The organism is Pseudomonas syringae (assembly GCF_002157375.1).
Taxonomy (GTDB): domain Bacteria; phylum Pseudomonadota; class Gammaproteobacteria; order Pseudomonadales; family Pseudomonadaceae; genus Aquipseudomonas; species Aquipseudomonas syringae_T.
Genome location: NZ_MTSA01000011.1, coordinates 169,757 through 215,242, shown reverse-complemented (window position 1 = coordinate 215,242; position 45,486 = coordinate 169,757). Strand labels below are relative to the sequence as shown.

41 protein-coding genes and 3 pseudogenes (1 of these 44 running past the window's edge) are annotated in these 45,486 nt (G+C 56.6%); 16 read left to right on the top strand and 28 right to left on the bottom strand.

Features of this window, described 5'->3' with window-relative positions; translation table 11 throughout:
• From BW686_RS16010 to BW686_RS27160, 5 genes and pseudogenes are all read right to left on the bottom strand, one after another.
• A pseudogene (locus tag BW686_RS16010) lies at nt 1-3,115 on the bottom strand (calcium-binding protein); the annotation flags it as partial.
• Between the two features lie 24 nt (nt 3,116-3,139).
• Nucleotides 3,140-3,313 carry a hypothetical protein gene (locus BW686_RS26865; protein WP_179149286.1) on the bottom strand — a complete coding sequence of 58 codons (174 nt, stop codon included), beginning with the start codon at nt 3,311-3,313 and terminating at the stop codon, nt 3,140-3,142.
• A 171-nt stretch (nt 3,314-3,484) separates the two neighbouring features.
• Nucleotides 3,485-3,841: a hypothetical protein gene (locus BW686_RS26985; protein ID WP_084918544.1), complete on the bottom strand. Its 357-nt coding sequence runs from the start codon at nt 3,839-3,841 to the stop codon at nt 3,485-3,487.
• 160 nt (nt 3,842-4,001) lie between these two features.
• Nucleotides 4,002-4,674: pseudogene (locus BW686_RS16000) on the bottom strand (DNA adenine methylase).
• Nucleotides 4,675-4,875: 201 nt separating this feature from the next.
• A pseudogene (locus tag BW686_RS27160) lies at nt 4,876-5,149 on the bottom strand (glycoside hydrolase family 19 protein); the annotation flags it as partial.
• A 47-nt stretch (nt 5,150-5,196) separates the two neighbouring features.
• Between BW686_RS27160 and BW686_RS15990 the strand changes: the two are divergent.
• The 3 genes from BW686_RS15990 (at nt 5,197) to BW686_RS15980 (ending at nt 6,693) form a co-directional block, all read left to right on the top strand.
• Complete coding sequence (locus BW686_RS15990; RefSeq protein WP_084918543.1) at nt 5,197-5,448, top strand: hypothetical protein; 252 nt, start codon at nt 5,197-5,199, stop codon at nt 5,446-5,448.
• A complete protein-coding gene (locus BW686_RS15985; protein WP_084918541.1) occupies nt 5,448-6,179 on the top strand; it encodes a hypothetical protein in 732 nt (243 codons plus the stop codon). The genes BW686_RS15990 and BW686_RS15985 overlap by 1 nt, the downstream gene beginning before the upstream one ends.
• Nucleotides 6,180-6,318: 139 nt before the next feature.
• Complete coding sequence (locus BW686_RS15980) at nt 6,319-6,693, top strand: hypothetical protein (protein ID WP_084918539.1); 375 nt, start codon at nt 6,319-6,321, stop codon at nt 6,691-6,693.
• Between the two features lie 265 nt (nt 6,694-6,958).
• Here the strand turns inward: BW686_RS15980 and BW686_RS15975 are convergent, their stop codons facing one another.
• From BW686_RS15975 to BW686_RS15940, 8 genes are all read right to left on the bottom strand, one after another.
• Nucleotides 6,959-7,882, bottom strand: coding sequence for a LysR family transcriptional regulator (locus tag BW686_RS15975; RefSeq protein ID WP_084918537.1), 924 nt, complete (start codon nt 7,880-7,882; stop codon nt 6,959-6,961).
• A gap of 263 nt (nt 7,883-8,145) precedes the next feature.
• Complete coding sequence (locus tag BW686_RS15970; RefSeq protein ID WP_084918535.1) at nt 8,146-8,592, bottom strand: cupin domain-containing protein; 447 nt, start codon at nt 8,590-8,592, stop codon at nt 8,146-8,148.
• A gap of 7 nt (nt 8,593-8,599) precedes the next feature.
• Nucleotides 8,600-9,310 (bottom strand): TenA family transcriptional regulator, encoded by a 711-nt coding sequence (locus BW686_RS15965; protein WP_084918533.1) that lies wholly within the window; start codon nt 9,308-9,310, stop codon nt 8,600-8,602.
• Nucleotides 9,310-10,590 (bottom strand): diaminobutyrate--2-oxoglutarate transaminase, encoded by a 1,281-nt coding sequence (ectB, locus tag BW686_RS15960; protein ID WP_084918531.1) that lies wholly within the window; start codon nt 10,588-10,590, stop codon nt 9,310-9,312. The genes BW686_RS15965 and ectB overlap by 1 nt, the downstream gene beginning before the upstream one ends.
• A gap of 30 nt (nt 10,591-10,620) precedes the next feature.
• Entirely contained in the window at nt 10,621-11,280 is a 660-nt protein-coding gene (locus BW686_RS15955; RefSeq protein WP_084918529.1) for a GNAT family N-acyltransferase, read from the bottom strand.
• Complete coding sequence (locus BW686_RS15950) at nt 11,255-12,427, bottom strand: MFS transporter (protein ID WP_256898655.1); 1,173 nt, start codon at nt 12,425-12,427, stop codon at nt 11,255-11,257. Before BW686_RS15950 ends, BW686_RS15955 begins: the two co-directional genes overlap by 26 nt.
• Before the next feature lie 92 nt (nt 12,428-12,519).
• Nucleotides 12,520-13,449, bottom strand: coding sequence for a ThiF family adenylyltransferase (locus BW686_RS15945; protein ID WP_084918525.1), 930 nt, complete (start codon nt 13,447-13,449; stop codon nt 12,520-12,522).
• A gap of 14 nt (nt 13,450-13,463) precedes the next feature.
• Nucleotides 13,464-14,573, bottom strand: a complete 1,110-nt coding sequence (locus BW686_RS15940) for an alpha/beta fold hydrolase (RefSeq protein ID WP_084918523.1) — start codon at nt 14,571-14,573, stop codon at nt 13,464-13,466.
• A 143-nt stretch (nt 14,574-14,716) separates the two neighbouring features.
• Between BW686_RS15940 and BW686_RS15935 the strand changes: the two genes are divergently transcribed.
• Nucleotides 14,717-15,532 carry an isocitrate lyase/PEP mutase family protein gene (locus tag BW686_RS15935; RefSeq protein WP_084918520.1) on the top strand — a complete coding sequence of 272 codons (816 nt, stop codon included), beginning with the start codon at nt 14,717-14,719 and terminating at the stop codon, nt 15,530-15,532.
• A 79-nt stretch (nt 15,533-15,611) separates the two neighbouring features.
• Complete coding sequence (locus tag BW686_RS15930) at nt 15,612-15,905, top strand: hypothetical protein (RefSeq protein WP_179149285.1); 294 nt, start codon at nt 15,612-15,614, stop codon at nt 15,903-15,905.
• A 106-nt stretch (nt 15,906-16,011) separates the two neighbouring features.
• Here BW686_RS15930 and BW686_RS15925 read toward each other — a convergent pair whose 3' ends face one another.
• The 4 genes from BW686_RS15925 to BW686_RS15910 all read right to left on the bottom strand — a co-directional run bounded on the left by BW686_RS15925 (nt 16,012) and on the right by BW686_RS15910 (nt 19,435).
• Entirely contained in the window at nt 16,012-17,139 is a 1,128-nt protein-coding gene (locus tag BW686_RS15925; protein ID WP_084918515.1) for a sensor histidine kinase, read from the bottom strand.
• A gap of 138 nt (nt 17,140-17,277) precedes the next feature.
• Nucleotides 17,278-17,517, bottom strand: a complete 240-nt coding sequence (locus BW686_RS15920; RefSeq protein ID WP_084918513.1) for a hypothetical protein — start codon at nt 17,515-17,517, stop codon at nt 17,278-17,280.
• A gap of 78 nt (nt 17,518-17,595) precedes the next feature.
• Entirely contained in the window at nt 17,596-18,042 is a 447-nt protein-coding gene (locus tag BW686_RS15915; protein WP_084918510.1) for a S24 family peptidase, read from the bottom strand.
• A gap of 139 nt (nt 18,043-18,181) precedes the next feature.
• The gene (locus BW686_RS15910; RefSeq protein ID WP_084918507.1) at nt 18,182-19,435 is read right to left on the bottom strand and encodes a M20/M25/M40 family metallo-hydrolase; all 1,254 of its coding nucleotides are present in this window, start codon (nt 19,433-19,435) and stop codon (nt 18,182-18,184) included.
• 452 nt (nt 19,436-19,887) lie between these two features.
• Here BW686_RS15910 and BW686_RS15905 point away from each other — a divergent pair, with 452 nt between their 5' ends.
• Entirely contained in the window at nt 19,888-20,958 is a 1,071-nt protein-coding gene (locus BW686_RS15905; RefSeq protein WP_084918504.1) for an alpha/beta fold hydrolase, read from the top strand.
• Between the two features lie 314 nt (nt 20,959-21,272).
• Nucleotides 21,273-22,211, top strand: a complete 939-nt coding sequence (gene tal / locus BW686_RS15900) for a transaldolase (RefSeq protein ID WP_084918501.1) — start codon at nt 21,273-21,275, stop codon at nt 22,209-22,211.
• A 78-nt stretch (nt 22,212-22,289) separates the two neighbouring features.
• Here tal and rssC read toward each other — a convergent pair whose 3' ends face one another.
• Nucleotides 22,290-22,775 (bottom strand): anti-sigma factor antagonist RssC, encoded by a 486-nt coding sequence (rssC, locus tag BW686_RS15895; RefSeq protein WP_002552898.1) that lies wholly within the window; start codon nt 22,773-22,775, stop codon nt 22,290-22,292.
• Entirely contained in the window at nt 22,772-23,956 is a 1,185-nt protein-coding gene (gene rssB, locus BW686_RS15890; RefSeq protein WP_084918498.1) for a two-component system response regulator RssB, read from the bottom strand. Before rssB ends, rssC begins: the two co-directional genes overlap by 4 nt.
• A gap of 268 nt (nt 23,957-24,224) precedes the next feature.
• Between rssB and BW686_RS15885 the strand changes: the two genes are divergently transcribed.
• Nucleotides 24,225-24,524 carry a PilZ domain-containing protein gene (locus BW686_RS15885; RefSeq protein ID WP_084918496.1) on the top strand — a complete coding sequence of 100 codons (300 nt, stop codon included), beginning with the start codon at nt 24,225-24,227 and terminating at the stop codon, nt 24,522-24,524.
• A gap of 87 nt (nt 24,525-24,611) precedes the next feature.
• On the opposite strand, the gene BW686_RS15880 is transcribed toward BW686_RS15885, so the two are convergent.
• The gene (locus BW686_RS15880) at nt 24,612-25,313 is read right to left on the bottom strand and encodes an MlaA family lipoprotein (protein ID WP_084918494.1); all 702 of its coding nucleotides are present in this window, start codon (nt 25,311-25,313) and stop codon (nt 24,612-24,614) included.
• Between the two features lie 198 nt (nt 25,314-25,511).
• Here BW686_RS15880 and BW686_RS15875 point away from each other — a divergent pair, with 198 nt between their 5' ends.
• Together BW686_RS15875 and BW686_RS15870 are read left to right on the top strand one after the other, a co-directional pair.
• Nucleotides 25,512-26,120 (top strand): phosphatase, encoded by a 609-nt coding sequence (locus tag BW686_RS15875; protein WP_084918492.1) that lies wholly within the window; start codon nt 25,512-25,514, stop codon nt 26,118-26,120.
• Between the two features lie 102 nt (nt 26,121-26,222).
• A complete protein-coding gene (locus tag BW686_RS15870) occupies nt 26,223-26,492 on the top strand; it encodes a DUF4404 family protein (protein ID WP_084918488.1) in 270 nt (89 codons plus the stop codon).
• Nucleotides 26,493-26,937: 445 nt separating this feature from the next.
• On the opposite strand, the gene queF is transcribed toward BW686_RS15870, so the two are convergent.
• The 4 genes from queF to BW686_RS15845 all read right to left on the bottom strand — a co-directional run bounded on the left by queF (nt 26,938) and on the right by BW686_RS15845 (nt 31,196).
• On the bottom strand, nt 26,938-27,768 hold the full coding sequence (gene queF / locus BW686_RS15860) for an NADPH-dependent 7-cyano-7-deazaguanine reductase QueF (RefSeq protein ID WP_084918486.1): 831 nt from the start codon (nt 27,766-27,768) through the stop codon (nt 26,938-26,940).
• A gap of 149 nt (nt 27,769-27,917) precedes the next feature.
• Nucleotides 27,918-29,162: a lipoprotein-releasing ABC transporter permease subunit gene (locus BW686_RS15855; RefSeq protein WP_084918484.1), complete on the bottom strand. Its 1,245-nt coding sequence runs from the start codon at nt 29,160-29,162 to the stop codon at nt 27,918-27,920.
• Between the two features lie 92 nt (nt 29,163-29,254).
• On the bottom strand, nt 29,255-29,938 hold the full coding sequence (gene lolD, locus BW686_RS15850) for a lipoprotein-releasing ABC transporter ATP-binding protein LolD (protein WP_179149284.1): 684 nt from the start codon (nt 29,936-29,938) through the stop codon (nt 29,255-29,257).
• 7 nt (nt 29,939-29,945) lie between these two features.
• Nucleotides 29,946-31,196, bottom strand: a complete 1,251-nt coding sequence (locus tag BW686_RS15845; RefSeq protein ID WP_084918479.1) for a lipoprotein-releasing ABC transporter permease subunit — start codon at nt 31,194-31,196, stop codon at nt 29,946-29,948.
• 102 nt (nt 31,197-31,298) lie between these two features.
• Here BW686_RS15845 and BW686_RS15840 point away from each other — a divergent pair, with 102 nt between their 5' ends.
• Both BW686_RS15840 and BW686_RS15835 read left to right on the top strand, forming a co-directional pair.
• Nucleotides 31,299-31,886 (top strand): PilZ domain-containing protein, encoded by a 588-nt coding sequence (locus BW686_RS15840; protein WP_084918476.1) that lies wholly within the window; start codon nt 31,299-31,301, stop codon nt 31,884-31,886.
• A gap of 56 nt (nt 31,887-31,942) precedes the next feature.
• Nucleotides 31,943-32,665: a glycerophosphodiester phosphodiesterase gene (locus tag BW686_RS15835; RefSeq protein ID WP_084918473.1), complete on the top strand. Its 723-nt coding sequence runs from the start codon at nt 31,943-31,945 to the stop codon at nt 32,663-32,665.
• Between the two features lie 42 nt (nt 32,666-32,707).
• Here BW686_RS15835 and sthA read toward each other — a convergent pair whose 3' ends face one another.
• A complete protein-coding gene (gene sthA, locus BW686_RS15830) occupies nt 32,708-34,102 on the bottom strand; it encodes a Si-specific NAD(P)(+) transhydrogenase (protein WP_084918470.1) in 1,395 nt (464 codons plus the stop codon).
• Nucleotides 34,103-34,266: 164 nt separating this feature from the next.
• Entirely contained in the window at nt 34,267-35,301 is a 1,035-nt protein-coding gene (locus tag BW686_RS15825; RefSeq protein WP_256898653.1) for an FAD:protein FMN transferase, read from the bottom strand.
• A 384-nt stretch (nt 35,302-35,685) separates the two neighbouring features.
• Between BW686_RS15825 and BW686_RS15815 the strand changes: the two genes are divergently transcribed.
• A complete protein-coding gene (locus tag BW686_RS15815; RefSeq protein WP_084918464.1) occupies nt 35,686-36,978 on the top strand; it encodes an MFS transporter in 1,293 nt (430 codons plus the stop codon).
• Nucleotides 36,979-37,041: 63 nt separating this feature from the next.
• Here the strand turns inward: BW686_RS15815 and BW686_RS15810 are convergent, their stop codons facing one another.
• Nucleotides 37,042-38,304 carry an MFS transporter gene (locus BW686_RS15810; protein ID WP_084918462.1) on the bottom strand — a complete coding sequence of 421 codons (1,263 nt, stop codon included), beginning with the start codon at nt 38,302-38,304 and terminating at the stop codon, nt 37,042-37,044.
• Nucleotides 38,305-38,452: 148 nt separating this feature from the next.
• Complete coding sequence (locus BW686_RS15805; protein WP_084918459.1) at nt 38,453-39,916, bottom strand: glyceraldehyde-3-phosphate dehydrogenase; 1,464 nt, start codon at nt 39,914-39,916, stop codon at nt 38,453-38,455.
• Nucleotides 39,917-40,105: 189 nt separating this feature from the next.
• Here BW686_RS15805 and mfd point away from each other — a divergent pair, with 189 nt between their 5' ends.
• The 3 genes from mfd to BW686_RS15790 form a co-directional block, all read left to right on the top strand.
• Complete coding sequence (gene mfd, locus BW686_RS15800; protein WP_084918456.1) at nt 40,106-43,558, top strand: transcription-repair coupling factor; 3,453 nt, start codon at nt 40,106-40,108, stop codon at nt 43,556-43,558.
• 11 nt (nt 43,559-43,569) lie between these two features.
• Complete coding sequence (locus BW686_RS15795) at nt 43,570-44,094, top strand: CsiV family protein (protein ID WP_084918453.1); 525 nt, start codon at nt 43,570-43,572, stop codon at nt 44,092-44,094.
• Nucleotides 44,095-44,168: 74 nt separating this feature from the next.
• Nucleotides 44,169-45,486 carry the 5' portion of a DEAD/DEAH box helicase gene (locus BW686_RS15790; protein WP_084918450.1) on the top strand. 1,439 nt of this gene lie beyond the right edge of the window, so only the first 1,318 of its 2,757 coding nucleotides appear in the window; the start codon lies at nt 44,169-44,171; the stop codon falls past the right edge of the window.

The following is a 45,486-nucleotide window of genomic DNA, read 5'->3' as shown; positions in this document are numbered from 1 at the left end:
CGTGGATCACATCCTGGCCACCCTTGCCATCAAAGGTCTGGGCGCGAGCCGATCCGTTCAGCGTGTCATTCCCAAGGGTTCCGGTCGAATTCTTGATTTCCAGCAGCTGATCCTTCATCGTGACAAGATCCTCAAACGCCAAGGAGCTGCCGTCAGAGAACTCAGCTTTCTTAACACCATAGTTAGGGTAAAGAAGACTGTAGTCCAGCACGACCTGATCCCCTTCTATGCCGTCGGTGATTATCAGACTATTGCCGGATGGGGTGGTTGTAACCGTCAATGACGCCGCCGTGATACCAGCGCCGAACTTCAGAATAGGTACCTCCCCGGCGGCATATGCGTTATCTATCTCCAGGTAGCCATAACCAGCATTGTAGATAAAGGTGTCATTGCCACCGCCACCGTGGATCACATCCTGGCCGCCCTTGCCATCAAAGGTCTGGGCGCGAGCCGATCCGTTCAGCGTGTCATTCCCAAGGGTCCCGGTCGAATTCTTAATCTCCAGCAACTGATCCTTCATCGTGACAAGATCCTCAAACGCCAAGGAGCTGCCGTCAGAGAACTGGACCTTTTTTACTCCATAGTTAGAGTTAAGAAGGCTATAGTCCAACACGATCTGATCCCCTTCGATGCCGTCGGTGATTATCAGACTATTGCCGGATGGAGTGGTTGTAACCGTCAATAACGCCGCCGTTATACCGACGCTGAACTTCAGAATAGGTACCTCCCCGGCGGCATATGCGTTATCTATCTCCAGGTAGCCATAACCAGCATTGTAGATAAAGGTGTCATTGCCACCGCCACCGTGGATCACATCCTGGCCGCCCTTGCCATCAAAGGTCTGGGCGCGAGCCGATCCGTTCAGCGTGTCATTCCCAAGGGTCCCGGTCGAATTCTTGAGCTCCAGTAACTGATCCTTCATCGCGACCAGATCCTCAAATGCCAAAGAGCTGCCGTCAGAGAACTGGACCTTTTTTACACCATAGTTAGAGTTAAGAAGGCTATAGTCCAATACGATCTGGTCCCCTTCGATGCCGTTGGTGATTATTAGACTATTGCCGGATGGAGTGGTTGTAACCGTCAATGACGCACCCGTGATACCGGGGCCGAACTTAAGTATCGGAACATCACCAACCAAATAAGAGTTGTCAATCTCTAAATAACCATAACCACCATTATAAATAAATACATCATTTCCACCATCGCCTTTAACTGTATCACCACCACCACCATCAAAAACTACATCTTTATTGCCACTTGAAATAAGCTCGCTCTCTGCGCTACCAAAAACCCATTGATCAGCTGTTGCAACGAGAAAGTCAAAGCCATTACCATCACGACTTCCTGCAGACCTGAAACCATCCACAAGTAACTCCCCTGATCTGCCAGACGCTCCAAGCGCATGATAGAGTACAGTTAAAAAGTCATACGCTTCATCTGAATTTTTCTCATATATTTTTTGTACCTCCGATACTGCTGAGTCTACATTAAACGCGGCACCATCAACGCCAAAACCCACCGAAACATCAGAAATTATTTTCAAGTAATCTTTTTTCTGAAGTATTAGCGCATCCGCAACATAACTCTTTAACGAAGAGTACATTTCCTCTAGCACAACAGCTGAGTTCAAAGCAGGATTATTTGTTGAAGCGTTATCTCCATACTTTTGAAAGAATTTTTCACCTAGAAAAAACTCTATAGAGCTTAATTTTCTAGCATCAAAAAAACCTCCACGACTGCCAGGATCTATGTTTGCACTTCCTGCCCATGAAAAAACAATATCATCAACGACCGACATACTGCCAGAGGTAGTAGAATCACTGTAAAACTTATCGACTAATAGCGCAAGACCACCACTAGAATCCAGCGCCATAGCTTGATGCAAGTCATGCGCAAAACCAAGGCCTTTAACGTTCGGGAGCCCTGCTATGTACTCATTAATAATAACGGGGTCTTTCTCTACCGAATCCACAAAATTAGTAGCAAACCAAACATCATCTATAGCCAAAACCGAACCGTCAACCTTAGTATAACTACCCAGCTGCCTATGATCATTACCACCAGCATCTAAACTAGAAGAAACTTTATAATCAACATTTATACTCGCAACACCTACATCATACAACTTGTGGATTTCAGAAGTCTCAGAAACACCGTTTGAATTTGAGTCTATCCAGACACCAACCTTACTAAACAAACTGTCACTTGAACTGAAAACCCCATCGCCATTTGAGTCTAATTCTTTTAAGGCCTCAAATCCATTTGAAGCTCTGGCCCCGCCGACCAAAACCATTTGGTCACCGAAAAGCTCTTTACCATTATCGATTACTCCATTTTCATTCCTATCCCAAACCAATAGACCGTCAGCTCCGGCAATCCATCCTGTCGCTTCGGCACGATTATCTGCGTTATGGTCGAAATGAGTACCTGAAGATACTGAAGTAGTGCTCACTCCATCTCCGTTCAGATCCAAGATTAAAGGCGAAGATGTATCTGATGCACTATCAAACTTTTCTTGCAGCCCTTGGTAAAAGCTTTGAAACTTACTTCCAAGATCCTCAGCAATTTTACTTAAAAACTCTCCAGCATCTGATACTTGCTTTACTACTTGATCATACGCATCGCCCAAGGCCTTAGAAATATCATCCTGAAAGTAGTCCAAGGCTTTACCAATTGCCGCTAGGGACAACCCCAGACCTAGCGCCAACGGGCCAAACGTAACCCCGCCTATACCTGCAAGAACAACTCCAGTACCTAGAGTTGCCATAACAGCAAAACTTGATGCAATTCCTATTATGCCAGATGCCAACCCTAAAATTTGACTTGGCTGAATATTTCCTGACTCAGCAGCCTCGCCAAGCACCGCCACAGCGGTGGACGCTTGCCCAAGAGTTGCGGGCACACCCAAAATTGGATGCTTTGTAAGAAGTGAGACTACAGCTTTAGTCCCTGTCGCGGCTAAAGCTAACGTTTGCACATCAGTCATAGACGCGATGTTTTCGGAAGTACTTTTATATGTTGCCTCAAGGGCATCATATACCGCCTGAGCGTCATCAACACCCTTGCCGAACATGAAAGGATCAACAGTGATATTAACGTTTTGTTCTGATGCCATATCAATACTCCCTATAATAAATTTTTAACTTTTTCGCGCAACATATATCATCACAAGCAGCCCAACACCAACAACCACAAGAAAAAACTTCAGCACATAAAAACCTACGCCAAGAGGTTCCCCCTTTGACTCTTTTTCATTTTCATGCAACTGCATCAACAACGCCACCCCCACAAGAAGCGCGAGAAATATCGCCATCACATTACCGCCTCACATTAGTTTTCTTAAAAGCAACCATCAAACTGCAATCAGTCTAAAACATTTCCAAACACCAAACCATAAAACAAGAAGCTACAGGGCTCGCACCTAAGGCGCAGCAGCCCGAGAACATCAAAGGTTTTTTTGACATTCAATATTTCGGAGAGCATATTACTTACAGAGACAAAAAGTAAATGGCACTACCGATAGATTTTGGTCATATTTTCTTTTTAGTAGCATTTGAGCGTCCGGAGCTGAACGAGCCTTTTGGTAGCTCTGGCTCATCATTTGCCGACGCATAGCAAAATCTGGATGAGTGACACGCTTCCCGTCTTTAGCGTCCTCTTTCCCTAAAGCGTATTGAACTGATCCAGTGCCCCACGTTAGCCTCTCCGCCGCGACCGGCTGCGAAGCCATGAACAGATCACCCATGAATTCGCCTAGCTGACGAATGTGAAGCGACAACAACTCCACCACTGCTTGAGGGGTTACCAGTATTGCATAGAGTATAAAAATCAATAAAAACATTGGCTTAACAGTTTCGCGAACACACTCAAATCCCAAAAACTCGCACAGTGGTACAGCTTGGTACGAGCCTAGAACTCAGCCTACGGCTTTCTGCCGATCACAACTACGCCTTAAACTGTAATGGCCAAGTAGTACCTGATACCCACTTCTACACCGTTGATCAGAACAAACCACCTAAAGCTTTCGGCTCCCAATTCATGATAACTAGTTCGCCTACCACATCGGTCCGTCCCCTCCGCTGGTTTGAGGTGGTGTACCTAATGTCAACCGTTTCAAAATGAAATTCTTCGAATACTCTGCGTATGTCAGGGTGATCGTTGATGCTGACCATCACTTTCCCCTTGCACGTCCGCATGAAATCAGCCATCCGCTCGTAATTCTCAAACGGAAAATCCACGCCGTACCCAGCTGTTTGCCAGTAAGGCGGGTCCATATAATGAAAGGTGTGAGGCCGGTCATAACGCTCTGCGCATTCCAGCCATGCCTGCGAAGGCATGGTGCTGCAGGTAGAAGAACCGGGCGGCGCGCTGGATGTCGGTGAGGGTTTCGGAGCGGGTCATCTTCTGCCACTCAAATACCTGGCGCGAGCTGAGTGCCCATTTGAATTGGCGGACGAATTCTTCAAGGTGGTTTTGGACGACGCGATACAGCGTCACCAGGTCTCCGTTGATGTCGTTCAAGACCTCAACGGGGGCGGCCTGGGGACGCATGAAGTAGAGGGCCGCACCGCCTGCGAACACTTCGACGTAGCATTCGTGAGGTGGGAACAGCGGGATGAGACGGTCGGCAAGGCGGCGTTTGCCGCCCATCCAAGGGATGATGGGTGTGGGCATAGAAAGCAAGACCTTTACTGTATATAGATAGGTGCTAGGCTCGCTCCGCTTTGTGCAAGAAGCGAGAGCCTTGGCTGGACTTGCAGGGGTAATCTGCGGGAACGGTGACCAGCCGCGATGTTCGCGCATCTCGGCTGGTCGCTCTTTTTCAATTTGCTGCTGGGACTCCTTCGGCTCAAGGCTGAACGGCCCATGACTTGATCAGGCCAAAACCTTCAAGGTACGCTCGTAGAGCATTTGCCGATCTGCCTTGGCCATTGGTGCCGCCATTGATGCGTTTGGTGATCGTCAGAAAGTCCCCTTTATCTGCCAAAGTATTGAGTCCGGCACGGTGCCAAAACCAGCCTGCCGAAATAGCCGCATGCTCTGGACGCTCCAAGAGTTCGGGGTGTTTGAGCAGATCCAGCCCTAATGCCTATGCACAAGCGGCATAGTTGTCTTGCCCGGTGAACTGAATAAGCCCCCTGCCCCGATGTTGCATTTTCATCAGGCGATGCTCAGCACTTTCGGGATTATTTTGGCGTGGTGCGAACCTTCGGCACCGAAGAAAAACTTTTAACACCGAAGAAACGAGATGGGAACGATCACCCAACGCACGAACAAAAGAGTGGAATCAAGTACACCGAACAAGTCAGGCTCAAACGTCGGCAACGCGAGCTGGCCAAGCCTGGCGCGGGCTTGCTGAGCGATAACTATAAGGCCAAGTTGTTTGAAAGCCGTTACTGGCACAGGCATCATGCGGCGCTGGATCAATCAACTGTAAAGGGACGTTAATGGCCGACTCAACTTCAGGCATGTCAAAAGCGCTTGCCACCACCACGTCATTCATTGAGAAAGCGATAGAGATGCGGCACTTCATGCTGCTCATCTCGTTCATTTTGGCGCTGGACTCGTGTCTGGTGGTTTTCTATCACAAGAATTTACTCGGTGCTTTTTCCAAGCTGGATGCGCCGGAGGTGAGTGGTGGTAACGCGCTCGTATTTTTGGGTTTGTTCGCGTTCCTGATGACGCTGCTCTTCCCCGCTCTGCGCCATTTGCTTTTGACCATTACGACCTACGTCTCAATAAGATGGCCAAATAAAAATAACCAGCACACCCATCCAAACATCCGCTGGGTCTCCACAGTGCGAGAAAAAGCCTTGATAGACCGGGACAAGGTCATGCTCGACATTCTCGATAAAAATCAGGCCGCACACGATGAGGACATGATCAATACGAACATAGGCTTCGCCATGGCCATGTTGCTTGCACTTAACTTCTTTGTTCTGGGTGACGACCATACCGCCACGCTAAGCCAGACAGCCGCGACACTTCACACTGCGTTGAAGGGCTTTTGGGTAACCGCATTGGTCAAGACCAGCCTTGGAGGCATCGTGTTGTTCTGCATTCTGCTCTTGGTCCAGGCCCTGTCACCCCACGTAGACGGGGACAGAATTTACCTGCCCGAAAATGAGGAAGAGCGCAAAGCGCGCCTAGAGGCCGAGGCCAAACGACTGGGTGTATAAAGCCCGCAAGCGGCTGGCCTGAATCTCTGACTCGGGCCAGCCTCAACGATCAACGCGTCGCCCCCTCATAACAACAGCACCGCCGTGCTCAATAGGTGCCGGTTGATTAATTTGAATTCATCGCAACAGGAACAATAACGTGGATCTGATCAAGGACGCCCTCCCATTTCTCGCCGCAGTGGCGGCTCTGGTCACCATCATTCGGGGCATAGCCGCGCTGATTTTGATTGCCCCGGAGAACCGACGAAAAATCCTGGACAGCGTCAGGATGTGGCTGTCCACGGCGGTCATGATGGTGATTTTAACAGGCGGCGTTGCGATAGGCCTGGCGAGCGGGTGGCAAGTGCTCAAGTTCGGCCTGATCACCGACCCGATGACCCGTAAAGACGTGCTGATGCTACTCATCAACAGTTGGAACATGTTTGCGTACCTGGGATGTGCGATAGCAATCCCACTCATCTCACGTGCCATTCGCGAGCGGGAGGAAACTCATCGCTTCGATGCGCAGACATAAAAAACGGTCAGTTTGGCCCGTTGCCTGATCGTCTTTCTGCGTTCGCAGCTATCGAAGATGACTACATTCACAGGCGGGTTCCAGTGGCAGCGAGCCTATTTGGCTGCCACACACGATTAGGTAGATAACATGATGCGTGGGGCCACACAGTGGCCTGCACGCAGAGATGTGGGCAATCGGAAAAGACCGATAAATTATCAGAAAATCGACAGCCTCGATGGCGTGCTGATTCAGCGCAGTGGCTTGGGCGCGGGAAATGTATGTGTCAGAAAGCGCCGACAGCGAAGGCATTTTTGGGGTGAATGTTTCCAATGATGTTTGTTTCGCAGACGCTGTTGACACTCAGCGCTACGCTTGTGCTTATTCGGGCAAGGACAGACCTTGAAATGCGGTCGTTGCTGGAGAGCACGCACATCTTTATCGCGGGTAGCGGAGGGAGTAACGAACTTCTGATGATAGGCGTATCGGCCGGGATGAGTGACAACTCGCCGACCCCTATGCCGACACCGGCCCCGATGGCATTGAACACAGCAAAATTGGACTCGGAGGTGAACCGTATCTCAGACGCCATTTGCGCAAGCTCCAACGACTTGACGCAGACTTCCCGGCATATGCACCCTTCCGGGAAATGCACCAGAGGTATCGGATACCCCGCCATGACCAGTTCGGCATCGCCGATCCAGTGAAGCGTTTCATGCCTGATGTGTTCAGAGTGTTCGATGACCTGAGACTCAGGCACGGCGACAACGGCCAGGTCCAGTCGACCGAGTTTCATGTCTTCTATCAATAACAATGACGTCTTGCAGACCAGCTTTATTTTAAGCGCGGGGTCCGAGCGGGTCAGAGACTTTACAATGCTGTGCAAAAAAAACAGCGCGTAATCATCAGGCATGCCCAAGCGTAATTCGCTGTCAGGGTTTTTGTTCTTCAAACGGAACAGGTTGTCGTGCATCGCGAGAATCTTTTCAGCGGCGGCCAGTACTTCTTCACCTATCAGCGTCAGGCGAAAACCGTCGTCGCCTCTGACGAACAATTTCAGCTCCAGGAGCGCTTCCAGCTTTTTGATCTGCATGCTGATGGCAGGTGGCGTCTTGCACAGAATGACAGCAGAGCGCGTGATACTTCGCGTTTCACTCACCGATTTGAACGTGCGCCAAAGGTTTGTATCAATATCAAAAATTCGAGACATCCGTTTTCCCTGATTACCCGGTGCAACGCCAGTGATCGACGTTGGCAACCGAGTGGTTTCCTGCTCCGGGATTTTCCAACTGCACCCCGGCTTTCCATGTCACCCCTTATAGTTAGGCCATTCAGTGGCTATTCGCAAATCATTCCTGACAAGCAGAGGCCGTATCGGCAAAAAAAGCAGGCTGAATCGATTTTCCCGCTCTCGGGTCGCTCTGGGACAGGCCATTGACGGAGGGAAGTCTAGTGACGTTCAGCCCCCCCCGGTCAGGGCGCCTCTTCCCTCAGCGCCACACCCAGTGCCTGGAGCAGTGGAGTATTTTCACACGCGATATACGTGGCCTCTGCCTCCTCTGAGGTATTGACGTGCTTGTGCCAACGCCAGACAGGAATATAAATCGCATCCCCGGCGGCCCAGGCAATTTGCGTCTCTCCCACCATCGAAAAACCTTTACCTGAAAGGATGTAGATGACGGTTTCATAGTTGTGCCGATGCAGCCCCGACCCCTGCAACGGTTGTAGCGCTCCGAAGGTCATGCTTATCGATCTGGACGGCAAGTCGACCACATGAACTTCGTGCTTTCTTGTTTCGCTGAACGTATCCAGCGTGGGTTTTCTGACCCCCGCATGCAGCAGCGAGCCCATGACATCGTCAGCAGCAAGGCAGGCAGGAACATGAACAAAATCACGCGAAGAAAAAGTAGAGTTATTCATGTTCGCCTCACAGTTTATCCAGGAACTCAAGTCGCGCCTTGATCATCATGAAGGCGGCGTGACGGACGATTTCAAAGCGAGCCGATTTTTCTACCACCAGACGCGAAAGAATGGCCAACAGGGTGTCTGCGTGACCGTCGTCGCATTCAATGTGTACTGTGAAGAACCTGAGTTTCTCCGCCGCAACGCCCTGACCTGCGAAACCGCTGACAATGTCACTGTACAGATGAGGAACAATGGCCTCAGCCCCCAGGCACAGTGCCGACAACCCGTAAACACCGTTGGGTTGCTTGCAAAAATTCATCATGGTATCGATGAGGTGTTGCGTGGAAGGAAGCGTGGCGTGCGCCTCCAGGCTCAGGTCGAAAGAGCGCAACATGTCTCGATAGATGGCCGAATGCGTCGGCTCGGCGACCTCACCAAAACCGAGTTCCTCGAAAAGGTTCTCGAACACTGCCAGGATATCTTCGTCACCCTCAAGGTGCGTCATCAATTGGCAGATGTACCGGGTGAAATAACGGCTGTATTTTCCCTGTTGCACGAGAAAGCTTTTCAACCGGTCTATCGGCATAGTCGCCGCACGGCACTGAACCAGAAAGGGATGATCAGAAACCTGCTGGATCATTTCATCTCTTAACTGGGCCAGTTCCTGCAGTATGAAGTCATTGCTCAATGAACCGGCAGCCGGGGTATGGGTGTTTTCAGCAACTTGATACATCAGGCAATCCCTCGCAATGATTCAGTGTGTAAAGTAGAAAGATACGCGTACTTCAATATGTCCAGCCCACGCTCAAGCGTCGGTAGGTCAATGGTCAGTGGCGGCATCAGCTTGAGGACTTCGTTTAACGGACCGCAGGTTTCCACAAGCAAACCGTGAGACAGGCACTCGGCAGCCAGCGCACTTGCACGCCGTGAGTCGCCGAACTTCAATCCCATGAACAGACCCCGCCCTACAACGCTGACGGCTTCTCGCGGTGCAGAGGCAATCAGTCTTTCCAGTGCAGCGTGAACCACGCCGGACCGCTCAGCGATCGAGCCCTCGAACGTACCTTCTTGCCAATAACTCAGCGCAGCGGTCGCCGTCACGAACGCCGTGTTGTTTCCACGAAAAGTGCCATTGTGTTCACCGGGCGCCCACTGATCGTGTTCCGGTTTGATCAGGACCAGAGACATCGGCAAGCCATAGCCGCTGATGGACTTTGACAGGCAAATAATGTCAGGAGAAATATCGGCGGATTCAAAGCTGAAAAATGTACCCGTCCGACCGCAACCCGCTTGAATATCGTCAATGATCAGCAGCGCACCTGAGGTTTTGCACAACCGCTGAATGCGCTGTAACCATTGCGGCCGCGCGCAATTCAGGCCGCCCTCGCCTTGCACGACCTCCAGAATAATGGCTGCCGGTGGCTCGAACCCCGCTCCGGTTGCCGCAAAAATCGTTTCAATGATCTCTGCGCTGTCGACATCAGGCCCCAGAAACCCGTCATAGGGAAGCCGAATGACGTTTGACAGTTCCACACCAGCGACGGCTCGTTTATCCGTGTTGGCGGTCACCGCCAGCGAGCCCAGCGTGACCCCGTGAAACGCATGGGTGAAGGCGGCTACGGACGCACGCCCGGTGATTTTTCGAGCCAGTTTCAAGGCAGCCTCGACCGCATTGGTCCCGGTCGGCCCCGTAAACTGTAGTTTGTAGTCCATGCCTCGCGGTTTGAGAATGACCCGGTCGAACTGCTCGATAAACCGGGATTTGGCAGCGCTGTGAAAGTCGAGGGTGGTGGTAATGCCGTCCTGTTGAATGTAATCCAACAGCTCTTTTTTCAGACGAGGGTTATTGTGGCCATAGTTCAGCGACCCCGCCCCTGCAAAAAAATCAATAAACTGACGCCCCTCGACGTCTTTGAGAATGGCGCCTTCTGCGGTGTCAAACACCACGCTGCAATCACGACAATAAGACCGTACGTTGGACTCACGCGCGTAGAGAGAGAGTAATGGGTTCATGCCTGCCGTCCTTTGCCTTGAAAAGATAAACTACGCGCGCGCCATGATGTAATGGCCCAGGCTTTTCTCAGGCCCGTAAAAGATCGACAGCATGTCCTTGATGTCCAGGTGCAGCACCGTACACTCCGACGCCTCATGCAACTCGTCTTGAAAGCGAATGTTCAAGTCATTGAAGCCCATGTGCGCCAATGCTTTTATCGGTGTGTGCGGCGTGTCGAGAAAACAATTGGCCAGGACGTTGTAGTTCTTTTCTTTCAGGCAGTGCTGCAGTGCCGCTTTGACCAGCGCGGCGAAGATGCCGTAAGGGTAAGCCGCAAACGTCTGATCACGGTATCTGGCCGGGATCATGAGCCGCGCGCATTCCACCAACGCGCCTTGGGCGTTTTCTCGTGTCGCGGAAATATCGGCAAACTTATCGATTGGCAATCCTTGGTCCCCGTCGATAATCATGCGCATCACCCCGACGGGTGCGCCGCTGTCGTCAGTGGCCAGCAAGTAAACCGAATGGGCATGGTAGCGATCATTGCGAGGATCCGTGTCATCGCGGTCCAGCCAGCCCAGTTCTTCGCTGTACACTTCTTGCCAAATAGCCTTGACGCTGGCGAGTTCGAGATCAGAGTGCGCAAGTTGCACCCGGCCTTTCAATACTGTCGACGTGGCGTTGTTAAATGGCAGTGTCGATCCGTTCATGTTGTGTATTCCACAGTGTGTATATATAGGATACTGCCATTATTGAAACAACCATCGCGCCTGCGCTGATGAACCCCACCACCGGTGTATCGACAAATTCAAGCAGTGCGCCCAGCAGGAATGACCCTATTGGACTGCCGCCCATGAAGAACAACATCAGCAACGCTAATACCTGCGCTTTATTACGTGACGGGGCATTCTCCTGAATCAGCGTCTGCCCCATGCTGAGCGCTATGCCGCCTAGAAAACCCCAGCCAAAAACCAGTAGAAACAAAACCCACTCCGTCACGACGGACGGGATGGCAGCCAGCAGCACTGAAGCCAGCAGGCAGGAACCGATCAATGCCCGCAGCTTGTGAGTGATCCCTCCGCTGGCGACCAGTGTCACGACGGAGGCGATCAACCCGACCATAAACACGATATTGAACAGGGCCAGTAACGAAGCGTCATACCCCGGCAAACCGGAAACATGGAGGGGCATCATGACGAAAAACGAGCCCAGGAAGAAAACACCGATCAGGCCGTTCAGCAACAACACCGGAAAGATGATCGGGTGCTGAACGGAGAACCGCAGTGCCGCACGGGTTTCAGCGATCAGACCCGAATGGCGCTTGCTCGGCGTGGTCACCGAAATACGAGAAGCGACCAGAGACGACATCATGAACAGCAGGGACAACAACAAGAACATCAGGCTGATGCCCACCTGCTGCGCAACACCACCGATGGCAAATCCCACGGTCTGAATCCCGAACTCAATTCCGATATTGATCGTGACTATTTTTTGCAGTTGCTTTTTGCCCAGTACGTTGAGGTACAACTCTCTGGCAGGGGCGCAGAATGCCGACAGCACCCCAAACGACAATGCATACAGCAGGACCTTGGTGTAAGTGATTGCTGACTGGTAACTCCACACCGCGAACACAAGTGCCGTCAGTGCGCCGGCGAGGTACACGCCGACCAATAACTTGCGTAACGGCTTGCGGTCAGCAACATAACCTCCATAGATCACGAGCATCAGCACCGGCAACATCAGGCACATCTGCGCAACGCCAAATTGAAAGGCCGATGCCTGAACGACGCTGATCAGTACCCAAGGCAGGAATACACTGTGTACACCCACACAAATGAACCACAAACTGGACGCCACGAGGAATCTGGACACATTGTGCCGTTCCTGAGTATCGAGCACTTCATTCACCGAACACCCCTCAAAGGCCTGGCCCCGTCGGGCCAGGTGGGTCAATTGACATTGAAATGCTTGCGGTGCTCTTCGGGATTGGCCCAGTTACCGTCGAACTCATAAATGCCGTTATCGAACGTAGAGCCATCAAACCAGTAATACTTAGGCATCGGAGGAAGTTCGGTGCTGTAAGGCGCGCCCTCCAGATCGCACAGCATCAACGCTGAACGACAGAGGATCAGGTAATGAGAAGCCGTCGGGGCCACTGACAGAATCGGGACATTTCCGGTTTCTTTCATCCAGCTGAAAATATCAGGAACGCTCGGAAAACGAGGTTGGTAGGAGGCCTGAAGCATGACCAGCTCTTTGACCAACTCAGTCGTCATTTCTGCGTCTTCTGGAATATTATAAAAACCCTCCAGCGTCAGGCCGGTCTTGTCGAACTTGTAAATATTAGCGCCCCAACCGACCACCGACGATGCCAATAAACCCTTGCACCTGTCTGATTTGCGATACGCCCGGTGCAACGCATAGCGCTCGGCAATGCTGTAGAAGTCCATCTGATCCAGCACCAGATCACAATCTTCCACAAACGCTTCAGCGGTGTGTTTCTGGATGCCCTCAGGGAACACATCGACGCTCACGTCGCCGGCCAGCCGGTGGACCAATTCGGCGACCACCAATGCCTTATTGCGGCCGATGGTTTCCAGTGACGCACCAAACTGTCGGTTGATGTTGCTGATGTCAAAAGAGTCGGGATCAGCGATTTTGATGTGCCGGACACCTAACCGTGCCAACCCCAATGCCACCGCTCCGCCAATCCCCCCCGCGCCTGCCACGCCGACGACAGCGTTGGAGAGTTTGCCCTGATTGGCCAGTTGTTCCAGCTTCGTGTTACCGAGAAAACAACCGCTGCGTGAAACCCGCTCGTTGTACACCTGCTCGGTAAAAACGCCGGGGAATTTAACAATGCGTGCTTTCTTCAACATGGTCTGCTCCTTGCTTAGTTGCGGCCGCCACAGAAACTGCACGTCAGTGACAATCGGTTGCACGAGCCGTCCAGAAAAACCTGAACTTCGCGGTAGAGTTCAAAACGCTTTTTTTCAAACAACATGGCATGGGTGCCTTTATCAATCAGCACGTACCGTTTACTGGGGGCACTGCTCAGGCTTGTGTACAACCAGTCGGCATCCGCCGCGGTGGTCAACACATGGTCATAATCACCACGGGTGATTAAAACCGGCACGTTGATGTTGGCGGGGTCCCAGTACACGCCGTGCCAGGCGTCATAGATGTCCTGGGCGAAACCTCCAGGCACTTTGATCATGTTTTTTTGATGCGCTCTTTCCAGCACGGCGTCACCGGGCCAGTTTTTTATGAAGGCGCGCTCCAGTTGCGTCTCGGTGCCCGGCGGACGATCTTCTTCGATCATGGACAATCGCTTGTCCACAGGAATCTCATAAAAGTTCTTGTCGGGCCTGTCGGCACTTCCGAACAAACCTCGTACGATGGCAGGATCCGTGTTGTCGCGCCGGACGATGGGCGAGTTGAACACGACCTTGTCTACTTTTTCGCCGTGCGCACTCAGGTAATACCCCACCGGTATGGCGCCTCTGGACGTAGCGATAATCGTGAGTTTTTTAGCGCCGGTGAAGTTCAATACGTAGTCAACCGCGGCATCAATCACGGGCACCAGGCTTTTGGCATTGCCCACGGGCTCATGACTGGCCTGCGGACTGGCCTCACGCATTTCCGGGTAATCATCAGAGCGGCCATAACCCGGCAAGTCCACCACCCAGGCCTCGCGCCCCGAATTGGCGACATCCTGCGCCCAGGAATAACCATCGATGGCGTAGCCTGCCGAAAGATTGCCCGAAATCGTTGCGCCATGAATAAACAGAACAACGTTTGACTCTTTCAGGGTCTGGGCATGAGTTCCCTTAGGCGGGTCGCGCCAGAGGGCCATCTTCATCGCGTCTGTTTTTAGTTTAACGGTATGAACTTCCATCCCCCCGACAGTCGCCACTGAACTTGTGGGTACGGGAGAGGCAACCCCCATCAGGGCCGTGGCACAGGAAACAAAAAACAAGGCGGCGGAAGCAATCCCCTTCATCAGTCAACGTCCTTGCAATTAAGTGACTGCCAGCATTCCACAGGCCCTGCTTATTGTCTGTTCAGACTTTTTTAATAGCCTTCACTTTTTTTTAATCCTGTTTCTTGTGAAGAGGACTAATATTGCTCTTTCAGGGAGTTGCCATGAACACCAGTCAGGCCTTCAGAACCTTACATGAACGCGATGCGTTATTTATCATGCCCAATGCGTGGTGTGAGGGAAGCGCGCGGCTTATTCAACAGATGGGTTATGCCAGCCTCGGCACCACCAGCGCGGGAATTGCCTACGCGCAGGGCTACCGGGACTCATCACCCTCAATGAACAATGATGATCGCTTTGCGGCGATTGATCGTATCGTCCGCGCGGTGGACATACCCGTCACCGCAGACCTGGAGAATGGTCTGGCGAAGACCCTGGAAAAGGTCGAAGAGCATTTCAGGCGAGCACTGGCCATCGGCTGCGCAGGCGCGTCCATTGAAGATATTTCTGACTACAGTGACCCTGATACCCCGGTGTATTTCTCCATTGGAGAAGCGTGTGACCGCGTACGTGCTGCCAGCGAGGCAGTCCGCATGCTGGACGCCGACTTCGTGCTCACGGCCAGAACAGACTATCTGCTTGGTGCGCACGCGTATTCGTTGAGTGAGGTTATTGCGCGGCTGGTCGCGTTTGAAGAAGCAGGCGCCGATTGTCTGTTCGCACCGGGCGTGAGATCGATTGAGGACCTTGAAATCATTCAGCGCTCGCTTACCAAACCGCTCAATGTCCTTCCTGTTTCCGGCATGACGATTGACCGACTCAGAGCAACCGGCATTCGCCGAATCAGCCTTGGCAGCGCACTGTTTAGATCGGCCTACCAGCAGATTTCAACTGTTCTACTGGGGCTGGAACACTCGAACGGCCTGGATTTTCTACAGTCAGGGCTAAGCCTGAATCAGCTTAATGACGTGATGCGTTAGTCAGGATCGATTATCTGCAGGGAGCACACAGGTGAGATTCAATAGAAACCGAAGCCCTGTCATTGGCCTCGGGAATGGGGTGACGATCAACTGTGCATCCTGCCGTCTGGCCTGGCGAACGCTGGGGCTGTGCAGCCCTGCACAGTTGGCAACTGACACGGTAGGCACTGAGACCTCGCCTGTTTCACAAACCTGGCTAACCACCGGGCAGAACCCGGCTTTGCAGTTGTTTGACGAGCGGGCGGACATGGGCCAGTGGCGTGACGACACTTTCGATATGCTGATTATTCATCTGCCTCTCGACGGCAGCACATCGGAGACCTACAGGCACCTGATCCGGGTCGCCCGCCAGGGTGTGATCATCTTGAGCTGACCCGGGGTGTCACGAAGAGAGTTCCCACACACTCGCCTTCAGGGAGGACACCTCTCCCATTCAGCGCGCAAGTTTCCGTCACAACCCACAGCCTGTGGGCCGAGGCTCAGTCTGCATTCAAAGGGATGAGCACCGCAAATGTCGTCCCTCTCTCCACTTTCGATGTCACTTCGATGCGTCCGCCATGAGCGTCGACTATCTTGGCAACAATGAACAAGCCAAGCCCGAGGCTCGAGTAGGGGCCGTTGTCCGTCACCTGTTCCTGGGAGTAGCGTCCCATCGGGTTGAAAATGAACGGAAGCACGTCCTCCGGTATCGGGCTGCCCATGTTGTGAACTGTGAACTGCAGGGTCCCATCAACGGCTTCCAGCGTTACTTCGACAGGGTCACGGCTATTGCCATGCTGTACGGCGTTACCAATAAGGTTCGAAAAGACCTGTTCAAGCCGGTCTCCGTCGAAGTTGCCGATGATCGGATCGTCGGAGATCAGGCGAATGTCTGCTTCGGGATTGACCGTGCGGGACTCGTCGACAATGCGCGCGCAGATCGGCTGAATATCGATTTCCGTTTTTTTCAACGGCAGGCCAGGACCGATTTGCGACCGGGTGAAGTCAAGCAGGTCGCCAACGATCTGACTGGCCCGCTTTACGCTCGAGTAGATCCTCGACGCAACCTTGGTCGGTCGCGCGCCCAGGTCGCTGGTGCGCAATAACACGTCGGCACCCAACAATATTGCGCTCAACGGAGTGCGCAAATCATGCCCGAGAATACCGAGAAAAATGTTGCGCGAGGCCTGAACGGCACCCGTGTAACTGGATATGGACTCCGCAAGCGCCTGATCAATCGCTTCATTGAAACGGATCATGTCTTCCATCTGCAATTGCGGGTCTGCGGCCTCCCGCATCATCCACTGCTTGATGACGCTTGCCCGTAGCGCACGAAATTCCGAAACCACCTGATCAATGGTGAAACCTGACATCAGTCGGGTGATGGCATGCGTTTTTGCTGCTGTCTGGTCTTCCGACAGCACCTGGCCTTGTGATTTATCGATTTGCTCCTGCGACGACTGATCTGTTTGCAGATCCGCAGCAATGGCCCGAAGCATCTGCTCGGCGTGGTCCCTGAGTTCTCTGGTGTCCAGAGGCTCTCCGATTGTTGCCATGGTGCGGGCGAAATCAGTCCAGTCACGCACAATGGGTTCGATGTTCTCAAGAATGAAGCCCGATAACCGCATAGCAAATCAAACCTGAAAATGAACCAAGCGAGCTGAAGGTTCGTGGCCTAGGTCAAGCACCGGTCCCGGTCTTGAGGGAGGGTGCATGTTGTTGAGTGCGCTTTTCCGCAGCCAGGGCGGCAAAGTATTTCTCCGAGTCTAGTCGGAAAGTGCCTGCAAACGAGCCTGAACCGCATCGTCAAAAATGATGTAAAGCTTCTCGGCATCGGCAGGACGCAGTTTTCTGGAGGCCTCCAGCCCATAGATATATTCGATCTGCAACGCGGCCTCGATTTTCAGATCGGCTTGGGTGCTAACGGCTTCAAGCGCCCTCACCAGATCGCTGATTTCCCCTTGTACAGGTTTGGGTAGCCTGAGTTGATCAAGTTGTTCCTGCATGCGTTCAATTTCTCTGTCAAAACCTTAGGGGCGGCAGCAGATCACGGGGCGTCAGGCATTGCAAGACAATGAGAGAGGTCATCCAGCCGTGGGAGGCGCAGCGCGACCCTCAAGAAGGCTTTTCAGGCTGTAGGTGCTGTAGGTCACGACCCCAAGGATGATCAGGTCGTCGTTGTCAGTGACGCGAAGCGGCGGATAGTCTGCGTTCTCGGATTCCAGAATCACCACCTCGCCACGCATGTACAACCGGCGGCATATCTGCCTGGCATTGAGTGAGGCGACGACGATATCACCGTGTTCGGCATACTGGCTGCGGTCGACCACCAGCATGTCACCGCTGCACATGCCGCCGCCTCGCATGCCCTCATCTTCGACCCTGGCCAGATAAACGTGGGGCTCGCGGACGTCGCACAGCGCTGCGATGGAGTGACGCGGTGCTCGCGAAGGCGAACCGACGGCTGACAGGGAAGCTGACGGGAGCTGGATACCCTGTGCAGAGAGCGGGCCGAGGAAGGTGACACTCATGAACGTGAGCCTTTTGTGATTAACTGTATGCATATACAGTTAATCGTTTATTCGGCTTCAGGTCAATCTTGAAGGCCCCTGCTTCGACCAATGGCGTCAGTCGGAGCGATGCGCAAGGCTGGCATCGCCCCGGGAATATTCACTGCGGCGCTGTACCGGGTTGTGACAATTGCTCGATCAATGCCACGGTCAGATAAAGCCTGGGCGCAATGCTCGACAGCTCGATGTATTCGTCGTCCGCATGCAGCCCCGCGCCCACGACGCCCATTGTTTCCAGCACTGCTGGCCTGGCACTGCCCGGCACATAGGCATAGCCTGCGTCGGTGCCGAAACGCATGGCGATGGGTTCAAGCGTGCGGTCGATTTTTCCGTAGAGAGCCTGGGCCGTTTTGGCCAGCTGTTCAGTGCCCGGATTTTTCGCCAATGGCGGACGGCCCTTTTCCATGCGCAATGTCACTTCAGTACCGTCGATCAGTGTGTTCTTCACGATTCGCTGGCCGTCCGCAAGCACTCGGTCGCTTTCGCTCAGGTCCGAATAACGCATGTCGGCCTCGGCCGAGGCGCTGGCCGGAATGATGTTGCGCTTTTCCCCTGCCTTGCTGAGCGTCCAGTTGACCGTGGTGCCCTTGGCCGGATCGCCGAGGTCCTTGAGTTGCAGCATCTGGTGCGCCAGTTCAATGGCCGCATTGCGTCCTGCCTCGGGCGCGGAGCCTGCGTGTGAAGACTTGCCTTTGACGTCGAGAATCAGGCCGTTGATCCCGTTGGTCGCGACCGTGACGGCGTCTTTGTCAGGTGGCTCATACGAGAACACGTAATCGTGCTGACGGGCCAGTTCGGCGATGATTTTCTTAGAACCGCCGGAACCGGTTTCCTCATCGGGATTGAACAGCACGGTGAGCGTACCGAAACCGTTGATTTTCTGATCCTGCAACAGTTGCAGCGAGTGCAGGATCATCGCCACGCCGCCTTTCGCGTCGGCCACGCCCGGGCCGTAAGCGCGCTCGTTGTCGACTCTGAAAGGACGCTTCGCGGCGGTGCCCGGCCCGAAAACGGTGTCGTAGTGGACCATGAGCAAAAAGGACCGGGTGCCGGTGCCCTTGAACGTACCGACAATGTTGTCACCTGCAGAAGGCTCCGCAGGTGTCGTCCTGACTTCGGCCCCCAATGCCTTGAGGCGGTCGACCAGCATTGTGCTGACGGTTTTCAGGCCGGGTGCCTGACCCGTGCCGGTGTCGATATCCACCAACGCCTTGACCGTCGCAAGGTAAGGTTTCTGTTCAGTCTGGGCCTTTTTCAGGAGTTCATCAGGCGACAAACTGTCGGCAAATGCGCTCATGGACAACAGGCAGAGGCCGATGGCGGCGGCGATGATGGGTAAGCGTCCTGGATGCATGCGGGTTCCCTCGGATCAGTGCAGATGAAGCCACATCTTTATCCAATGCCACCTTCAACACCAGCGCGCTACCGAAAGGCCGCTCACCACTTCACCGTAAAAGCGGCACAGTGCTGCCAACGCGTGCCTTCTTCGGCATAGAGCCGAATGCGGACCATCTTTCGTTGCGCCTGGGCAAAGCCGGTATTCGCCAACTGTTAAATAATGTTAAAAAGAATTTAACTTCACAGAATCAGATCGCTCGTGGATTATCTCTCTGGCACGCATGACGTGCTGAAAAAATAGCGCTGCAGGAGTCTGCGACCGACACAAGCACAATCTCGGGGAGTTGAACCGCTCCTGCCTGTTCGAGCTTGCGGACGAGTAGGGCATTGAAAGGCGCGCCAGGTTACCCCTGCCCTCTGTTGACCATTGGGCATGGGCTCCAAAACAAAAATAACAGGATACTTCCCATGCAACGTTTCACATCCCTGCCTGCGCTCGGGCTGTTGTGGTCTTTGTCGTTTATGATTTGCGCCGCGAGCGCCGCGTCGTTACCAGCCGCGAGCGAAGGCGACTGGATCGCTCCGCAATTCACCTTCCATACCGGTGAAAAACTCGCCAACCTCAAACTGCACTACATCACCCTTGGCGATCCCAAGAACCCCGCCATCCTCTACCTGCACGGCACCTACCGGCCAGGCAGCGATATGCTGAGCAAGGATTTTGGCGGCGAGCTGTTCGGTCCAGGCCAGCCGCTGGACGCGAGCAAGTACTACATCATTTCCACCGACGGCATTGGCGTTGGCCAATCCAGCAAACCCTCGGACGGCTTGCGCACCCGGTTTCCGGCGTACAACTACACGGATCTGGTTCAAGCCCAGTATCGGTTGGTCACCGAAGGCCTGGGGGTCCGGCACCTGAGGCTGATCATCGGCAACTCCATGGGCGGCATGCAAACCTGGATGTGGGGCCAGACATGGCCACAGATGATGGACGCATTGGTGCCCATGGCGTCCCAACCCACCGAAATGTCATCCCGCAACTGGATGATGCGTCGCTTGCTGGTGGAGTCAATCAAGCAAGACCCAGCCTGGAACGAGGGCAACTACAGTGCGCAACCGCCGTCCCTGCGCCTGGCCAACACAATGTTCAGCGTCGCGACCAGTGGCGGGAACCTGGCGTATCAGGCCGCCGCACCGACTCGCGCCCTGGCCGACAAGCTGGTGGATGAACGCCTCAGCGCTGTGCAAACTGCCGACGCCAATGACTTCATCTACCAATGGCAAGCCTCTGCAGACTACAACGCTGCCCCCGGCCTGAATAAAATTCAGGCTCCGGTGCTGGTCATCAACTCGGCGGACGATGAGCGCAACCCACCGGAAACCGGACGGCTGGAAGCGTCGATGAAAGCACTCAGGCAGGCGCGGCTCTTACTGATCCCCGCCAGTGCCGACACCCGTGGCCACGGCACCACGAGCATGGCGAAGTTTTACAGCAAGGAGCTGGGGCAGTTCATGCACGAGACTGAAAAGGCGCGCTAAATCCACCCGCCGGACTGTCGCTCACTGCGCCTGATTCAACCCGCAGTCCTTGATAGGGGCGCATCGCGACGGGCCGGCACCAACCGGCTGCCGGACATGGATTCGATCTTCACGCGCCAAGTGGTGGGCTTGAAGCGGTTAAATTCACACCAAGGGAACAAGCGCTCCGCAATGGGCTCAAAAACACTCTCTACAAGGTTTTCACGACAATGCCGACCTTGAAGCCCTTCATCTGCATGCGTTATGCGCTGCGGCCTTGAGTGGGCGGCAGCGCTCGGGTAATGTCATCCAACCGCACAGGACAGAGCACGCTCATGACTTCCAAGCTGGATCAACTCAAGCAATTCACCACAGTCGTAGCCGACACCGGCGATTTCGGCGCTATCGAAAGCCTCAAGCCGCAGGACGCTACTACCAACCCTTCCTTGCTGCTTAAAGCGGCATCGAGCGAAAGTAACAAGCCGATGCTCAGAGACGCCTTCAGCGGCAGCAACGGCGACATCGGACTGGCCTGTGACCGCTTCGCGGTTGCCATCGGCCAGGAAATTCTCAAGGTCGTCCCAGGCCGCGTCTCCACTGAAGTGGACGCCCGCCTGTCTTTTGATACCGACGCGCTGATTAAACGCAGCGAGCACTTGATGGGGCTTTACGACAAGGCAGGCGTTAGCCGTGACCGGGTGCTTATCAAGCTTGCCGCCACTTGGGAAGGCATCCGTGCCGCCGAGTACCTCGAGAAGCAAGGTATTCAGACCAACCTGACGTTGCTGTTTTCCTTTGCTCAGGCTGTCGCGTGTGCAGAAGCCGGTGTATTTCTGATCTCGCCGTTCGTGGGCCGCATCTACGACTGGTACAAAAAGTCGTCGGGCACCGATTACACGGGTGCTGAAGACCCAGGCGTGCAGTCGGTAACGCGCATTTACAATTACTACAAGGCCAACGACTTCAAAACCGTCGTGATGGGTGCCAGTTTCCGCAACCTGAACCAGATCGAACAACTGGCAGGCTGTGACCGCCTGACGATCAGCACCGACCTGCTCAAGCAGCTCGCCGAAGACACTGGCAGACTGGAACGTAAACTTACCCCGGATAATGCAGGTGAGCGACGTCCAGCCACGGTCAAGAATTTGACCGAAAGCCAGTTCCGCTGGGACTCCAACGAAGACGCTATGGCCACCGAAAAACTGGCCGAAGGTATCCGTCAGTTCGCTCGCGATCAGGAAAAGCTGGAAGCCCTGCTCTCCGCCAAACTCTGAAAACACAAAAGGGCGACACCCTCGCGGGTGTCGCCCTTTTTGCTGTCTGCAATTCAGACTGCCCTGCAGAAGGCCCGCCTAGCGTTGCCCTTCCAGTGCGTTGACCAGATCATGGAACGCCTCACGGTTCGAGTCGTTCAGGCCCATCAGTATCTTGTGCGCTTCAAGCACCTTGGCTTTGACCACTTCTTCACACTGGTCCTGCGATGGCAGGTCTGTCAGGCTCTCAGGCCGTGGCAGAGGGCGATCAACGATGTTGAACACCTGATCGAAGCCCATCGACTGCAACAGACGCGTGATGTCTTCGTGAGTGGTCACCAGTGTCGGCAACAGGCCCACCTTCTGACGCGACAGGATCGACAGCTTGGCCAGCAAGCCAAGTGTGGTGCTGTCAATGCTGCGCGTCTCGGTCAGATCAATGACCACTGCGGAAAAATTCAACGCGGTAAAAATGCGCTCTATAGTCGCATCCAGGGCCGAACACAGCGTCAACCGCACTTCACCCACGAACTTGAGAACGAAGGTGCCTTCCTGCTCGGCGAACTGGATTCTACCGGTACTCATTCAAGATTCCTGCTTAACACTAACAAGGCGATATCATCCGGCATCTCCCCTAGCGTTGCCAATTCAAAAACCCGCTGCAAGCCATCCAGGCTGCCGCCAGCCGTCTTCACCAACTCGGGAAGCACAGCCTCTTTTTCCTTGAGTGTATCACCGGGCAACAAATCCAGTATGCCATCAGACAACATGGTCAGACTGAAGGACGCTGGCAGGTCGATCTCGTGATCCTGATAGGTCGCCTCGTTGAACAGCCCGACCGGAAGACCACGGCCTTCCAGATAGTGCGCCTGCCCCTCGGAATACAGCACCGGAAGTGGCAAATGACCACCCACGGCGTAAGTCAGTTTACCCGACTCCTCGTCAATGACACCCCCGACCATAGTGACATGCTTGCCCAGCTTGCAACTGATCAGCCCGCGATTGATATGCCCCAGCACATCCGACGGCTTGAATTCCGGCAGTGTTCCGCCACGCTTGGACTCGAACAACAGTCGCGTGGTCATGAACTTCAGCAACACTGTAATGAACGCTGACGACGCGCCATGACCCGAGACATCGGCCAGGTAGAAGGCAACACGACGCTCATCAACCCGGAAGTAATCGACAAAGTCGCCGGACAGATAAAGCGAAGGAATGATCTGATGCGCAAACTTGAACGCATCAATCGACCACGGCGTGATGGGCAGCATGTTCATCTGGACTTGCCGGCCTGCGTCCTGGTCTTCCTGCAACAGATGAAGACTGGCTTCGAGCTCGCGATTGGCTTTTTCGAGCTTTTCGCGATAGACCTGGTTTTCGGTGAGCAGACGCGCCCGATCCAGCGCACGGCGCACTGAGTGCTCAAGGACTGCAAGGTCTTCAAGAGGCTTGATCAGATAATCGGCAGCGCCCAGGCGCAACGCCTCGACCGCATCGCTCATCACGCCGGCACCGGACACGACGATGACCGGGGTCTGCGGCGCGACCGCAGTGACCTGACGAATCAATTCGAGACCGCCCATTTGCGGCATGCGCAGGTCGCAGACCACCAGATCGGGGGTTTCCTGCTCGAACATCTGAATTCCCTGCAAACCGTTACTGGCCTGCAGAACGCTGAATCCACTGTCTTCCAGGTAGGCGGCGAGGCTCGCGCGCACTACGTCGTCGTCATCGATAATCAGCAGCTTGGCACTGGTTTTTGGCATGGGGGCAAACGGCGCCAGATCAGGTTGGCGTAGGCGGCCCGGTTCAACCGGAAGTCGCTTACTGGATTCGCTTCTAGCCTCTCCGCAATAACACGCACACAACTGAATGTGCCCATCGTGTTTCAGAGCTGCCCTTCAAGGCGCAGACGGTACTCCCATCCGACTGGCGTTTCAAGCATGCGCAGACCTTCACTTTACGCTCTTTACATCACAAATCACCGGGAGTTATAAGAACAGACAAATCAGCAACTAAAACGAAGGACTGAACATGAGTCGAAATGATCGCGACTACGAGGAGAAGCGGGATTACATCCGCATGCGCGTTGATGCTGACGTGAACCTTATTCACGCAGGGCAGGTCATTCCTGCCGTCTGCATTGATCTTTCCAGCTCGGGCATGCAGGTACAGGCGCCCCGCTCGTTTCAGACAGGAGACAAGCTCAGCGTGAGTATCGATTCCGACCATCCGGCACTCAAGGGCCTTGAGGCGGAAACCGAAGTCGTCTGGGTGAATGATGTCGAAGGCGGCGGACAGAAGCTGGGGCTTTCGATCATCGCCATGCGCTGACCACAAGCGGAACGGGTTCACACATCTGAACAATAATAAAGGCGACCCGAGGTCGCCTTTATGGATGAACCATGTACCGCTGAGCGATTAAAAATCGTCTTCGACTTTCCCGTCCTTGACCTTGAACTCACGGTTTTGCAAGTAAGCGTTACGGATGAACGTGTAACGGTCACCGCTGACCATACGCTCGGCCGACAACAGACTGGCCCGCGTATCGACCAGATTGACGCCCAGCGCGGTGTTGCGGGTCGGTACGTGATCGATGTAGCGGTACGGCGAGGTGTAGGTGTCCGGGTACTTGGCGAAGGCGTCACGTACGGTACTCGGCCCCAGCAGCGGGATGACCACGAACGGGCCGCTCGGCACACCCCAGTAGCCCAATGTCTGGCCAAAGTCTTCATCGTTGCGTTGCAGGCCCATCCGGGTACCCACGTCAATGAAGCCCAACAGCCCGAATGTGGTGTTGAAGATCATGCGCGCAGTGTCGACACCGGCAGCCGCAGGCTTGGCCTGGAGCACATTGTTTGCAAGGTTGCCGACATCGCCGATGTTGTTGAAGAAGTTGTGTATGCCGTCTTCGACGAATTGCGGTGCGATGTACTGATAACCTTTTGCCAACGGCTTGAGCGTGTAGGTATCAAGGGTATCGTTGAACGTGAAAATGGAGCGATTGATGCCTTCCCACGGATCGTCTTCAGCGGCTTGCACAGCCACCGGAACGAGCGCAATGCCAGCACAGAGGGACATTTGCATCAAACGTTTGGTAAAGCCTGCACCGGTCACGGGCATAACTGACACTCCTGATCGAGATATCGAAATAATGACGCGGGTGCTATGCCCCACACGCTAAGACGAGGAGTATAAAGCCTTCTGTCGCGAATAAGGCAGATCTGTCAGCAAAGCGGCGTGGATAAACCGCGTCATCGCACGTTCATCGAAGTGTCACACAACACCGGTAGCGTTTCTTGATATTTCAGAGAGATCCTCATGCTTGCGCCGGTGCTCAGCCCTTTGCCAACCTTCCCCGCCCTGCTTTTCGGCCTCAGCGGCTGCCTGGTGGATTTCGGTGCCAAGGCGGCCGATGCTCACGCGCCCGATCATGAACACGCTCAGCTCACGCCTGGGGCCAAGCAAGTCCTGCAGTCATTACGTGACAAGGGAATGCCGTGCGCCTGGATCGAAGAACTGCCCGATGCCCTGAGCAAGACGCTTGCTGCGCCCGTGAGCGACTGGGTCATCCCTGCCCCGCGCCCGAACGCCGGATGGCCTGCACCGGATGCCTGCTGGATGGCGCTGATGGCCTTGAAAGTCAGCCATCTGGACGGTTGCGTGTTGATCAGCGGCGATCCGCGCCTGTTGCAGTCCGGCCTGAATGCCGGGTTGTGGACAATCGGTCTGGCTTCCTGCGGACCATTGTGCGGGCTTTCCCCCACGCAGTGGCAGGCGCTGAGCGATGCCGAACGCGAACAGCGACGTGCCAGGGCCACGCTCAAGCTCTATGCACTGGGCGTGCATTCAGTCATTGACCACTTGGGCGAACTGGAGTCCTGCCTGGCAGACATCGCCTTGCGGCGCAGTAAAGGCGAAAAACCCTGATACACATGAAGAGATGTGCCGACTGGATTAGTCTTGCTACATCACGGACCTTTAGCCTTTCGGCGAAGTCCATGAAACAGACTTATCAATAAGGAGCACGTCATGCCGGCCCGCGAACTTCAAGAACAACTCAACACGCTGCGCGAGCAACTTGAGCATAACCCGCCGCTTTCGGAGTCCGAGCAGAACAACCTGCACGAACTCATGCAACAAATTGAAACTAAAATTCAGCTTGAACACGCCACTCACGAACAGGACAGCAGCCTGGCCGACGGCGTGAATCTGGCCGTCGAGCGTTTTGAGCTGGAGCATCCGGGTATTGCCGGTACGTTGCGCAACATCGTGCAGACGCTGGGCAATATCGGGGTTTGATCGGGAGTGTATCGCTCACTCGGTTGTGTTCCGCCGTTTTGGCGGTCCGCCTTATACAGCGACTCTGCGATGTCAGTGATGCCTGTTCACGGCTCAAGGCACCTTTTCGCCCCTCGGCGACTCACTTTGAGGGGCCAAAGTGAGCAAAGCCCTTAGCTCCGTTTCCGGCCCGACTTCGTCGGGTTCCTTCGTCCTGACACGGATCGGGGGGTCGCTGCAACGGGCCATCCTTGGCCCGGTGCAGCTTGCTCGGCGTCCTGCCGAGCATCCCCCGGATCCGTATCAGGACTCAGCCGTCACTTACGTCGCAATCTGCGTCGTCAGTGCCATCGCGATAAAAGGACTCTTATGTGCAGTGACCATGAGCAAGGCATGACGCTGTATTAGCAACAACGACGTGACACAGAGCGACACTCAACACATGCCAGCACATCGAGTGACGAGCCTACTGCCGCGCCAGCCTGCGATTATCCACGTTGAGCGTTTCAGTGCTGCGGTACGGGTTGATGTCCAGACCGCCACGGCGCACATAGCGGGCGTAGACCGTCAGTCTTTCCGGCTTGAGCAGGCGCTGCAGGTCGAGAAAGATTCTTTCAACGCACTGCTCGTGGAAATCGGAGTGCTGACGGAAGCTGACGATGTACGCCAGCAGGCTGGCGTGATCCAGCGCTGCACCGCGGTATTCGACGACCACGCTGCCCCAATCGGGCTGGCTGGTGACCGGGCAATTGGATTTGAGCAGATGGCTGTACACACTTTCTTCGATCACTTGCGAGGCTTCGCAACGCAGTAATTCAGGCTGCGGTCGGTCGTAGCTGCTGACCGTGATATCCAGATCATCGATGCAAACACCCGGCAACGTCGCAACACCTTCCCTTTCAATCTCGGCCAGGCTGCGAATACGCACGCCAACCGGCTTGCCCGCAGCGGCTGAAAGATCCCGTTCCAGAGTAGCCTGCACTTCGGCAGCATTATCGAACGCCGTCTGGTTCAGCGAGTTGAGATACAGCTTGAACGACTTCGACTCGATGATGTTTGGCGAGTCGGCCGGAATGCTGAACTCGGCAATCGCAACCACCGGCTTGCCGGCCGGCAACAGCCAGGACAGCTCGTAGCAGTTCCAGAAATCGACACCCTGGTACGGCAGCGTCTGCGCCGTCAGCCCCAGCTCGGCCCATTTTGCAGCGCGCGGGATCGGGAACAACAGGGACGGCGTATAGGTGGCAATGTACTCACTGGACTTGCCCAGCGGCGAGTGTTCGGCTGCGGGATGCATGGCGATACCTGGATCATGAATTAACGCGGCGAGTTTATAGGGTTTGTAGCGGGCTTTCAGCGAAAATACGCGTCAGGCCGTGCGCCATCGCGGGCCGCTATGCGGTGCCGCGAGGCGTGAGGATGGGCTATCGAGTGACGTGCTGCCTGTTACTCATAACGCAGCGCGTGCGCAGGCTGGATTTGCGCAGCACGCCAGGCCGGGTAGACCGTGGCGAGGAAACTCAGAATGAACCCGGCACTGCAGATCAGCAGCACATCGCCGCCCTGCAATTCGGAAGGCAAGTTGCTGATGAAGTAAACATCGGAACTGAAAATGTGCTGGCCGCTCACTCGTTCGATCCAGCCCACCAGACTGCTGACGTTCAAGGCGGCAATGATGCCGAGAACCCCGCCGATCAGCGTGCCGACGATGCCGATGACCGTGCCCTGAACCATGAAGATCGCCATGATCTGTCGCGGCGTGGCGCCGATGGTGCGAAGGATGGCGATGTCCGCGCCCTTGTCATTGACCACCATGATCAGCGTGGCAATGATGTTGAACGCCGCCACCGCGACGATCATCAGCAACAGCAGACCGATCATGGTCTTTTCCATTTTCATGGCGCTGAACAGGCTGCCTTGGGTGTGGGTCCAGTCATCGGCGTGATAGCCGTCACCCAGTCCGGCGGCGATGGCGGTGGACACTTGAGGGGCCTTGTAAAGATCCTTCAGCGCCAAACGCACACCTTGCACCTGATCGGGCTGCCAGCGTTGCATCTGCGCGGCGTCGGCGATGTTGATCAAGCCCATCGACCCGTCCAGTTCAGCGCCCACCTTGAAGATACCGACCACGGTCAGACGCTGCATGCGCGGCGTGATGCCGCCGGGCGCGCTGCTGACTTCGGGCACGATCAGGGTCAGCTTGTCGCCAATCGTCAGGCGAAAACGACGCGCGGTGAGATCACCCAGTACCACACCGAACTCGCCCGGTTTCAGGTCGGCGAGACTGCCCCGGGTGATGTGCTGAGTCACGATGGAAACTTCATGCTCCAGCGCCGGATCGACACCGCTGATCTGGATCGGCTGCATCGAACCTTTGTAGGAAAGCATGCCTTCCATGTCGGTGAACGGTACGGCGGCGGTGACTTCCGGGTTTTTCAGCGCGGCGGCAGCCAATGGCTTCCAGTCATCCACTGGCGTGTTACCGGCAATCACCGCGTGCGGCACCATGCCCAGAATCCGTGAGCTCATTTCTCGCTGGAAACCGTTCATGACCGACAACACCACAATCATCGCCAGCACGCCCAGTGCCAGCCCGATCATCGACGTCATCGAAATGAACGAAATGAAGCTTTTGCGGCGTTTGGCGCGGGTATAGCGCATGCCGATGAAGATGGGTAACGGTCTGAACATTCGCGAAGCACCGTGAAAAAACGCATCGTAAAAAAGAGCACCTTAAAGCAGGTGCAGGACACGGCGCGATGACTTGCGCCGGACCGGATGAATCAGGCTTCGACCAGACGCCCGCCTTCCAGGCGCAGGACTCGGTCCATCTGTCTGGCGAGGCTCATGTCGTGGGTCACGATCAGAAACGCAGTACGCGACGACGTGCTCAGCTCACGCATCAGGTCCTGAATGCCTTGGGCCGTGTGGTGGTCAAGGTTGCCGGTAGGCTCGTCAAGCATGACCAGACCGGGCTGATTGATCAGCGCACGGGCAATGGCCACCCGCTGACGCTCGCCACCGGACAGTTCCGAAGGCTTGTGGGCCAGGCGATGGCCGAGGCCGACGCGCTCCAGCAAGGCCGTCGCGCGCTGGCGTGCTTCGGGAATGGCCGTACGGCCAATCAGCAGCGGCATGCAGACGTTCTCAAGCGCGGTGAACTCGGGCAGCAAATGATGGAACTGGTAGACGAAGCCCAGTGCGCGGTTACGCAGCAGACCGCGGGCCTTCTCGCCAAGCGCCGACAATTCTTCGCCAGCCAGCCACACACTGCCTTCGGACGGCGTGTCCAGCCCGCCCAGCAGGTTCAGCAACGTGCTTTTACCCGAACCCGATGTACCGACAATCGCAACGCGCTCGCCAGGGTGCAATTCCAGTTGCAGGCCGGACAACACCACAACCGATTCAGGGCCTTCCTCGTAGGATTTACCCAGGTTCCGGCAACTCAATACTGCTTTATCAGACATGCCCGACTCACTCATAACGTAACGCCTCCGCCGGCTGGGTGCGCGCAGCACGCCAGGCGGGATACAGGGTGGCGAGGAAACTCAGGACCAACGCCGCACCGCAGACCTGGAACACGTCCTGGGCCATCAGTTGCGAAGGCAGGTAATCAATGAAATACACGTCGGCGTTGAGAAACTTGTGTCCGATCAGCCCTTCGAGCATCGAAATGGCCGCGCTGACATTGAGCGCCGCCAGAATGCCCAGCGCCGCGCCGATCAGCGTGCCGACCACGCCGATCACCGTGCCCTGCACCATGAAGATCGCCATGATCTGACGCGGCGTAGCACCCAGCGTACGCAGAATGGCGATGTCGCCCTTCTTGTCGTTGACCACCATCACCAGCGTGGAAATGATGTTGAACGCCGCCACGGCGACAATCAGTAACAGCAGCAACCCGATCATGGCTTTTTCCATGCGGATGGCCTGATAGAGGTTGCCGTGGGTGCGGGTCCAGTCACGAGAATAGAAGTTGTTTTCGCCCAGCTTCTGGGCGATTTCCCACGAAGTGCGTGGCGCCGCGAACAGGTCATCGAACTTCAGGCGCAGGCCCTGCACCTGATTGGGCTTCCAGCGATGCAGACGGGCCAGGTCATCGAGGTTGGTCAGGCCCAGAAAGCCGTCGATCTCGCCCGCGCCGACGTGAAAGATACCGGTCACCTCAAAACGTTTCATGCGCGGGAACATGCCGGCTGGCGTGACCGTGACTTCAGGCGCAACGAAGGTCAGCTTGTCGCCGACCACAACACCCAGCTTGGTCGCGGCCTTGTCGCCGATCATGATGCCGAAGCTGCCGGGCGACAGGCTGTCGAGCTGCCCCTGCTTGATGAAGTGATCAATGATCGACACCTTGCGCTCTTCAGCCGGGTCGATGCCGTTGAGCAGCACCTTCTGCACCTTGCCGTCATGGGTCAGCAAACCCTGCATCTGGGTAAAGGGCGCGACCGCGAGTACCTGAGGGTTTTCCTGGACTTTGGCGGCCAGGCCGCGCCAGTCGGTAATCGGGTCGGCGGATTCGATGGTCGCGTGAGGGACCATGCCCAGCACGCGGGTACGCATTTCGTGATCGAAGCCATTCATGACCGATAACACGACTATCATCACCACAACGCCGAGGGCGAGGCCGATCATGGACGTCAGGGAAATGAAGGAAACGAAATGGTTACGTCGCTTCGCACGTGTGTAGCGCGTGCCGATGAATACAAAAAGAGGTCTGAACATGTAGGAATTTGTTCGCAGGAATGAGGACGTCCATGTGGCGGGCCTTGCCGTGCAGCTTTACACTCGAAAATCTCTGACCACCGCCGTTAGCTTGGGTTCGCCATGTCGACATTAGATGAAGCAGGACGCCGCGAATACTACCGTATCGACGACAGCGTCGCACTGGAAATTAACCCCTTGTCTTCCGCCGATCAGGCAAGCCAGGACGCCATGCAGGACACCTCGACCCTGTTCGACCTGCTCAGCGAACTGCACGTCAGCGAGTTCGAGTCGCAGCACCTGATGCGGCAACTCGACGAGCGCGACCGGGTGCTGAACAGTTTTCTCAAGTCGCTGAGCAAGCGTATCGACCTGCTTGGCGAAGTGGTTGCACACACCGCGCTGGGCAAGCTGGGGGCGCCTCAGCCGGTCAAACTGTCCGAAGGCGGGATTCAATTCAATTCGCAACAGGATTTTGCCGTTGGCAAGCAGCTGTCGATCAAGATGGTGCTGATGCCTCAGGCAGCAGGCTTGATGCTGCGTGCCAGGGTCAGCCAGTCTGAAACACTGGCAGACGGCACCTTCGACATCAGCACCGATTTCGTCAACCTGCCTGACGCGCAACGCCAATTGCTCGCCCGCCATGTGCTGCAGCGCCAGGCCCAGCATCGGCGTCAGGCTCTGGAACAGGGTCAGCCGTCCGGCAATTGAGCGGCCGCCCTCTTATCTCTCATCAGCATCAGGTGCCTTACAGGCCAGGAGTAAACGTGACCCTTATCTACGGCCATCGCGGCGCCAAGGGCGAAGCACCGGAAAACACCCTGGCGAGTTTCCAGGAATGCCTCAAGCACGGCGTACGCCGTTGTGAACTGGACCTGCATCTGTCGCTGGATGGAGAGTTGATGGTCATTCACGACCCGACGCTCAAACGCACCACCGATCGCCGGGGCAAGGTCAATGAGCATCTGGCTGCCGACCTGGTGACCTACGACGCACGCAAAGGTGGCCCGGGCTGGGTATCGCCCTGCCCGATTCCACGCCTGGAAGAACTGTTCGAGCAGTGCGATTTCGAGCACTGGCAACTGGAGGTCAAAAGTGCCTCGCGCACCCGCGCCGCCAACACGGTGCTGGCGATTCGCGAAATGGTTCAGCGTCACGGGTTGCTGGACAAGGTCACCATCACGTCCAGCTCCCGCGAAGTGTTACGTGCCGCCCTTGAGCTGACACCCGACATCTCGCGCGGGCTGGTGGCGGAATACGCCTGGCTCGACCCGTTGAAGGTCGCGCAAAACTACGGCTGTGAAATTCTGGCGTTGAACTGGACACTCTGTACCCCGGAGCGCCTGCAGAAAGCACAGCGTCAGGGCCTGCATGTGTCGGTGTGGACCGTCAACGAACCTGCACTGATGCGCAGGCTCGCTGATTTTGGCGTCGACAGCCTGATTACAGACTTTCCCGGTTTGACCAGCGCCACGCTCGGGAATCGCTGAAATCGGTCTCCCCGGCCGGCTCAGGCCACCGGCCGGAGTCGCTTAAAAAAGCCGGTTGAGGCCGTCGTAAGCCGCTACCCGATAAGCTTCGGCCATGGTCGGGTAGTTGAACGTGGTGTTGACGAAATACTTGATCGTGTTTGCCTCGCCCGGCTGGCTCATGATGGCCTGACCGATGTGGACGATCTCGGACGCCTGGTCGCCGAAGCAATGCACGCCCAACACTTCGAGCGTCTCGCGGTGGAACAGGATCTTCAGCATCCCGACCCGCTCACCGGAAATCTGCGCACGCGCCATGCCTTTGAAGAACGCCTTGCCCACTTCATACGGCACCTTGGCCTGGGTCAGTTCGTGCTCGTTCTTGCCGATCGAACTGATCTCGGGAATGGTGTAGATACCGGTCGGTACATCGTTGACGTAACGCCAGCTGCCGTTGTCGACCAGGCTGCCCGCCGCCGAACGACCCTGGTCATACGCGGCACTTGCCAGACTTGGCCAGCCGATCACATCACCCGCGCCGTAAACGTTGGAAACGCTGGTGCGGTAAGTCTCGTCAACCTCAATCTGACCGCGCCCGTTGGCCTTCAGACCAATGTTCTCCAGCCCCAGCTTGTCGGTGTTGCCGGTACGGCCGTTGCACCACAGCAAGGCATCGGCCTTGATTTTCTTGCCGGATTTCAGGTGCAGGACGACGCCGTTATCCAGGCCTTCGACCTTTTCGTATTCTTCGTTGTGACGCACCATCACGTTGTTGTTGCTGAAGTGATAGCTCAGCGCTTGTGAGATTTCCGAATCCAGAAAGCTCAGCAACTGGTCACGGTTATCCACCAGCTCGACCAGAACACCCAGGCCGCTGAAGATCGACGCGTACTCGCAGCCGATTACGCCGGCACCGTAGATGATCAGCTTGCGCGGTGTGTGGCCCAGGCTGAGGATGGTGTCGCTGTCGTAGATACGCTTGTGACTGAAATCGATGTCCGCCGGACGATAAGGGCGCGAACCGGTGGCGATGATGATCTGATTGGCGACCAGTTTTTCAACCACACCGTTGGAGCAGACCACATTGATGCTGGTCTCGTCAGCAAAACTGCCGGTGCCGAAGAACACGTCGACACGGTTGCGGGCGTAATAAGCGGTGCGCGACGCCACTTGCTTGGAGATGACCATTTCCGCATTTTTCAACACATCCGGAAACGAAAACCAGCGCGGTTCGCCAATGGCCCGGAACATCGGGTTGGTGTTGAACTGGATGATCTGTTTGACCGAGTGACGCAGGGCTTTGGACGGTATGGTGCCCAAATGGGTGCAATTGCCGCCCACCTGCCGACGGCTGTCGACCATGGCGACCTTGCGCCCCGCCTTCGCGGCGTTCATTGCCGCGCCTTCTCCGGCAGGGCCGGAACCCAGTACCACTACGTCGTAGTTGTAGACAGCCATGCGTACTCCTTAAACAGACCGAGGCGCCACTTTGGCATCTCTGGCTAAATCACGCGGCGCAGTCTAGCGCGGCGCCGAGGCGGCGAACATTAACCCTTGGTCGCGTCGAAGGCCAATTTTTGTCTGAGAAGGGTGCAACGGGCCGATGGTTCTGACCCTTTGCGTTACCGCGGCTGCTCCACAGCCAGACGATCAAACGACGCGTTGCTGCGGATGATAAAGCGCTTATCGGCATGAATCACAAAAAAAGCAGGGATTTTGTGTTCTTGCGCATAATTCCAGCCCCGCTCCGGGCCCAGCGTCAACAGCAGAGAGGACAGGCCGTCAGCCATCAACGCCGACGGATTGATGACCGTCACCGACGCCAGAGCGTGGTCGATAGGTTTGCCGGTCCGTGCATCAAGCGTGTCAGACATTCGCGGCCTGTGATTCTCTGCGTAACGATGATAATCGCCCGAGGTGGAAATGGCGTAACCGTCCAGAGGAAACACTTTTTGCGAGGCGTACCCTTCATTGCCTGGAACATCAAGTGACACCCGCCAGGGCGAGCCGTCCGGTTTGAACCCGCTGACTTTCATTTCGCCCGTGGCCTGCACCAGGTAATCATGCAGCCCCAGCGCTTCCATTCTCTGGCTGATTCGGTCGACTGCGTAACCGGCAGCGATACTGTTTAGATCGACCTGCACCGCAGCGCTTTTGCACAGTTGCTGCCCGACGATACGCAAGTTGCGGTAACCGACCCGGCCACGGGTCAAACTCAGCTGCCGTGCTGACGGCATCTGCTCAACAAGGCCATGAGCGCCCAGCCCCCACACGTCCGCCAGCGGCTTGATGGTCAGATCAAAAGCTCCGTTGCTGTCACGCGAGAGCTGTTCGCCGACGCCGATCAACTTCAGAACCGACTCAGGCATGGTCTGACAGCTGTTAGCAGGCAACGCGTTGAAACGCTCGATGTCAGAGTCGCTGCGCCACAGCGACATCTGGTGATCGACTTCCGTCAGGATGGCCTCGACGTCCGGACGCAGCGCTGCTGAATCAGGCTGCCCGGCGGCGCGCACGTACACCACCGAATAATGACTGCCCATCGTCGGCCCGCCAAAGCTCTCCAGCGTGCGCCCCTGACCGCAGGCGCCGCACACGGCTAATAACAGGCACCCTGCAATTCTGCCAAACCCGCGCAAATCCGTGCCCCACAGCATGAAAATCATTCAAGCAACTTGCGTTCGATCACGGGCAAGTCAGCGAAGTGCCCATCGCAGCCTGTCAGGAAGAGCCAGAAATAACGCCCGACAGAAAATGAGCAGGCTACTAAGTGGTCTCTGACGGCCAGAAGGTTCCCAAACGACCTGTCAGCCCCTTCTTTTTTCATCAAATAATTCACCATCACGCCTGACGACACTGCCTATTTTCTCCCTTCTGTCAAGCGATCACCGACTGATAGCAAATCGCCGAAACGGTTGTTTTTGAGCCCTGTTACACATACTGTTACAAGTGTGCATCGCCATTCGCACACACGTAGCGGCGATGTAAACGGATAACAACGACAACGGACTCCAAGCCGACGAGCCTGAGCGAGTAACTAAATGGCCTCCACCACCAGTAAGGGCAAAGCGATCTTTCGCGTTGTCAGCGGTAACTTCCTCGAAATGTTCGACTTTATGGTCTATGGCTTTTACGCCACGGCCATTGCCAAGACATTCTTCCCTTCCGACAGCGCTTTCGCGTCGTTGATGCTCTCGCTGGCGACCTTCGGGGCCGGTTTCCTGATGCGCCCACTGGGTGCGATCTTTCTTGGCGCCTACATTGACCGTCACGGTCGACGCAAAGGGCTGATTATCACGCTTGCGATGATGGCGATGGGCACTCTGTTGATTGCCTGTGTACCGGGTTACGCCACACTGGGCGTGATTGCGCCGCTGCTGGTCCTGCTTGGCCGCCTGCTGCAAGGCTTTTCAGCTGGCGTGGAACTGGGCGGTGTTTCGGTGTATCTGGCCGAAATCTCGACGCCAGGTCGCAAAGGCTTCTTTGTCAGCTGGCAGTCCGCCAGCCAACAAGCGGCAGTGGTTTTCGCCGGCTTGCTGGGCGTCGGCCTGAATCACTGGCTGAGCCCCGAGCAAATGGGTGAATGGGGCTGGCGCGTGCCGTTCCTGATCGGCTGCCTGATCGTGCCGGCGATCTTCATCATTCGCCGCTCGCTGGAAGAGTCACCCGAGTTCGAAGCCCGCACCCACCGTCCTACTCTGCGTGAAGTCGTGCGCTCCATCGGCCAGAACTTCGGCCTGGTGATCGGCGGTATGGCGCTGGTGGTCATGACCACTGTGACGTTCTACCTGATCACCGCCTACACCCCGACCTTCGGCAAGAACGAGTTGAACCTGACCGACCTGGAAAGCCTGCTGGTCACGGTCTGCGTCGGCGTGTCGAACTTCATCTGGCTGCCGATCATGGGCTCACTCTCGGACCGCATCGGCCGCAAGCCGCTGCTGATTGCGGCAACCGTGCTGGCCATTGCTACGGCCTACCCTGCCCTGTCATGGCTGGTGGCGCACCCGAGCTTCGGTAACCTGCTGATGGTCGAACTGTGGCTGTCGTTCCTGTATGGCTCCTATAACGGGGCGATGGTCGTGGCGCTGACCGAGATCATGCCGGTCGACGTGCGCACCACTGGCTTCTCTCTGGCCTACAGCCTGGCGACAGCGACCTTCGGTGGCTTCACTCCAGCGGCCTGCACCTACCTGATCCATGAGCTGGGCAACAAGGCCGCGCCAGGCATCTGGCTGACCGGCGCCGCAGTGTTGGGCCTGGTTGCCACGCTGGTGCTGTTCCGCAAGGGCGGGCAAAAACTTGAAGCGCCTGTCGCGGCTTCCGCCAGCTGATTGATCGCCACACCCGCATAAAGAAACCCCGGCCCGATCATCTCGGGCCGGGGTTTTGCGTTTTCAGGCCTTGCGCTTCCAGGGCCGGAAGCTGAGCCAGAGCAGCACACCCGGCAGTTGCAGGGCAATCATCAGCCCCAGCGACCATTGATAGGCTTCAAGCGGATGCCCCGCGCCCTCCACCGCCGGCCAGAGGTTCAGCACCGCACCCATCAGCCATTGCAGAAAAAAAGCCAGCACGAACACCACCAGATTGAAGGATGAACTCACCCGCCCCGCCAGCGCCGGTGACACTGATTGCGCCACGATGGCGTAGTTCATGGTGGTCGAGGTGCCGAAAAAGCTGAAGCCCATCGCAACCAGATAGGGCGATACCGGCAGACCGCTAGCCATCAGCACCTGGAACCCGATGAAGATCACCATGCCGGTGCCGCAGATCATGATCGGCTGCACGCCGTAGCGACGCAGACAGTCCGTGATCGTGCCGAACGCCAGCGATCCGGCCACCATCGCAACAGCCCCGAATAACAGCACACTGGCCATGCCGGAATCGCTCAGCCCCGCCACGTCACGCAGCCACGGCCCCATCCACAGCGACAGCACCGCCATGTAGATGGCGTGCGCACACACGGAATAAAGCGCCAGTCGCCAAAAGGTCCAGGACGCATACAGCTTACCCACTGCGGCAAACATATCGGCATAACGGGTGTTTTTACTTTCGTAGGCCTTGGGCACACTGAAATGAATGACACCTGCCACACAGAATGTCAGCAGCGCCAGAATCAGGAACGCTTCTCGCCAGGTGAACGCGCTCAGCAGCATGTGCAAGGGCGTGGTGGACGCCATCGCCCCCAGGCCGCCAATCGACAACAGGCAGGCCGTACTCAGCGGCAAGCGTTCGAGCGGCAACCAGATGGCGCACGCCTTGATTGCGCTCATCAGTGAACCCGCCACGCCCAGACCAATCAGCCCGCGCCCCAGCAGTAAACCTGCCTCGCTGCTGGAAAGACTGAAGATGACCGAACCGGCGACCGCGAACAGCAGCATCGGCGCCTGCACGCTGCGAGGACCGTAACGGTCCAGCATGACGCCGAGCGGGATCTGTGCAGCGGCGAAGGTCAGGAAATAAACGCCGGTGAGCAGCCCGAGACTGCTCGCGGGCAAGCTCAGGTCGGTTTGCAGATCAACGTAGATCACCGCATTGACGGTACGAAACAGGTAGGAAACGAAATGCCCCAGACCGAACGGAATGAAGATTGTCAGGAAGAGAAGAAAGAAACTGCTTTTGAGTTGCTGCTGCGAACCGTCCACGGCCGAACTGCTCATCCTTGATCGCTCCAGAATCCGAAAGGGCTATGCCTGACAGATTCTCATGACACGCTGCAAAACAAAACGGGCCAAACCCTGCTTACACAGGATTCGGCCCGTTTTCAGCGCTGTCCGGTCAGACCGGACAACTCAGGAGGTGCAACGCTTACTGTGGAAACGCAGGCGGATTGACGTCTGCCATGTCTTCCATCACGCGAACCACCTGATGGCTGTAACCGAATTCGTTGTCGTACCAGACGTACAGCACAACGCGGTTGTCGTTGACGATGGTGGCTTCGGCATCCACAACACCGGCGTGACGCGAGCCGACGAAGTCGGTGGACACCACTTCCTGCGAGTTCACGAAGTCGATCTGCTTGTGCAGGTCCGAGTGCAGCGCCATGTAGCGCAGGTACTCGTTCATTTCTTCGCGGGAAGTCGGCTTCTCAAGGTTGAGGTTGAGAATGGCCATGGACACGTTTGGCGTTGGAACGCGGATCGCGTTGCCGGTCAGCTTGCCGGCCAGCTCAGGCAGTGCCTTGGCAGCAGCCGTGGCCGCACCGGTCTCGGTGATGACCATGTTCAGCGCGGCGCTGCGGCCACGGCGATCGCCTTTGTGGAAGTTGTCGATCAGGTTCTGGTCGTTGGTGTACGAGTGAACCGTCTCGACGTGACCGTTGGTGATGCCGAACTTGTCGTTCACCGCCTTGAGCACCGGCACGATGGCGTTGGTGGTGCAGGACGCTGCGGACACGATCTTGTCATCTGCGGTGATTTCACCGTGGTTGATGCCGTGTACGATGTTTTTCAGCTTGCCTTTGCCCGGCGCCGTCAACACGACACGGTCGATACCCGGGCAAGCCAGATGCTGGCCCAGACCGTCGGCATCGCGCCATACACCGGTGTTGTCCACCAGCAGGGCGTCCTTGATGCCGTACTGGGTGTAATCCACCTCGGACGGGTTCTTGGCGTAGATCACCTGAATCAGGTTACCGTTGGCAGTGAGGGTGCTGTTGGCTTCATCAATGGTGATGGTGCCATCGAACGGGCCGTGTACCGAGTCGCGACGCAGCAGGCTGGCACGCTTGACCAGGTCGTTTTCCGCACCTTTGCGGACCACAATGGCACGCAGGCGCAGACCGTCGCCACCACCGGTCTTCTCGATCAGAATCCGCGCCAGCAGGCGACCGATACGACCAAAACCGTACAGCACGACGTCGGTGCCTTTACGCGGGCTGGTGCCCTGCTGACCCACTACACTGGCCAGTTCCTCACGCACGAACTGCTCGGGCGTGCGGCCATTGCCTTCGGTCTTGAACTTCACGGCCAGCTTGCCGAGGTCCACCGAAGCGGCACCCAGTTTGAGCTCGCTCATCGCTTTGACGAGCGGGAACGTCTCATGTACGGACAACTCAACCGCATCGGACTGACGATGACGCGCAAAGCGGTGAGCTTTGAGAATCGCGATGACGGAACGGTTGATCAGGCTACGGCCATAGATCGAGCTCACCACATTATTATTGCGGTAGAGCTGACCGATGAGCGGGATCATCGCTTCGGCGAGCGCTTCACGATCGATCCATTCACCAAGACACTGGTCGGGCTTCTGAGTCACGGGAACCTTCCACATGTAGGGGCTGAAAAAAGGGGCTACATTATGACCGCGCCAGTGTTTATGAGCAATGCGCGGCTGTCAGATCATCCGGCACTACATAATTTTTGCCCGTAAATACAGGCCGTAACGCTGGAAACCTGACAGCCACCGCCTTCCCCCGTTACAATCGCCGCCCCTGTTGCAACGCCTGGAGCCCGACCTTCCGTGCCAGTTCTGCGTCTACCGCATCTTTCTGCCGCTGCAGGCAAACAACACTGGGGCAATCTGCCCGGTGCAGCACTGAGCCTGGCCATTGCCGAGGCCGCCAGCGCAGCCAAGCGCTTCACCCTGCTTTTGACCGCCGACAGCCAAAGCGCCGAGCGGCTCGAGCAAGAGCTGAAGTTTTTCGCCCCTACGCTGCCGGTTCTGCACTTCCCGGACTGGGAAACCCTGCCCTACGACCTGTTTTCGCCGCATCAGGACATCATTTCCCAGCGTATCGCCAGCCTCTATCGCCTGCCGGAACTGGAACATGGCGTTTTGGTAGTACCGATCACCACAGCCCTACACAGACTCGCGCCGACCAAATTTCTGCTCGGCAGCAGCCTGGTGCTGGACGTCGGTCAGAAGCTGGATGTAGATGCCATGCGCACCCGTCTGGAAGCCAGCGGCTATCGCTATGTCGACACGGTGTATGAGCACGGCGAGTTCACCGTTCGCGGTGCGCTGATCGATCTGTTTCCAATGGGCAGCAAGCTGCCGTTCCGCATCGATCTGTTCGATGATGAAATCGAAACACTGCGCACCTTCGATCCCGACACCCAGCGCTCCATCGACAAGGTCGAATCGGTGCGCCTGTTGCCGGCTCGCGAATTCCCGTTACAGAAAGAAGAAGTCACCCGGTTCAAGGCCCGCTTCCGCGAGCGTTTCGACGTCGATTTCCGGCGCAGCCCGATCTTTCAGGACTTGAGCAGCGGCATCACGCCAGCCGGTATCGAGTACTACATTCCGCTGTTTTTCGAAGAGACCTCGACGCTGTTCGATTACCTGCCGCAGGACACTCAGGTGTTCTCCCTGCCGGGCATCGAACAGGCGGCAGAGAACTTCTGGAACGACGTGCGCAATCGCTATGAGGAACGCCGCGTGGATCCGGCCCGGCCATTGCTGCCCCCGGCCGAGCTGTTTTTGCCGGTGGAAGACTGTTTTGCGCGCCTGAAAAACTGGCCGCGCGTCGTGGCCAGCCAGCAGGACGTCGATGCCGGGGCCGGACGCGAACGCTTTCCGGCGCAGGTTCTGCCAGACCTGTCCATCGAAGCCAAGGCCAGCCAGCCGCTGGCAGCCTTGTCGACGTTTCTCGATGAATTTCCCGGTCGCGTGCTGTTCACCGCTGAGTCTGCCGGGCGCCGCGAAGTATTGCTGGAGCTGCTCGAACGCCTGAAGCTGCGCCCGAAGACGGTGGACAGCTGGCTCGACTTCGTCGACGGCAAAGATCGACTGGCTATCACCATCGCGCCACTGGACGACGGCCTGCTGCTTGAACAACCGGCCCTGGCGCTGATTGCCGAAAGCCCGCTGTTCGGTCAGCGGGTCATGCAACGTCGACGCCGCGAAAAACGCACCGATGGCGGCAACAATGATGCGGTCATCAAGAACCTGACCGAGCTGCGCGAAGGCGCACCGGTGGTGCATATCGACCACGGTGTCGGGCGTTACCTGGGGCTGGCGACGCTGGAAGTCGAAAATCAGGTCGCAGAATTCCTGATGCTGGCCTACGCCGAGGACGCCAAGCTGTACGTTCCGGTCGCCAACCTGCACCTGATCGCCCGCTACACCGGCAGCGACGACGAAATGGCACCGCTGCATCGTCTGGGTTCGGAAACCTGGCAGAAGGCCAAGCGCAAGGCGGCCGAACAGGTCCGCGACGTGGCGGCCGAATTGCTCGACATCTACGCTCGCCGGGCCGCCCGCGAAGGCTACGCGTTCGCTGACCCGAAAGCCGATTACGCGACCTTCAGCGCTGGCTTCCCGTTCGAAGAAACCCCGGATCAGCAGACCACCATCGAAGCCGTGCGCGCCGACATGCTGGCCCCCAAGCCGATGGACCGCCTGGTCTGCGGCGACGTGGGCTTCGGCAAGACCGAAGTGGCCATGCGCGCAGCCTTTATTGCCGTACACGGCGGGCGTCAGGTCGCGATTCTGGTGCCGACCACCTTGCTCGCCCAGCAGCATTACAACAGCTTCCGCGACCGCTTCGCCGATTGGCCGGTGACCGTGGAAGTCATGAGCCGCTTCAAGTCCGCCAAAGAAGTCAGCGCCGCCGTTGCCGACCTGGCCGAGGGCAAGATCGACATCGTCATCGGCACGCACAAGCTGTTGCAAGATGACGTGAAGATCAAAAACCTCGGCCTGGTGATCATCGACGAGGAACACCGTTTCGGCGTACGCCAGAAAGAACAGCTCAAGGCGTTGCGCAGCGAGGTCGACATTCTGACCCTGACTGCCACGCCGATTCCGCGCACCCTGAACATGGCCGTGTCGGGCATGCGCGACCTGTCGATCATCGCCACGCCACCGGCGCGCAGGCTGTCGGTGCGCACCTTCGTCATGGAACAGAACAAGCCGACGATCAAGGAAGCCCTGTTGCGCGAGTTGCTGCGCGGCGGGCAGGTGTATTACCTGCACAACGACGTCAAGACCATCGAGAAATGCGCAGCAGACCTGGCCGAACTGGTGCCGGAAGCGCGTATCGGCATCGGCCACGGCCAGATGCGCGAACGCGATCTCGAACAGGTGATGAGCGACTTCTACCACAAGCGCTTCAACGTGCTGATCGCCTCGACCATCATCGAGACCGGCATCGACGTGCCGAGCGCCAACACCATCATCATCGAGCGTGCCGACAAGTTCGGTCTGGCACAGCTACACCAGTTGCGCGGGCGCGTCGGACGCAGTCATCACCAGGCCTACGCCTACCTGCTGACCCCGCCACGCAAGCAGATCACGCCCGACGCTGAAAAGCGCCTGGAAGCGATTGCCAACACTCAGGACCTGGGCGCGGGCTTCGTGCTCGCCACCAACGACCTGGAAATCCGTGGCGCAGGCGAATTGCTCGGTGACGGCCAGAGCGGCCAGATTCAGGCCGTGGGCTTCACGCTGTACATGGAAATGCTCGAGCGTGCGGTCAAGGCGATCCGCAAGGGTGAGCAGCCCAACCTCGATCAGCCACTGGGCGGCGGACCGGAAATCAACCTGCGTGTGCCGGCCCTGATTCCGGAAGCTTATCTGCCGGACGTGCATACCCGCCTGATTCTTTATAAGCGCATTGCCAACGCGGCGGATGAAGACGCCCTGAAAGACCTGCAAGTCGAAATGATCGACCGCTTCGGTCTGCTGCCGGAGCCGACCAAGCATCTGGTGCGCATCACGTTGCTGAAGCTGCAGGCCGAACAGTTGGGCATCAAGAAAGTCGATGCCGGGCCGCAGGGTGGACGTATCGAGTTCGCGGCCGATACCCCGGTCGATCCGCTGACGCTGATCAAACTGATCCAGAGCCAGCCCAACCGTTACAAATTCGAAGGCGCTACCCTGTTCAAATTCATGGTGCCTATGGAGCGTCCGGAAGAGCGCTTCAACACGATCGAAGCGCTGTTTGAGCGCCTGACCCCGAAAACTGCTTGAAGGATTCACGCATGCGTTTGTTTCGTTCATTGATCCTGCTGCTGACGCTGGTCGCTCCGACCGCGTTCGCAGACGGCCTGTATCAGGTCGAGATCCTGCTGTTTCGCCAGAACGGCGAGCCCGCGTCGACCCGCCAGCTTGTGCCTGAAAACTGGGACAACGGCGCCAGCAAGATCGACTCGAGCAATGAACGAAGCCCCGCGTTGATGGACCTGGCGAGTAAACTGCAAGACAGCGGCAGCTATCAGGTGCTGATGCAGCGCGCCTGGCAGCAGACCGTGGGTGCCGAACCCGGCAAAATGGCAGTGACCCACGGCGAGGAAAAGCTCGGGCATTTCCCCATCGAGGGCACCGTGAGCCTCGCCATGGGACGCTTCACCGATATTGATGCGCAATTCTGGGTCAACCAGCTGGACCCGCACGGCGTGGTCATCAGCAGTGAGCGACTGAAGCAGACCGCCAGGGTGAAAAATGGCGAACTGACTTATCTGGATAATGGCAACCTCGCGTTGCTGATCAAAGTTTCTCCCCTTTGATCTTTACGTACGCAAGGGACGCTGCGGCGCTCCCTTTCTTTTGAGCATCGCTGCGGCGTAGGGCCTTTTAAAACTTGTCGTCCATTCTCGAAAAAGTCCTGGCCTCGGCCTGGACAGACTTATTCCATGATCGAACGCTTGAGCGCGGGCGCGACTACGCCCGGCAAAAACGCATCGTGCTCGAAGACTCCAGCCCGCAGATCATCCGCACCGCGTGCCGAGGCTCAGGTCTGGAAATCTACACACAGACCCTGCTGTTCAAGGACCCGGATCGCTACAAGAACTACCTGACCTGCAAATGCACGTGCCCGGTCCGCAACGACTGCAAGCATTGCGTGGCCGCGCTGCTGTTTCTCCAGGACCCGGAAAACCGGCCACTGCTGCAAGCTGCGCTGAGTTCGCACCAGCGGGAAATAGAGCACCAGGTCGAGCAGCAGACCGAGCAAAAGCTCCGGCTGCCGGAGCGTTTGATCGATGACCTGCAGCCTCGCCCCAGGCTGATATTGGCCAGTATCGAGTTCAGCGCCTACGAGCCGCGCAACGGCCGCATGCAACGGCATATCCAGCACCGCGCCGCACTGGCATTTGCCTACGGCAAGCATTACGCGGTCGGCACGACCAACGTCAGCATTCTGGTCAGTTCGCTGGGCAGTGACCTGGTGAACCAGAAAAGCGACATCATCGAGCACACCGAAACCGAAACCCTGCGCATCCGCCGTCAGGGCGAACGGGAGCGGCAACTGCGTCAGGAACTGGCCGATCTGGGCTTCAAGGTCGCCACCCGGCAGAGCAAGGCGTTGCCTGACAGCGCCGGCGACATGTACGAGCTGCCCAACGACAAGGCCTGGTTGCATTTTGTGCTCGATGACCTGCCTCGGTTGCGCGAACAAGGTTGGGAAATCGAGATTCAGGAAGAATTCGGCTTCGACGTCACGCCGGTAGACGACTGGTATGCGGTCATCGACGAAGAGACCGAGCGCGACTGGTTCGATCTGGAACTGGGCATCATCGTCAATGGCGAACGCCTGAGCCTGCTGCCGATTCTGATCAACCTGATCCGCAGCCATCCCGAACTGATGAGCCCCACCGCCGTGGCCAAGCGCGGCGATGAAGAACAATTGCTGGTGCAGCTCAACCACTTCACCCAGAGCGGCGGCAGCCCGGTGCAGATCGCCCTGCCCTACGGGCGGCTCAAGCCGGTGCTGGCGACGCTGGGTGATTTCTACTGGCGCCAGGACGGCAACAACGCGCTGCGCATGAGCAAGGCCGATGCAGCACGCCTGACCCAGCTCGAAGACCTGCCGCTGACCTGGCAGGGCGGCGACCGTCTGCGCCACTTCGCCGAGCGCCTGATCAACATCAAGGACGCGCCGGTCAGCCTGCCCGACGGCC

Coding starts and splice junctions, on each gene's coding strand:
- BW686_RS26865 (WP_179149286.1), bottom strand. CDS start 3,313: ATGGCGATATTTCTCGCGCTTCTTGTGGGGGTGGCGTTGTTGATGCAG.
- BW686_RS26985 (WP_084918544.1), bottom strand. CDS start 3,841: ATGTTTTTATTGATTTTTATACTCTATGCAATACTGGTAACCCCTCAA.
- BW686_RS15985 (WP_084918541.1), top strand. CDS start 5,448: ATGGCCGACTCAACTTCAGGCATGTCAAAAGCGCTTGCCACCACCACG.
- BW686_RS15975 (WP_084918537.1), bottom strand. CDS start 7,882: ATGTCTCGAATTTTTGATATTGATACAAACCTTTGGCGCACGTTCAAA.
- BW686_RS15970 (WP_084918535.1), bottom strand. CDS start 8,592: ATGAATAACTCTACTTTTTCTTCGCGTGATTTTGTTCATGTTCCTGCC.
- BW686_RS15965 (WP_084918533.1), bottom strand. CDS start 9,310: ATGTATCAAGTTGCTGAAAACACCCATACCCCGGCTGCCGGTTCATTG.
- ectB (WP_084918531.1), bottom strand. CDS start 10,590: ATGAACCCATTACTCTCTCTCTACGCGCGTGAGTCCAACGTACGGTCT.
- BW686_RS15955 (WP_084918529.1), bottom strand. CDS start 11,280: ATGAACGGATCGACACTGCCATTTAACAACGCCACGTCGACAGTATTG.
- BW686_RS15945 (WP_084918525.1), bottom strand. CDS start 13,449: ATGTTGAAGAAAGCACGCATTGTTAAATTCCCCGGCGTTTTTACCGAG.
- BW686_RS15940 (WP_084918523.1), bottom strand. CDS start 14,573: ATGAAGGGGATTGCTTCCGCCGCCTTGTTTTTTGTTTCCTGTGCCACG.
- BW686_RS15935 (WP_084918520.1), top strand. CDS start 14,717: ATGAACACCAGTCAGGCCTTCAGAACCTTACATGAACGCGATGCGTTA.
- BW686_RS15925 (WP_084918515.1), bottom strand. CDS start 17,139: ATGCGGTTATCGGGCTTCATTCTTGAGAACATCGAACCCATTGTGCGT.
- BW686_RS15920 (WP_084918513.1), bottom strand. CDS start 17,517: ATGCAGGAACAACTTGATCAACTCAGGCTACCCAAACCTGTACAAGGG.
- BW686_RS15915 (WP_084918510.1), bottom strand. CDS start 18,042: ATGAGTGTCACCTTCCTCGGCCCGCTCTCTGCACAGGGTATCCAGCTC.
- BW686_RS15910 (WP_084918507.1), bottom strand. CDS start 19,435: ATGCATCCAGGACGCTTACCCATCATCGCCGCCGCCATCGGCCTCTGC.
- BW686_RS15905 (WP_084918504.1), top strand. CDS start 19,888: ATGCAACGTTTCACATCCCTGCCTGCGCTCGGGCTGTTGTGGTCTTTG.
- tal (WP_084918501.1), top strand. CDS start 21,273: ATGACTTCCAAGCTGGATCAACTCAAGCAATTCACCACAGTCGTAGCC.
- rssC (WP_002552898.1), bottom strand. CDS start 22,775: ATGAGTACCGGTAGAATCCAGTTCGCCGAGCAGGAAGGCACCTTCGTT.
- rssB (WP_084918498.1), bottom strand. CDS start 23,956: ATGCCAAAAACCAGTGCCAAGCTGCTGATTATCGATGACGACGACGTA.
- BW686_RS15885 (WP_084918496.1), top strand. CDS start 24,225: ATGAGTCGAAATGATCGCGACTACGAGGAGAAGCGGGATTACATCCGC.
- BW686_RS15880 (WP_084918494.1), bottom strand. CDS start 25,313: ATGCCCGTGACCGGTGCAGGCTTTACCAAACGTTTGATGCAAATGTCC.
- BW686_RS15875 (WP_084918492.1), top strand. CDS start 25,512: ATGCTTGCGCCGGTGCTCAGCCCTTTGCCAACCTTCCCCGCCCTGCTT.
- BW686_RS15870 (WP_084918488.1), top strand. CDS start 26,223: ATGCCGGCCCGCGAACTTCAAGAACAACTCAACACGCTGCGCGAGCAA.
- queF (WP_084918486.1), bottom strand. CDS start 27,768: ATGCATCCCGCAGCCGAACACTCGCCGCTGGGCAAGTCCAGTGAGTAC.
- BW686_RS15855 (WP_084918484.1), bottom strand. CDS start 29,162: ATGTTCAGACCGTTACCCATCTTCATCGGCATGCGCTATACCCGCGCC.
- lolD (WP_179149284.1), bottom strand. CDS start 29,938: ATGTCTGATAAAGCAGTATTGAGTTGCCGGAACCTGGGTAAATCCTAC.
- BW686_RS15845 (WP_084918479.1), bottom strand. CDS start 31,196: ATGTTCAGACCTCTTTTTGTATTCATCGGCACGCGCTACACACGTGCG.
- BW686_RS15840 (WP_084918476.1), top strand. CDS start 31,299: ATGTCGACATTAGATGAAGCAGGACGCCGCGAATACTACCGTATCGAC.
- sthA (WP_084918470.1), bottom strand. CDS start 34,102: ATGGCTGTCTACAACTACGACGTAGTGGTACTGGGTTCCGGCCCTGCC.
- BW686_RS15825 (WP_256898653.1), bottom strand. CDS start 35,301: ATGCTGTGGGGCACGGATTTGCGCGGGTTTGGCAGAATTGCAGGGTGC.
- BW686_RS15815 (WP_084918464.1), top strand. CDS start 35,686: ATGGCCTCCACCACCAGTAAGGGCAAAGCGATCTTTCGCGTTGTCAGC.
- BW686_RS15810 (WP_084918462.1), bottom strand. CDS start 38,304: ATGAGCAGTTCGGCCGTGGACGGTTCGCAGCAGCAACTCAAAAGCAGT.
- BW686_RS15805 (WP_084918459.1), bottom strand. CDS start 39,916: ATGTGGAAGGTTCCCGTGACTCAGAAGCCCGACCAGTGTCTTGGTGAA.
- BW686_RS15795 (WP_084918453.1), top strand. CDS start 43,570: ATGCGTTTGTTTCGTTCATTGATCCTGCTGCTGACGCTGGTCGCTCCG.